Source organism: Flavobacterium supellecticarium (assembly GCF_004801375.1).
GTDB lineage: Bacteria > Bacteroidota > Bacteroidia > Flavobacteriales > Flavobacteriaceae > Flavobacterium > Flavobacterium supellecticarium.
The window spans coordinates 461,373-519,043 of record NZ_SSNZ01000001.1 but is presented as its reverse complement, the minus strand read 5'-3'; the positions used below and the strand labels follow the sequence as shown (position 1 = coordinate 519,043).

At 38.5% G+C, this 57,671-nt stretch carries 51 protein-coding genes and 1 other RNA gene (1 of these 52 only partly in view); 26 read left to right on the top strand and 26 right to left on the bottom strand.

Translation table 11 applies throughout. From position 1 onward, the window contains the following. Positions 1 to 1,050 carry the 5' portion of a TlpA family protein disulfide reductase gene (locus E6C50_RS02530; protein ID WP_136401623.1) on the bottom strand. The gene continues 363 nt to the left of window position 1, outside the view, so only the first 1,050 of its 1,413 coding nucleotides appear in the window; the start codon lies at positions 1,048 to 1,050; the stop codon falls past the left edge of the window. 155 nt (positions 1,051 to 1,205) lie between these two features. On the opposite strand from E6C50_RS02530, the gene E6C50_RS02525 reads away from it, so the two are divergent. The 3 genes from E6C50_RS02525 (at position 1,206) to E6C50_RS02515 (ending at position 7,631) form a co-directional block, all read left to right on the top strand. Next, positions 1,206 to 2,825 carry an ABC-F family ATP-binding cassette domain-containing protein gene (locus E6C50_RS02525; protein ID WP_136401622.1) on the top strand — a complete coding sequence of 540 codons (1,620 nt, stop codon included), beginning with the start codon at positions 1,206 to 1,208 and terminating at the stop codon, positions 2,823 to 2,825. Positions 2,826 to 3,016: 191 nt separating this feature from the next. Beyond that, positions 3,017 to 4,771 carry a WG repeat-containing protein gene (locus E6C50_RS02520; RefSeq protein WP_136401621.1) on the top strand — a complete coding sequence of 585 codons (1,755 nt, stop codon included), beginning with the start codon at positions 3,017 to 3,019 and terminating at the stop codon, positions 4,769 to 4,771. Between the two features lie 121 nt (positions 4,772 to 4,892). Beyond that, complete coding sequence (locus E6C50_RS02515) at positions 4,893 to 7,631, top strand: fibronectin type III domain-containing protein (protein WP_136401620.1); 2,739 nt, start codon at positions 4,893 to 4,895, stop codon at positions 7,629 to 7,631. A gap of 139 nt (positions 7,632 to 7,770) precedes the next feature. Here the strand turns inward: E6C50_RS02515 and E6C50_RS02510 are convergent, their stop codons facing one another. Next, on the bottom strand, positions 7,771 to 8,055 hold the full coding sequence (locus E6C50_RS02510; protein ID WP_136401619.1) for a hypothetical protein: 285 nt from the start codon (positions 8,053 to 8,055) through the stop codon (positions 7,771 to 7,773). Between the two features lie 39 nt (positions 8,056 to 8,094). Further along, positions 8,095 to 8,811: a hypothetical protein gene (locus E6C50_RS02505; protein WP_136401618.1), complete on the bottom strand. Its 717-nt coding sequence runs from the start codon at positions 8,809 to 8,811 to the stop codon at positions 8,095 to 8,097. A gap of 267 nt (positions 8,812 to 9,078) precedes the next feature. On the opposite strand from E6C50_RS02505, the gene E6C50_RS02500 reads away from it, so the two are divergent. Both E6C50_RS02500 and E6C50_RS02495 read left to right on the top strand, forming a co-directional pair. Continuing rightward, on the top strand, positions 9,079 to 9,318 hold the full coding sequence (locus E6C50_RS02500; RefSeq protein WP_136401617.1) for a hypothetical protein: 240 nt from the start codon (positions 9,079 to 9,081) through the stop codon (positions 9,316 to 9,318). Next, the gene (locus tag E6C50_RS02495; protein WP_136401616.1) at positions 9,288 to 9,491 is read left to right on the top strand and encodes a hypothetical protein; all 204 of its coding nucleotides are present in this window, start codon (positions 9,288 to 9,290) and stop codon (positions 9,489 to 9,491) included. The genes E6C50_RS02500 and E6C50_RS02495 overlap by 31 nt, the downstream gene beginning before the upstream one ends. A gap of 63 nt (positions 9,492 to 9,554) precedes the next feature. On the opposite strand, the gene E6C50_RS02490 is transcribed toward E6C50_RS02495, so the two are convergent. The 5 genes from E6C50_RS02490 to E6C50_RS02470 form a co-directional block, all read right to left on the bottom strand. Beyond that, the gene (locus E6C50_RS02490) at positions 9,555 to 9,836 is read right to left on the bottom strand and encodes a GNAT family N-acetyltransferase (protein WP_230978940.1); all 282 of its coding nucleotides are present in this window, start codon (positions 9,834 to 9,836) and stop codon (positions 9,555 to 9,557) included. An 8-nt stretch (positions 9,837 to 9,844) separates the two neighbouring features. After that, a complete protein-coding gene (locus E6C50_RS02485) occupies positions 9,845 to 10,237 on the bottom strand; it encodes an OsmC family protein (protein WP_136401615.1) in 393 nt (130 codons plus the stop codon). Between the two features lie 4 nt (positions 10,238 to 10,241). Continuing rightward, positions 10,242 to 11,123 carry a pirin family protein gene (locus E6C50_RS02480; RefSeq protein ID WP_136401614.1) on the bottom strand — a complete coding sequence of 294 codons (882 nt, stop codon included), beginning with the start codon at positions 11,121 to 11,123 and terminating at the stop codon, positions 10,242 to 10,244. A gap of 24 nt (positions 11,124 to 11,147) precedes the next feature. Continuing rightward, positions 11,148 to 12,029 (bottom strand): pirin family protein, encoded by an 882-nt coding sequence (locus E6C50_RS02475; protein WP_136401613.1) that lies wholly within the window; start codon positions 12,027 to 12,029, stop codon positions 11,148 to 11,150. Positions 12,030 to 12,109: 80 nt separating this feature from the next. Continuing rightward, the gene (locus tag E6C50_RS02470) at positions 12,110 to 12,712 is read right to left on the bottom strand and encodes a Crp/Fnr family transcriptional regulator (RefSeq protein ID WP_136401612.1); all 603 of its coding nucleotides are present in this window, start codon (positions 12,710 to 12,712) and stop codon (positions 12,110 to 12,112) included. A gap of 165 nt (positions 12,713 to 12,877) precedes the next feature. Here E6C50_RS02470 and pyrR point away from each other — a divergent pair, with 165 nt between their 5' ends. The 8 genes from pyrR (at position 12,878) to E6C50_RS02430 (ending at position 17,896) form a co-directional block, all read left to right on the top strand. After that, the gene (gene pyrR / locus E6C50_RS02465; protein ID WP_136401611.1) at positions 12,878 to 13,432 is read left to right on the top strand and encodes a bifunctional pyr operon transcriptional regulator/uracil phosphoribosyltransferase PyrR; all 555 of its coding nucleotides are present in this window, start codon (positions 12,878 to 12,880) and stop codon (positions 13,430 to 13,432) included. An 18-nt stretch (positions 13,433 to 13,450) separates the two neighbouring features. Further along, complete coding sequence (locus E6C50_RS02460; protein ID WP_136401610.1) at positions 13,451 to 14,377, top strand: aspartate carbamoyltransferase catalytic subunit; 927 nt, start codon at positions 13,451 to 13,453, stop codon at positions 14,375 to 14,377. Positions 14,378 to 14,383: 6 nt separating this feature from the next. Beyond that, positions 14,384 to 14,818, top strand: a complete 435-nt coding sequence (locus tag E6C50_RS02455; protein ID WP_136401609.1) for a hypothetical protein — start codon at positions 14,384 to 14,386, stop codon at positions 14,816 to 14,818. Continuing rightward, positions 14,808 to 15,236, top strand: coding sequence for a hypothetical protein (locus tag E6C50_RS02450; protein WP_136401608.1), 429 nt, complete (start codon positions 14,808 to 14,810; stop codon positions 15,234 to 15,236). Before E6C50_RS02455 ends, E6C50_RS02450 begins: the two co-directional genes overlap by 11 nt. 64 nt (positions 15,237 to 15,300) lie before the next feature. Next, on the top strand, positions 15,301 to 15,633 hold the full coding sequence (locus E6C50_RS02445; RefSeq protein ID WP_136401607.1) for a ribonuclease Z: 333 nt from the start codon (positions 15,301 to 15,303) through the stop codon (positions 15,631 to 15,633). A gap of 15 nt (positions 15,634 to 15,648) precedes the next feature. Next, entirely contained in the window at positions 15,649 to 16,554 is a 906-nt protein-coding gene (locus E6C50_RS02440) for a ribonuclease Z (protein WP_136401606.1), read from the top strand. 66 nt (positions 16,555 to 16,620) lie between these two features. Then, positions 16,621 to 17,265 (top strand): pyridoxamine 5'-phosphate oxidase, encoded by a 645-nt coding sequence (pdxH, locus tag E6C50_RS02435; RefSeq protein ID WP_136401605.1) that lies wholly within the window; start codon positions 16,621 to 16,623, stop codon positions 17,263 to 17,265. A gap of 142 nt (positions 17,266 to 17,407) precedes the next feature. Beyond that, complete coding sequence (locus E6C50_RS02430) at positions 17,408 to 17,896, top strand: CAP domain-containing protein (RefSeq protein WP_230978939.1); 489 nt, start codon at positions 17,408 to 17,410, stop codon at positions 17,894 to 17,896. 84 nt (positions 17,897 to 17,980) lie between these two features. On the opposite strand, the gene E6C50_RS02425 is transcribed toward E6C50_RS02430, so the two are convergent. The 8 genes from E6C50_RS02425 to E6C50_RS02390 form a co-directional block, all read right to left on the bottom strand. Next, on the bottom strand, positions 17,981 to 19,900 hold the full coding sequence (locus E6C50_RS02425) for an OmpA family protein (RefSeq protein ID WP_136401604.1): 1,920 nt from the start codon (positions 19,898 to 19,900) through the stop codon (positions 17,981 to 17,983). 11 nt (positions 19,901 to 19,911) lie between these two features. After that, positions 19,912 to 20,823, bottom strand: coding sequence for a PorP/SprF family type IX secretion system membrane protein (locus tag E6C50_RS02420; RefSeq protein ID WP_136401603.1), 912 nt, complete (start codon positions 20,821 to 20,823; stop codon positions 19,912 to 19,914). A 42-nt stretch (positions 20,824 to 20,865) separates the two neighbouring features. Next, positions 20,866 to 28,158, bottom strand: a complete 7,293-nt coding sequence (locus E6C50_RS02415) for a gliding motility-associated C-terminal domain-containing protein (RefSeq protein WP_136401602.1) — start codon at positions 28,156 to 28,158, stop codon at positions 20,866 to 20,868. 23 nt (positions 28,159 to 28,181) lie between these two features. Next, on the bottom strand, positions 28,182 to 28,673 hold the full coding sequence (locus tag E6C50_RS02410; RefSeq protein WP_136401601.1) for a hypothetical protein: 492 nt from the start codon (positions 28,671 to 28,673) through the stop codon (positions 28,182 to 28,184). A 688-nt stretch (positions 28,674 to 29,361) separates the two neighbouring features. After that, a complete protein-coding gene (locus E6C50_RS02405; protein WP_136401600.1) occupies positions 29,362 to 31,281 on the bottom strand; it encodes an OmpA family protein in 1,920 nt (639 codons plus the stop codon). 11 nt (positions 31,282 to 31,292) lie between these two features. After that, entirely contained in the window at positions 31,293 to 32,207 is a 915-nt protein-coding gene (locus E6C50_RS02400) for a PorP/SprF family type IX secretion system membrane protein (RefSeq protein ID WP_136401599.1), read from the bottom strand. A gap of 40 nt (positions 32,208 to 32,247) precedes the next feature. Next, a complete protein-coding gene (locus tag E6C50_RS02395; protein ID WP_136401598.1) occupies positions 32,248 to 37,635 on the bottom strand; it encodes a gliding motility-associated C-terminal domain-containing protein in 5,388 nt (1,795 codons plus the stop codon). An 18-nt stretch (positions 37,636 to 37,653) separates the two neighbouring features. Continuing rightward, positions 37,654 to 38,148, bottom strand: coding sequence for a hypothetical protein (locus tag E6C50_RS02390; RefSeq protein WP_136401597.1), 495 nt, complete (start codon positions 38,146 to 38,148; stop codon positions 37,654 to 37,656). 447 nt (positions 38,149 to 38,595) lie between these two features. Here E6C50_RS02390 and E6C50_RS02385 point away from each other — a divergent pair, with 447 nt between their 5' ends. The 7 genes from E6C50_RS02385 to E6C50_RS02355 all read left to right on the top strand — a co-directional run bounded on the left by E6C50_RS02385 (position 38,596) and on the right by E6C50_RS02355 (position 44,824). Continuing rightward, positions 38,596 to 39,084, top strand: coding sequence for a SixA phosphatase family protein (locus tag E6C50_RS02385; RefSeq protein ID WP_136401596.1), 489 nt, complete (start codon positions 38,596 to 38,598; stop codon positions 39,082 to 39,084). After that, positions 39,081 to 41,195 carry a polyphosphate kinase 1 gene (ppk1, locus tag E6C50_RS02380; RefSeq protein ID WP_136401595.1) on the top strand — a complete coding sequence of 705 codons (2,115 nt, stop codon included), beginning with the start codon at positions 39,081 to 39,083 and terminating at the stop codon, positions 41,193 to 41,195. Before E6C50_RS02385 ends, ppk1 begins: the two co-directional genes overlap by 4 nt. A 17-nt stretch (positions 41,196 to 41,212) precedes the next feature. After that, positions 41,213 to 42,103 carry a Ppx/GppA phosphatase family protein gene (locus tag E6C50_RS02375; protein WP_136401594.1) on the top strand — a complete coding sequence of 297 codons (891 nt, stop codon included), beginning with the start codon at positions 41,213 to 41,215 and terminating at the stop codon, positions 42,101 to 42,103. 3 nt (positions 42,104 to 42,106) lie between these two features. Further along, positions 42,107 to 42,547: a GNAT family N-acetyltransferase gene (locus tag E6C50_RS02370; protein ID WP_230978938.1), complete on the top strand. Its 441-nt coding sequence runs from the start codon at positions 42,107 to 42,109 to the stop codon at positions 42,545 to 42,547. Positions 42,548 to 42,560: 13 nt separating this feature from the next. After that, on the top strand, positions 42,561 to 43,118 hold the full coding sequence (locus E6C50_RS02365) for a Crp/Fnr family transcriptional regulator (RefSeq protein ID WP_136401593.1): 558 nt from the start codon (positions 42,561 to 42,563) through the stop codon (positions 43,116 to 43,118). A 91-nt stretch (positions 43,119 to 43,209) separates the two neighbouring features. Further along, positions 43,210 to 44,229: an NAD-dependent epimerase/dehydratase family protein gene (locus tag E6C50_RS02360; RefSeq protein WP_136401592.1), complete on the top strand. Its 1,020-nt coding sequence runs from the start codon at positions 43,210 to 43,212 to the stop codon at positions 44,227 to 44,229. 16 nt (positions 44,230 to 44,245) lie between these two features. Beyond that, a complete protein-coding gene (locus tag E6C50_RS02355; RefSeq protein WP_136401591.1) occupies positions 44,246 to 44,824 on the top strand; it encodes an NAD(P)H-dependent oxidoreductase in 579 nt (192 codons plus the stop codon). 3 nt (positions 44,825 to 44,827) lie between these two features. Here E6C50_RS02355 and E6C50_RS02350 read toward each other — a convergent pair whose 3' ends face one another. The 3 genes from E6C50_RS02350 to E6C50_RS02340 all read right to left on the bottom strand — a co-directional run bounded on the left by E6C50_RS02350 (position 44,828) and on the right by E6C50_RS02340 (position 46,985). After that, positions 44,828 to 45,457 (bottom strand): DNA polymerase III subunit gamma/tau, encoded by a 630-nt coding sequence (locus E6C50_RS02350; protein ID WP_230978937.1) that lies wholly within the window; start codon positions 45,455 to 45,457, stop codon positions 44,828 to 44,830. A 53-nt stretch (positions 45,458 to 45,510) separates the two neighbouring features. Further along, on the bottom strand, positions 45,511 to 46,596 hold the full coding sequence (dnaX, locus tag E6C50_RS02345) for a DNA polymerase III subunit gamma/tau (protein WP_136401590.1): 1,086 nt from the start codon (positions 46,594 to 46,596) through the stop codon (positions 45,511 to 45,513). Between the two features lie 89 nt (positions 46,597 to 46,685). Beyond that, entirely contained in the window at positions 46,686 to 46,985 is a 300-nt protein-coding gene (locus tag E6C50_RS02340; RefSeq protein WP_136401589.1) for a hypothetical protein, read from the bottom strand. A gap of 119 nt (positions 46,986 to 47,104) precedes the next feature. On the opposite strand from E6C50_RS02340, the gene rnpB reads away from it, so the two are divergent. After that, positions 47,105 to 47,427: RNase P RNA component class A (gene rnpB, locus E6C50_RS02335), an RNA gene on the top strand. A 3-nt stretch (positions 47,428 to 47,430) separates the two neighbouring features. Here rnpB and rsmD read toward each other — a convergent pair. Beyond that, positions 47,431 to 48,018 carry a 16S rRNA (guanine(966)-N(2))-methyltransferase RsmD gene (rsmD, locus tag E6C50_RS02330; protein WP_136401588.1) on the bottom strand — a complete coding sequence of 196 codons (588 nt, stop codon included), beginning with the start codon at positions 48,016 to 48,018 and terminating at the stop codon, positions 47,431 to 47,433. Beyond that, entirely contained in the window at positions 48,015 to 48,824 is an 810-nt protein-coding gene (locus E6C50_RS02325; RefSeq protein ID WP_136401587.1) for a DUF3822 family protein, read from the bottom strand. The genes rsmD and E6C50_RS02325 overlap by 4 nt, the downstream gene beginning before the upstream one ends. A gap of 145 nt (positions 48,825 to 48,969) precedes the next feature. Between E6C50_RS02325 and E6C50_RS02320 the strand changes: the two genes are divergently transcribed. Next, positions 48,970 to 50,394, top strand: coding sequence for an ATP-dependent DNA helicase (locus E6C50_RS02320; protein ID WP_136401586.1), 1,425 nt, complete (start codon positions 48,970 to 48,972; stop codon positions 50,392 to 50,394). Between the two features lie 34 nt (positions 50,395 to 50,428). Continuing rightward, positions 50,429 to 51,160 carry a 3-deoxy-manno-octulosonate cytidylyltransferase gene (kdsB, locus tag E6C50_RS02315; RefSeq protein ID WP_136401585.1) on the top strand — a complete coding sequence of 244 codons (732 nt, stop codon included), beginning with the start codon at positions 50,429 to 50,431 and terminating at the stop codon, positions 51,158 to 51,160. 50 nt (positions 51,161 to 51,210) lie between these two features. On the opposite strand, the gene E6C50_RS02310 is transcribed toward kdsB, so the two are convergent. From E6C50_RS02310 to E6C50_RS02295, 4 genes are all read right to left on the bottom strand, one after another. Beyond that, the gene (locus E6C50_RS02310; RefSeq protein ID WP_136401584.1) at positions 51,211 to 51,981 is read right to left on the bottom strand and encodes a copper resistance protein NlpE; all 771 of its coding nucleotides are present in this window, start codon (positions 51,979 to 51,981) and stop codon (positions 51,211 to 51,213) included. 133 nt (positions 51,982 to 52,114) lie between these two features. Next, entirely contained in the window at positions 52,115 to 52,681 is a 567-nt protein-coding gene (locus E6C50_RS02305; protein WP_136401583.1) for a DUF417 family protein, read from the bottom strand. A gap of 68 nt (positions 52,682 to 52,749) precedes the next feature. Next, the gene (locus tag E6C50_RS02300) at positions 52,750 to 53,637 is read right to left on the bottom strand and encodes a helix-turn-helix domain-containing protein (RefSeq protein ID WP_136401582.1); all 888 of its coding nucleotides are present in this window, start codon (positions 53,635 to 53,637) and stop codon (positions 52,750 to 52,752) included. A gap of 2 nt (positions 53,638 to 53,639) precedes the next feature. Beyond that, the gene (locus E6C50_RS02295) at positions 53,640 to 54,302 is read right to left on the bottom strand and encodes a spermidine synthase (RefSeq protein ID WP_136402058.1); all 663 of its coding nucleotides are present in this window, start codon (positions 54,300 to 54,302) and stop codon (positions 53,640 to 53,642) included. Positions 54,303 to 54,361: 59 nt separating this feature from the next. Between E6C50_RS02295 and E6C50_RS02290 the strand changes: the two genes are divergently transcribed. Continuing rightward, positions 54,362 to 54,934, top strand: coding sequence for a 1-acyl-sn-glycerol-3-phosphate acyltransferase (locus tag E6C50_RS02290; RefSeq protein ID WP_136401581.1), 573 nt, complete (start codon positions 54,362 to 54,364; stop codon positions 54,932 to 54,934). Between the two features lie 298 nt (positions 54,935 to 55,232). On the opposite strand, the gene E6C50_RS02285 is transcribed toward E6C50_RS02290, so the two are convergent. After that, entirely contained in the window at positions 55,233 to 55,640 is a 408-nt protein-coding gene (locus tag E6C50_RS02285) for a helix-turn-helix transcriptional regulator (protein ID WP_136401580.1), read from the bottom strand. Between the two features lie 291 nt (positions 55,641 to 55,931). Between E6C50_RS02285 and E6C50_RS02280 the strand changes: the two genes are divergently transcribed. Continuing rightward, positions 55,932 to 57,086 carry a M14 family metallopeptidase gene (locus E6C50_RS02280; RefSeq protein WP_136401579.1) on the top strand — a complete coding sequence of 385 codons (1,155 nt, stop codon included), beginning with the start codon at positions 55,932 to 55,934 and terminating at the stop codon, positions 57,084 to 57,086. Positions 57,087 to 57,167: 81 nt separating this feature from the next. After that, positions 57,168 to 57,647: an Lrp/AsnC family transcriptional regulator gene (locus E6C50_RS02275; protein ID WP_136401578.1), complete on the top strand. Its 480-nt coding sequence runs from the start codon at positions 57,168 to 57,170 to the stop codon at positions 57,645 to 57,647. Positions 57,648 to 57,671: the final 24 nt, after the last annotated feature.

The window sequence follows — 57,671 nt, the reverse complement described above, 5'->3', positions numbered from 1 at the left end:
TTTTTCGTTGATTAAATCCGCATCGGGCAATTTTTTTCCTTCCGTCAGCATTTGGATGGCATCACCAATTTTCTTGATTTCATTATGGCCACTGTTGTCGGTCGATAATTGTGAATAGCGGTCAAAAAATTTCTTTTTGTTGTGCATATTCTGATCTTCCAACAGATACATAAAAGCAATGTTATTTAGTACGCTATTTTTAATCTTCTCGTTTTTAAACAAGGTATCGGCAATATTCAGTTTTTTGATGTTGTTTTCTATTGCCGTTTCTTCCAGATTAAAGGTGTTATCGGCTTCCGAATAGGCTACATTGTTTAACATGGCAGTCAGATAGCGTACAAAAGGCGAATAATTGGTGAGCTGGGCATTATTAAAGTCAATTTCCTTACGGAAGTTGTAATAATCCTTTGGTAATTTGGTGCTTATTGCTTCACCGGTACGGCGTTCGTGTGCAAACGGATAAATTTCTTTTTTGGCCAAATGGCTAAAGTCTAAACTCGCTTTGGCATACAGATCGAATTTATCATCCCAGTTGATTTCTGTTTTTTTGCGAAGGTAAAAGGCTTTTTTACGGGCATAAATGGAATCAATACTTTTTGAGAATTGATCGTAATTTCTGTCAAAAAGATCGAACATATTGTTTTTATCCGATTCGTTTTTCAGATACATTTCCATCAGGAAGTTGTTTTTCTGATCGCCACGTCCGCAAAAAACAATCGAATTGTCAAAATCGCCCGTATTAATACGAACCATCAGACTGTCGTTTTTGTCAAAATAGATATATTGGTATTCCGGGTCGTGACGAAACGTATACATACCCGGTGTTAAAGAGTCGAATTTCTTGAAAAAACGGTTTTTTTCGTCTAAGATAAGCGTGTCAAGTACCTTATTATCTTTACACAAAAGGACATAACGACTAAGAGGATTGATTATTTCCCCTCCAAAATAGGCTGTATAATTATCGCTTTCAAACTTCTTGTTACAAGAAGTAAGGGAGCAAATCAGCACTGTAGATAGCGGGAGGAGTACGTTTTTTATATGGGCAAACATTCAAACAATTTTATCTCTAAACAAAAGTATTTCTATATTATAGAACAGGCTGTTAAGGTACAGTTAAAATAAAGCTTTACAGATTCTAAATTAGATAGTTCAAAACTGCACTATTTTTTCTACTTTTGCAACAATTTTATAAAAATCAATTTCAAATGTTAACAGTTTCAAATTTATCCGTTCAGTTTGGTAAACGAATTTTGTTCGACGAAGTAAATGTAACCTTTACGCAAGGTAACTGTTACGGGATCATCGGGGCTAACGGAGCAGGAAAATCAACTTTTTTAAAGATATTGGCAGGAGAGATCGATCCTACATCCGGACGCGTAATACTGGAGCCGGGGAAAAGGATGTCGGTTTTAAACCAGAACCACAATATGTTTGATGAGCATACTGTCCTTGAAACGGTTATGATGGGTAATAAGACGTTATTTGCCGTTAAAAAGGAAATGGACGAATTGTACCTGGATTACAAAGATGAAAACGCCGAAAGAATTGGTGAGCTTCAGGTGCAGTTTGAGGAAATGAACGGATGGAATGCCGATTCGGATGCGGCTGCCATGTTATCGAACTTAGGTATTTCGGAAGAATATCATTATACACTAATGGGCGAAATGGACGCCAAATTAAAAGTACGTGTCCTTTTGGCACAGGCTTTATTCGGAAGTCCGGACGTTCTGATCATGGATGAGCCTACGAATGACCTGGATTTTGAAACCATCGGATGGTTGGAAAATTTCCTGGCTAATTATGACAATACGGTTTTGGTTGTATCTCACGACCGTCACTTCCTGGATGCGGTTTGTACACATGTATCGGATATTGACTTTGGAAAAATCAATCATTATTCCGGTAACTATACGTTCTGGTACGAATCGAGTCAGTTAGCGGCCAAACAAAGAGCACAGCAAAATAAGAAGGCCGAAGAGAAAAAAGCCGAATTAGAAGAGTTTATCCGTCGTTTTAGCGCGAACGTTGCGAAGTCAAAACAGGCAACTTCCCGTAAAAAAATGATCGACAAATTAAATTTGGATGAAATCAAACCATCAAGCCGTCGTTATCCGGCGATCATTTTCGATCAGGAGCGTGAAGCTGGTGATCAAATCCTAAACGTACAAAATTTAAGCGCGTCAATTGAAGGAGAATCCTTGTTTAAGAATGTTGACTTAAATATGGCAAAAGGAGATAAAATCGTGGTTTTCTCAAAAGATTCTCGTGCTACTACGGCTTTTTATGAGATTTTAAACGGAAATATGACCGCTGATTCCGGAGTAGTAGAATGGGGAATTACCACTTCGCAATCGTATTTACCGGCCGATAACCACAGTTTCTTTGAAAACGATCTTACGTTGGTGGACTGGTTGCGTCAGTGGGCCAAAACTGAACCGGAAAGAGACGAAGTTTATGTTCGTGGTTTCTTAGGAAAAATGATTTTCTCCGGTGAGGAAGCCTTAAAAACAGGTCGCGTTTTATCCGGAGGTGAAAAAGTACGTTGTATGCTTTCCCGAATGATGATGTTGCGTGCAAACGTATTGATGTTAGACGAACCAACGAATCACCTCGATTTGGAATCAATTACGGCATTTAACAACTCGTTGAAAAACTTTAAAGGTTCCGTATTGTTTACTACGCATGACCACGAATTTGCGCAAACTGTAGCAAACCGTGTGTTGGAAATCACTCCAAATGGAGTAATCGATCGTTATATGACGTTCGATGACTATCTGGATGATCCAAAAATCAAAGAATTAAGACAAAAAATGTATACCGTATAACGGATGACAAACCTGACAGGTTTCCAAAACCTGTCAGGTTTAAAATTTAAAAAATAGATACAGGCTGCTTTTTCGAGCAGCTTTTTTTATACCGTTTTTGTAACCATTTTTTTAAAATTTGTGTTTAACCGGAAAGGCATGATTTTTAAAATGGCAATAAATACTATATTTGAACATCAATCAAAATTACTATGAGGTTATTTTTACACGTTGGGCTCGGCTTACTTTTTTCGTTTCAGGCTTTTAGTCAGGAGGTTACTATTCCTTTTCGCGTTGGTAATGTTTATGGAATATCAGATTATAATGGTAAGCTGGTCAATAAAAATAAATTTGATCAGATAAGCTACAACCGCAAGATGCCCAAAGGCTATTTTTCCTTTAAAAATAAAGAAGAAAACGGACTGGCGTATAACGGTAAAACGCTGGTTTCCGGACCGGAATACGATGAATTTGGGATAGAACCCAATAAATTTATCATTGCTGTTTTAAAAAGAAATCGTGTTAGTCGTTCAACGAGTACCTTTAAAAATGAAAAAGAATACAACGATTTTAAAAGACGAAACCGGGAAGGCTATGCTTTATTTAACTTGAAAGGGGAGACTATTTATCCGGATAATTTTAAGAAAATTATTCCTGTTGATACCACTGGTGTTAGTGCTACCGGTGCTAAAAGAGCCCGATTTGCCTTAATGGCCACGACTAATTTTGACGATCAGTTTAGCTTGTTTGTATATGATTGCGATAAGCAAAAAATTTCAGAATGGCTTTTAAAGGATTATGATAAAATCAAATTAGACAGAGGATTAACCGTTCCTGGTAAATCTATTGCTTTAACGGCTTCAAAAGCGAAATCGGATAGCCCAATGTCGATGCAGGTAAACCATATCGATGGGAAATTTGTATTACAACCGTTAACTACAGAATACCGACCAGGAGTTAAGGAACGGTTCGAAAAAGAATATGGAACCACAGAACTTACAGGCGATCCGGAGTATGGTAGCGGTACCGGTAAACCTAATTATACTACCGAAGCAGTGCCACCACCACCGGCTTATGGAACAGGAGTAAACGCAACTGTTCCTAATGATGCTATTGAAAAAAAGAGACCGAAAGTAGTGAAACAATATATTGTCCATACGTTCGAAATAAAAGACGAAAAACTTTTTCTGAAGGAGCTAATCGCAGGTCAGAAAGAAGCTAAAACGGAAACGGAATTTCCAATGCCTCCAGTGCCAGCCGGACAAACCTATTCTTTTGAAAGTTTTCCTTATACGAGTACAACGCAGGATACTGAAGAAAAAAGAGTCACACAGAAAAATATTATCCGTTTTAAAAGTGGTGATCTATATGGAATGCTACTTTCTCAGGAGCGTATGATTTCGTGTAAATATGATAGTATTAGCCCGATAAAGTTCACACATTCCGGACAGGACCAGTTGTTATTTGTTGTAGGTCAAAAAGATGTGACGACACAAACAATACAATATGGTCTTATCGACTCGGATGAAAAAGTGATCCTTCCACTAATGTATGAGGAGTTGGATCCTTTTGGATTGGTTAAATCGTTTTCAAAGACCAGAACCGACATTAGAGTATATAATAAAAACTGGCGTTTTAAACAGAATGGTAAATACGGTATTATAACGGCTTATGACGGCATTGTATTACCCGCAGAATACGATGAAATAGAGTGGAATACGGCTCATTTTCCGGGACATCAGGATGATTTTGTAAGCCTTAAAAAAGGCGGATTATACGGTTTCGTTTTAGGTGCTGATTTTAAAGAGGCCAATATCGTACAGCCTGTTTTTCCGTATAAAATTGGTTTTTACGACCGGAATTATCAAAAAGAAAAAGGACTGCTTCTTTTCGGATTGATCGATAATGACGGAAAGTTCTTTTGTTATGCCCGAAAAGACGGTTTTTTGTATTATAAAGCGAAGTAGCGATAATAATTTAACATTTTTAACGATAAAGTAAAAAAATAGGGTGAAAGGGTAACCTTGGTTTAAAAGAAATCGCCAATCGGAAAGATACTTTTGCAGCGTCTAACGAAACACACTATTTATGAAAAAAATGTACTTGTTACTGCTCCTGGTGGTCAGCCTGACTGCCGGGGCGCAAACGCTGTATCCGTATTTACAGAACGTCACGCCCAACTCGGTTTATGTGACCTGGAAAACCGAAAGTAATACGGAATCGATTGTAGAATATGGAACGGCTGCAAACGATTTGAATGTTACCGTTACCGGAAATACCAACATTTTTACCGATTCCGGCTATCCCGGAAATTATTTCTACCACAATGTTAAGTTGATCAACTTAGCGCCCAACACCAAGTATTATTACAAAATTAAAACCGGTACTTCCGTTTCGGACGTGTATTCGTTTAAAACGCTTCCTAATCCGGGACAAGCTGCTACACCTGACGGCCATATCCGTTTCCTGATTATGGGTGATAATCAGCTAAAAGCCGTACCGCGTTATGATTCACTGGTTTCGGCTGCAAAGCGTAAGGTACGTGAAAAATGGGGTGCTAACCTATCACCGGAAGATAATATCGCGATGACATTTATGGTGGGCGATCAGGTGGATGTGGGAACATTGGATCATTATGAGCATGTTCACTTTAAAAAGAATCGCGGTTTGTCGGGTAATATTCCGATTCAGACTACCGTTGGAAATCACGAAACTTATGGTACTCTGGGAATGCAATCGTATTATGATCATTTCTATATCAGTGAGTTATCCTATAAAGGAATTTCATCCGGAACGGAAAATTATTATGCGCAACAAGCTGGAAACGTATTGTTTATCAGTATGAGTTCGGAACATACCGGAGCCGCTCAGATGAATTGGTTACAACAGGTTGTTGCTGCTGCAAATACCGATCCTACGGTGGACTGGATTTTTTCGTTAAGTCACCGTCCGTACCAGGCAGAACAATACGTAGGGGATATTTCAACCTGGGTACGCAATACTGCGGTGCCGTTTTTAACCACTTCGTCCAAATATATTATGCATATCGGGGCGCACCATCATTTATACCATCGTGGTCAGTTAAAAAATTCGCCGGCTTATAATATTATATCCGGTGGAACGGCCTGGGATCAGTATTGGGGAATGTCTTCCGAAGAGGATTTTGAAGATGTACAGAAGACCATTTGTAACTGGATTTATCAAATTGTGGATATCGATGTGGTTAATGGTAAAATGGATGTGGAGAGTTATTCGATCGGAAGTGTTGACGGTTGGAAAAACAACCAGCTGATGGACGAATTTCACCGTTATAAAAACAAACCGGCTCCCGAAAAACCGAGTATCGAGAATACGTTTACCGGAAGCGTAACCTTACCGTTAACGTTAAATGGAAGCGCTTATACGACAACTTCGGGCGAGTTATTGAATACCACACAGTTCCAGATTTCAAAAACCGCCGATTTTAATATCATCACAAAAGAAGTGTACCGCGATTTTGAAAATTTATACGGAATGTACCAAACCAAAAGGGATTCTACCGTTGATCGCAATTTAGGTGTTGATATTACTAAAATGACATTAGGTGCCAATTCGATTCCAAATGGACAATATTATTTGAAGCTACGTTACCGTGATCGCAATTTGGAATGGTCACCGTGGAGTGATGTCAAAACATTTACGATTACCGGAAGTAATGTTGTAAATACCGCTATTGTTACGGATGCGACAACCTATGCACAAAACAGCACAATCAAAGTAAACTATACCGATGCACCGGCCAGTACGGCAACCTGGATCGGATTGTATAAAGACAGTCAGACGCCGGGGTCATCTTCGCCATCGCAAACCTGGCAGTATACCAATGGGAATCCAAATGGAGCTATCACTTTTACGAATGGTTTACCGAATAAAGGACGTTATTATGCGGCTATTTTTTCGAATGGCGGTTATACCGAAATCGCACCACGTCAGTATTTTTATGTCGGACCGATTCCAACAGTTACGACCGATCAGGAAGAATATGCTGTCGGAATGCCGGTTACCGTTACGTTTGCTAACGGACCGCAATTGGCAAATGACTGGATCGGAATTTATAAAATGGGACATATTCCGGGACAAGTTACGGCAACGGCCTATCAATATGTGACAACGGCTTCCGGAGCAAAGATCTTTACCAATTTACCAACCGGGTATTATTATGCCGAATATTTTTTACAGGATGGTTATAATGCTATTGGAAATAAAGCTTTCTTTAAAGTTGGAAATCTGGTTACCGAATTGTGGATTAACAAACCGGTTTACGATTTAGGAGAGCAAATTGTAGCTTCCTGGACCGATGCACCGGGGATTGTAAAAGACTGGTTGGGAATTTACCACGAAGGAGAAAATCCAAATATCGATCCGTTATTAAGTTATACCTATTTTAACGGTCAGGCGGAAGGAACCCTGGCGTTAACCGGAACGGCTTTACCAACAGAAACCGGAAATTACTTTCTGGTAATGTTCACCAACGATTCGTATAACGAAGTGTCCAACCGCGTTTCGTTTGAAGTAGTTGATGGTACTTTAGGCGGTGATAAATTTAAGATCGACAACGGATTAAAAGTGTATCCGAATCCAACGAATAATACGAATCAGACGATTGTTCAGTCGGATTATCCGATCGATCTGATCGAGGTTTTTAATACCGAAGGAAAACTAATGTATGCGACGAAAAACGTCAATAACAATAAATATTCATTGATCACTCAGGATTTACCAACCGGTGTTTATATCCTGAAAATTCATTCCCGAAAATTGTTTACTGCCAAGCTTATCGTTAAATAGTGGATTGTTTATATAAGGGCCAGGTAAACAACGAAAACTCCTGCAATTGCAGGAGTTTTTATTTTAAAGTTTTTATAAAAAAACGGTGTCGGTTGTATACGAAGCTTTTAAATCTTAATTTTTGTGATCGTGTATATCGCTATTCCTGTAATTTCAAGATTATAGTCTGAGTTTTAAAATCTAATAAATCTTTATTAAAAATACCATTGTACGTAAAAGATCTGTTTTTTGATTTACGATCTGATTTATGCAATGGCAGGTTTTCATTCTCAAATTCGATGGTGTCATAAAATACATCATTAATAAAAATATCCCATTTTGATTTACCTGAAATAGCATCAAAATTTTCAGCCTCACCCGTAAAAAATGTTTTATCAAAAGACATATTAAAAATGCCATTTAATTTTAAAACTGCTGTTTTCATTTTTATATAATATTTGACACTTCGCTATTTTTGAAGTATTTATAAAAGCTTATGCTCTGAAAGCTTGTTTTTAAACAATTCAAAATCTTTTTCAGGGAAAATTTTTGAAAGTACGTTGTAAGCTGTTTTGAGTTGGTTTAATTCTTTTGAATATCTTGAAACTTCATTCGGATCAGCAAATAGCATTTGCCAGTTTTCACAAGCCATTAATGCTACACAATTATTTAAATATTCTTCGAAAGTCAAATTAAGGTGAATCAAGTGCTCATCGTGAAATAAATAGATTTCTTTTTCAAAAATTTCTTTTGAAGCACCTTTTTGGTAATTAATGCATCCGAATTGATACTTTACATTGGTATTGTCAAAGACTCTTAAGTTTTTAATAATTTCATAATCTTTATTATCCTCTTCTACCAAATCAGTAAGCCAAGGTTTTTCATCTATAAAAACATAAGGATGATTAAAGGAATAGGACCCATAAAAACTTTGATTTTCGAAAGAACATTCATACTGCATCATGTTTTTCCAGGTTGCTTCGATCAATTCTTTAAAGGAATCATCTAATCCGAAGGTGTATTCCGGAACATAACTTTCGTCTTCGTCCTCATCATCTCCGTTTAAATTTATGAGTTGATTATTGAGCTGCGCTTGCATCAAATCTTCATTATCATCATATCGTGCATATACATCAAAATGGTCATTATTGTCTAATTCATTTTTTAAGTCTTTGAACTTGTTTGCTAAATCGTAAATCATTTTTTTATAATTATTGATTAAATTTATTTGGATATTTCACTTTGTGATATGGCTAATTGTTATCTGTTCTACAGGCAGTTTTGTCTTAAAAACCGGGCTAGGTTTCAGAGTCTGTGACAGACTTGTGCATAGCGCCCGAATATCTGAAGGTTTTAGTAAATATACAAATTAAGAATGTGCAAATATGTAAGTAATTTACGACTTTTCTATATTTAAAAACAAAAACATTTTAAAGAAAATTTTTATCAATTAGCAAGCGAACAAAAAATGGAAGACTATCAAATAAAAATTAAGCAATTTGAAAAAGATGCTTTGACCGAATTCAAATCTGGAAATACAGAAAATGCAATTGTTTTATTTAAAAATGCCTGGGATGTTTTACCGGAACCCAAAACGGATAAGCCCGAAAGTTACTTAATTGCCAATTCATTGGTTTTTGCACTTAATAAAGTGGAAAAGTATGAAGAAGCATTAGAGTGGCAAAAAAACTTATCAAAAGTGCTTTAGACAGACATGATGATGGCGACCGGGAATATATGGCTGGCAGGGTATTATATCATTTAGAAAGAAAAGATGATGCCTGGAAGTATTTTGATGTTGCTAATGATAAGTCGGAAGGACGTTGTTTTATTGGAGCTGACAAAAAAGAATATTCCGATTTCTTTAAAAACAAAGCCTAATCCGGTTTGATATAGAATAGTTTACACCTGTCCGGTTTTTAAAACCAGACAGGTGTTTGATTTTTAGAATAATACGTCATGGATATCCGTGTTTTTATCAAAAACGCTTTTCGCAAACGGACACAGCGGCATGATTTTAATATGATTCTTGCGGGCAAAAGCTACGGCTTCCATCACCATGTTTTTCCCTACATTTTGTCCTTTAAAATCCGGATTTACTTCGGTATGATCGATGATAATTTTGTCCGAACCTGCCCAGCTATAAGTCATTAATCCGGCTTCTTTTCCATCGGAAATGGCTTTAAAAAATCCTTTTTTGTCGTTGTTGATTTGTTCTATGGTCATAATTGTATTTACTGTACGGTTGTTGTAATTTCTATAGGATTGGTTAATGTTTTGTGTATCGGGCAACTGTTGGCGATCACTTTTAAACGTTCTTTCTGAGTTTGGTCCAGATTTCCGGTAAACTCAATTTTGCGTTCCAGCCGGGTGACGTTGGCAGCCGCATCACGATCGAAAGTAACATCGATAGCAATACTTTCGACATCCCAACCTTTACGATCGGCATACATTCGAAGCGTAATAATGGTACAACTGGCAAGAGCAGCTGCAAATAATTCCTGTGGTGCGAATCCAAGATCCTGTCCACCCATATCTTCCGGTTCGTCCGAAATAAGACGGTGCTTCCGGGCGGTTATTGCCGTGGTATAACGATCTTTTCCAATTTGTGCCGTGATCCTTTCCATAGGCTTAAAATTTAGGTGGTGGCGGTAACGGAACAAACTCAGTTTCTCCCGGAACTTTCGGAAATTCCTGTTTTTCCCAACGTTCCTTGGCTGCTTCGATCAAGGCTTTGTCGGAAGCGACAAAATTCCAGAAAATAAAACGTTCTTCCGGAAAGGCTTCTCCGCCGAAAATATAAACGGTGGTGTTTTCACCCATTTCAAATTCGCAAAGCGTACTGTCTTTTGCGATCAGAATTTGTTTCGGATCAAAGGTGTTTCCGTCACTTTTAATACTACCTTCGAGTATGTATAGGGCGCTTTCTCCATATAAATCGTTTCCGATACTTACTTTTTGTGCTGAAGTACTTTTAATTTCTATAAAATACAACGGACTGTAAACTGGTACGCCTGATTTGCGACCAAAAGCTTCTCCGGCTATTAGTTTAAAAGAAAGTCCGTTTTCTTCCCAATGCGGCAAATCTTCTTTGTCGACATGTACAAATGACGGTTCCATTTGTTCCAGTTCTTTAGGCAAAGCGACCCAAATCTGTAATCCGTGTAATACTTTATCCGATGTTCGCAAATACTGCGGTGTTCTTTCAGAATGTACAATTCCCTTTCCGGCAGTCATCCAGTTTACGGCACCCGGTTGAATTTCAATTTCCGACCCCAGACTGTCTTTGTGCATAATACTGCCTTCAAACAAATAAGTTAAAGTCGATAAGCCAATATGCGGATGCGGCGCGACATCAAGGTTTTGATAGTCTTTTAAATAGGCCGGGCCCATATGGTCGATAAAAGCAAAAGGACCAACCGTTCGTTTTTCGCGAAAGGGTAAGAGGCGCCCTACCATAAAGTTACCGATATTGGCAGCGCGCTCTTCTATGATTAATTGAATATTAGACATTTTTTATGTTGTTTTTTAGTTTTTTTAGTCTTCCAGATAACCGAAACGTCCCATATTAACGTCTTCAAAAGCCTGGATAATTTCCTCGCGGGTGTTCATCACAAACGGCCCATGTGCGGCAATCGGTTCGTTAATCGGGGCTCCGCTTAAAATTAATACAATCGTGTCGTTTTCCAATGCTTCTATCAAAAAATCTTCTCCTTCATTTTCAAACAAAACAAAATGATCCGTTGGGATTTCTTCCGCTTCGTTCACTTTTATGCTGCCCTGAATAACCAATAAAGCGGTATTATAGGCTGCGGGAAATGAAAACCAGGCTTTTCCGCCTTTGTTTAATTTTGCATTTTGCAGGTGTACCGGTGTAAATGTAGAAGCGGCACCTTTTACGCCTTGATATTCTCCGGCAATGACTTCAATTAATCCTGCATTGTCCGGTAAAATGTATTTTTCAATCTGATCATTGATAATACCCTGGTATTTCGGTTGCGACATTTTGTCTTTGGCCGGAAGGTTTACCCATAATTGTACCATCTGGAATTCGCCACCGGTTTTACTAAATTCTTTTTCGTGGTATTCTTTGTGTAATACCCCGGAAGCAGCTGTCATCCATTGTACATCGCCTTCGCCAATTACACCGCTGTTTCCTGAACTGTCGTGGTGAGCTACTTTTCCTTTATAGGCAATGGTAACCGTTTCAAATCCACGGTGTGGGTGAACGCCAACGCCTCTTGGGATTTCGGAAGGGGCAAAGTGGTATTTGGAATTATAGTCCATCATAATAAACGGACTCATACGTTCCATATCCAAATGATAGCCACTTGGAATAAAATTGTGCACGCGAAAACCGTCGCCTACAAAATGCGGGGTTTTAGGTGCGACTACGATTTCAATATTTTTTGTTGCCATGATTGTTCCTTTTTAAAAGTTATAGTACAAAATTACTATCCGAACATTGTTTAGGCATTGATCTAGGATAAGAAATGCAATCAATAGGGTTTGAAATTGCGTTTGGCGAGTTCTTTCCGTACACGACTTAAACTTTCGGGCGTAATGCCCAGATACGAAGCGATCATCCATTGCGGAACGCGTAGGGTTACATCCGGATACAGTTTTATAAAGTCGAGATACCGTTGTTCGGCTGTGGCGGCAAGTAACAGGTTAATTCGTTTTTGTAAATGCCGGATATGATTTTGCAGTGCCTTTTCGTTAAAAATACGGAATGCGGCACTTATTTCGGACGCCTTGTGGATAAATTGCTGGTCGAGATAAACAAAAGTGGTCGGTTCGACTGCATCGATAAAAAAATCGGACGGTTCGTTAAAAAAAATACTACTCCGGTCGCTGATAATCCAGTTTTCAGTGGCAAATTGTATAATGTGTTCTTTTCCGGAATCATCAATAGTATAGGAGCGAAGCAAACCCTGTTCTACAAAAAAGGAATGATGACAAATTTCGCCCTGTTGTAACAGTATTCCTCCTTTTTCAATTGTGGCTGTTTTTAGATTTTGGGTAAGCGCTTCGAATTGTTCTTCCGTTATTCCGGCTTTGGATTGCAGGTAATTTTTCAGATTGGGTAATGCGGCTGTCATATTCAAATATAGTTATATTTTTCCGGGAAACAGACCGATTTTAGACTTTTTTAAGGTTCCGTTACAAAGCAGTATCCTTTCTCTTAAAATTTGTTTTTTAGGAAAAGCATTTCGCAGTTTACACAAATTTATTGTACTTTTACCCTCCAAACACAACACTTCATTATGAGTCAAAAAATATTGCTCACTTCGAAAGAAGTCAATATCATTCTGCACCGTTTGGCCTGTCAGTTAATCGAGAAACATCTTGATTTTACAAACACTATTCTTATCGGGATTCAACCCAGAGGGAAGTATTTAGCAGAACGAATCAAAGCACTTTTAGAAGATGAATATCAGGTAAAAGACGTAGCACTCGGCTTTTTGGATATCACATTTTTCAGAGATGATTTCCGTCGGAATGAAAAACCGCTGGAAGCCAATAAAACCCAGATTGATTTCCTGGTGGAAGACAAAAAAGTGGTTTTTATCGACGACGTTTTATATACGGGACGTAGTATCCGATCGGCTTTAACCGCAATTCAATCGTTTGGCCGACCGTCGGAAATTGAGTTACTGGTATTGATCGACCGTCGTTTTAGCCGTCATTTACCAATCCAACCGGATTACCGCGGACGACAGGTGGATGCGATTAACAACGAAAGGGTGATCGTAAACTGGAAACAGAATGAAGGAGCCGATGAAGTCCTATTAGTGTCTAAAACAACAACCAACAACTAATTAAGCAACAACACAACAATGAAAGAGTTAAGTGTCAATCATTTACTTGGAATAAAATACATCAATAAAAACGATATCGATCTGATTTTTGAAACGGCAGATCATTTTAAAGAAGTAATTAACCGACCCATTAAAAAAGTTCCGTCTTTACGGGATGTGACTATTGCGAATATTTTCTTCGAAAACAGTACCCGGACAAAATTGTCGTTCGAATTGGCGCAGAAACGTTTATCGGCCGATGTAATCAGTTTTTCCGCAGCACAATCGTCAGTAAAAAAAGGGGAGACGTTAATCGATACGGTAAACAACATCCTTTCGATGAAAGTTGATATGGTAGTTATGCGGCACAGTAATCCGGGCGCGGCACATTTTCTGTCGCAAAATGTAAACGCCAGTATTGTAAATGCCGGTGACGGTGCACACGAACATCCGACACAAGCGTTACTGGACAGTTTTTCCATCCGCGAAAAACTAGGTGAAGTAGCCGGAAAGAAAATCGTAATTGTAGGGGATATTTTGCACTCCCGAGTAGCCTTATCGAATATTTTTGCACTACAAATGCAAGGTGCCGAAGTTAAAGTTTGCGGACCCAATACGCTAATTCCGAAGTATATTGAAAGTCTTGGTGTAAAAGTTGAACCAAACCTACGTAAAGCATTGGAATGGTGTGATGTAGCAAATATGCTACGCGTTCAGAACGAACGAATGGATGTGAATTATTTCCCATCTACGCGGGAGTATGCCCAGCAATATGGTGTCGATAAAGCCTTACTGGATTCCTTAAATAAAGAAATTATAATCATGCACCCGGGACCGATTAATCGCGGTGTTGAAATCACTTCAGATGTAGCCGATTCACAACAATCGGTTATCCTGAATCAAGTCGAAAATGGTGTCGCTATCCGAATGGCGGTTATCTATTTGCTGGCTTCAAAAATTAAATAGCCCAAAATGAAAAAATGGTTTGCGTTAGTATTGCTTTCTTTTATACTGTCAGGATGTACACTGGCCGAATTTTGTTGCATCCGGAACTATACCAACCAACCCATGCAGATTTCATTTCCTGAAAAATCATTTCATCACGGTTTTCAGATTGAAATCAAAAACTGGTTACTAACGGAAAACGAGATTAAAAGTGATTCTTTTCTAAGGTATTTTAAAACCTGGAAAAAATCTGTTAAAAACAATAGAGTCGTGTTTACGGTTCCGGCGCAGAGTACGGTTTATCTGGAACGTTTTAAAATTAACTTTAAAGGAATGAAAATCAATACGCTTTTGCCGGGTAAGGACTATCAAAAGATTAAAGCCCGAAAAGAAGTGTATAAACCCAGCTTTATGAGTGTGGTGTATTGTCTGGATTTAAAAATGAAGAAGGATGAAGAATAATGATAAAACAAAGGTCATTGTTGGCATCGTTATAGGAGTTATCGTTTTTATAGCGATCTTTTTTGCGGTACACAATTTAATGAAACCGTCGTTGGAAAGTTATTTGACTACGGTATCGCATGAAATCAATAAACAATGTCCTATTCCGGTCGATCGTGAAACCCGACTTGATAATTCGATGGTATTGCCTAATAAAGTATTCCAGTACAATTATACACTGATCAATCTTAATAAAGAACAGGTTGATATTGATCAGGCACAAAAAGTAATCGAACCCAATTTGATCAGCAATATCAAAACCAATCCCGATATGAGCTATTTTCGGGACAATAAAGTTCAGATTATTTACTCCTATCGTGATAAAACAGGTGCTTTTTTATTTAAAATCAGGATCACTCCTGAAATGTACACCAATTAGTCCGTTTATTTCCGTACAGTATTCTAAAAATACTGTAAATTAGCATTTATATTAAGTATAACGAATGAAAGTAGAAGAGAAAGGTCATACCATTATCATCAAAGATACCGAAGGAAACATCCAGACTTTTCTGGAAAAAGTTACGGATCAGCACAATAGTTACAAAAATCACAACCTGGTTTTGGATGTAACTCAGGATGAAAGTGTAACCATAGCCTCCTTAAAATTATGTTCCCCTTTGTCAAAAATCCATAAAAAAGGGAAAAAGTCTTTTGTAATAGTCGCCAATGCTATCGATTTTAATAGTGTTCCGGCTTCTCTTTTGGTCGTTCCGACACTGTTGGAAGCGCATGATATGATTGAAATGGAAGAGATCGAACGCGATTTAGGCTTTTAATCCGACCGCAATTTCATGAAATTAACCATATTAGGCTGTTATGCAGCCACACCCCGGACTATTACCAATCCGACCGCACAGGTTTTAGAAATCCAGAACCGGATGTTCCTGATCGATTGTGGCGAAGGTACGCAGGTGCAGTTACGTAAAAATAAAATTCGGTTTTCAAAAATCGAACATATTTTTATTTCCCATTTGCACGGCGATCATTTTTATGGTTTGGTTGGATTAATCTCCACTTTTATGCTCCTAAACCGGGTGGCCGATCTACATGTTTACGGACCAAAAGGAATCAAAGAAGTCATCCTGCTACAATTGCGTTTGTCCGGTTCGTTTACCGGTTATAACCTCTATTTCCATGAACTGGAAAGTACCGAAAGTGAAGTGGTTTATGAAGACGATAAAGTTTTGGTGCGAACCATTCCGCTAAAACACCGTGTGTATACGAATGGTTATCATTTTCAGGAAAAAGAAAAAGAACGCAAACTGGACATTAATGCTATTTTGAATTACGGGATTGATCAATGTTACTATCAGAAAATTAAAAATGGGGGGGATATCACGTTAGACGATGGTACTGTTATCCCCAATAAAAAAATAACAACCGATCCGGAACCGCCAAAAAGTTATGCCTTTTGTTCCGATACGGTGTACGATGAAACCCTTGTTCCTCAGATTGAACAAACTACAGTACTTTACCACGAAAGCACCTTTCTGGAGTCAGAAGCACATCTGGCCGAAAAAACCCTGCACACTACGGCAAAACAGGCAGCAAATATCGCCCGACTTGCGAACGTAAAACAGCTTTTATTGGGACATTATTCAACCCGATATGAAAAAATAAGTCTGTTCCGCGAGGAAGCCGAAACGATTTTTCCAAATGTGTTGTTGAGTGATGATGGAAAAGTGTTCGAATTTTAACGGGGATTTTTTAATCCGCATTTTAAAACTTTCTAATTTAGCATTGCTAATTATAATACCGATACCATGAGTGATTTGAGCAACTACAGAAAGTCCTACGAAAAATCGGCTTTGGTCGAAACCGCTATTCCGGAAGATCCAATCAATCTTTTCCAGCGCTGGTTTTATGAAGTGGAAGATTTTGGCGGTATTGAAGAAGTGAATGCCATGACGGTGTCGACGATTGGTTTGGATGGTTTTCCGAAATCGCGTATTGTACTGCTTAAAAAATTCAACGAAGAAGGTTTTATTTTTTTTACCAATTATAATTCTGAAAAAGGAAAGGCGATAACAGCCAATCCGCATATTTGTTTGTCTTTTTTCTGGCCTACAGCCGAAAGACAGGTGATCATTAAAGGGATTGCCGAAAAAACCTCCAAAACGGTATCCGATAATTATTTTGACAGTCGTCCGGATGGTAGCAAATTAGGAGCGATCGCGTCCGATCAGAGTGATGTGATTCCATCCCGCGATTATCTCGAACAAAAACTGTCTGATCTCGAAAAAGCCTACGAAGGGAAGACCATTCCACGCCCGGAACATTGGGGTGGTTTTTTGGTTCGCCCGGTAGCTGTAGAGTTCTGGCAAGGACGTCCCAACCGACTTCACGATCGTATCCGCTATTCATTGGAAGCGGATTACCACTGGAAAATAGAACGCCTTTCGTCCTAAAAATAAGACAATTAAGTCAAAAACGTTAATTTTTAAGTCATTTCATCGATTTTTTTTGCGCGTAATCGATATTAAAATACATTTGTAGCGTCTTTTATATGTAAAAGATTGCCCCTGTGTTTAATAGACTTGATTAATGCTTATGAGATTATTGCGTGGCGCATCGATTTTGATGTGCTTTTTGATGATGGCTTCCTGTTCGACAGAAAGTGCCAATGAAACCCCTACGGATTATAAGGTAGTAAATAATTTTACGTACAATCAGGAAGAATTACAGATTGAACAAAAAATTAACGAGTATCGGATTAGTAAAGGTCTAACACCTTTAGAAAAGATCAATCATATTTCGTATCTGTCTGAAGGGCACGACGAATATATGATTACCACTAAAATTGTGGATCATTCCTATTTCAATGAACGGGAGCAAAACCTGAAAACCACACTGGGCGCTAAAAAAGTAGGCGAGAATATTGCCTATGGTTACGAAACCATTTCGTCCACTTTTAATGCCTGGCTAAACAGCGATTTGCACCGGATGAATATTGAAGGGGATTATACAAATTTTGGCGTTGCCGTTCGAAAAGACAACAACGGGACTATGTACATTACAAACATTTTTATTAAAAAATAAACTGACCAGTACCAAAAATGCAAAAGCATCCTTTTTTTAAGAGGATGCTTTTGTCGTTTAAAGCAATATAATAAAATGAACACTTTACATTTTTATGACGATAAACTCGCTGCGTCTGTTTTGCTGATGCTCGGCTTCAGAGCAGGGAACACCGTCGGAGCAACGGTTTACCAGTTGGGTTTCACCATAACCTTTGGCGGTTAGACGATTGCGATCAATTCCGTGTTTTACCATATATTCCAAAGTCGATTTGGCTCTTCTGTCGGACAAACGTTCGTTGTAAGCATGTGTTTGTCGACTATCGGTATGCGAACGAATATCGAGGGTTATCGTCGGATGTTCTTTTAGAACGGTAATTACTTTTTGAAGTTCCACTTCGGCATCCGGACGGATGTTCCATTTATCCAGATCAAAATAGATGATTTCGATATCCAGTACTTTAGCCAGATCGATACCCGGTTCGATAGGAATAGCTTTTTTCTCCAGCTCGATGTTTACTATGGTTTCACCCGTTTTGGCTGGTATCATCACACTAACTTCCCGTGTCTGATAACCGTCATTTTCGGCTCTGACATAATAGGTTTTATCACAATCGATTGTTTCAAAACGATATAATCCGCCGGAATCCGTTTGGACAGAACTCATAGGTTTCATAGTGGCATCAAAAAGGGATACTTTGGCAGTGGCCAACGGTAATCCGCTTTCTTTATCGGTAATCATTCCTTTTAAAAGCTGTTCGCAACGGAATTCCTTAACCTTATAAATATCATCCGATCCTTGTCCACCATCCCGATTGGAACTAAAATAACCCATCTGTTTTTCAGTGTCCATGATCAACGCAAAATCATCTTTAGGACTGTTTAACGGACTTCCCAGATTTTCAGGAGTTGAATAACCGTCTTTTAGAATTTTGGATTTAAAAATATCCAATCCGCCAATTCCCAAATGCCCGTCGGAAGCAAAATACAATTCGTTTTTTTGCGATACAAACGGAAAGGTTTCCCTACCGGACGTATTGATGGTTTTTCCCAGATTTTCCGGTTTGCCATAGGTTCCATCGCTATTGATGGCTACTTTATAAATATCGGAGTTTCCAAGGCTACCGGGCATATCGGACGAAAAATACAGTGTTTTTTCATCCGGACTCAATGCCGGATGTGCCGTACTGTAATTGTTGCTGTTAAATGGCATTTCGGTCACATTATCCCATTTTCCGTCAGAGAGTACCGCCTTATAAATTTTTAATTTTACAATCCGGTCGGAACTTTTTCCTTTTTTACCATCGTTATAATTGTTTCGGGTAAAATACATCGTAGTACCGTCTTTTGTAAATACCGGCGTCGCTTCGTGGAAACGGGTGTCGATACTTTCCGAAAACTTTTGAGCAGGAGCGAGGTAACCATCATCGGATATCTGAGCCGCATAAAGTTTAGTAAAATACTGATTCGTCCATCGGTGTTTGCGATGAAACACACCACCGGTATCGCGGGCTGAAGCAAAAACAACTTCGTTATTGTAAAACGCTGGGCCATAGTCCGAATATTTAGTATTGGTTCCGGAATTTTCCACTTTAAAACGTCCGGAATCTTCACGCAACTTTTTAGCATAATCCGGATTATTAAGTAGTTCACCAGCCGCCGGGTCATTGGTTTTTTTATAAAAAGTGGCCAACATTTGATCGGCTTTGTCATATTGCCCCACTGATTTTAAAGCCTGAGAATAGCGGAAATAATAGATCGGCTCGATGGTCTGGTTAAGAGCAAAAAGCTCCCCATACCATTTTTCGGCCTTATCCAATTCGCCATTAAAATAATAGGCATTTCCAAGATTTTCGAACAGGTTTGCGGACTTATATCCTTTTTCCGCCACTTTTTCGTAAACTTTGATCGCGTCTATATAGGCATAGTGGTCGTATTTTTTATCGGCGTTGTTTATCCTGGCTTTTTGGGCGAAGGAAACAGTTGTACCGATAAAAGCGAACAGAAGTATAACTATTTTTTTCATGATCATAAAATTTAGAAGAAACGAGGCGTTAACACCCGGTTATAGTTATTGAAAAACTCGAAACGGAGGAAAATCTCATGGGATCCCGAATTGTAGTTCGCCAATCGGGTAGTTTCTGCATCATAAGCATAGCCGATAAACCAGGAATCCGATATCTGAAATCCGGCCAGTGCACTTACGGCAGCATCCCAACGATAGGCCACACCAAGGGTAAGTTTGTCACTAATCAGAAAGTTTCCGGATACATCAACTTGTAACGGTGCGCCTTCTACCGCTTTTACCAACAAGGCCGGTTTGAATTTTAATTCACTGCTAAAATCAAACACATGTCCTGCGATAAAATAATAGTGTAGTCGCTCTTTGGTTACCGAAACAGAATTGTCTTTATAATGTTTGGTTTCCAGAAAATTAGGGACCGACAAACCAAAATAGGTGTTATCGGAATGCACATAAATTCCGGCGCCCACATTAGGGCTAAAATCCATATTGAGATTCTGAAACTGCGGATCGCCCTGATGCTGGATATTCAGTTTGTTAATATCCAGGCTAAACAGATTAGCCGTTCCTTTTATTCCAAAGGAAACCGTATAGTCTTCTGATGCCTGTATACTATAGGAAACGTCTACCGAGATATTGTTCTCGGTAGCCGGACCTATTTGATCATTTATAAATGATAAACCTAAACCCACTTTCGAATCATTTATAGGAGTGTTGATAGACGCAGTAGCTGTAGTTGGTGCTCCGTCTAATCCGACCCATTGCCGTCTGTACATTCCAAAAATACTCATCGCGCCACGCGAACCCGCATAGGCCGGATTAATAGTAATTGTATTGTACATATACTGAGTATATTGTGAGTCCTGTTGCGAATATCCGGTGGTACCCATCAATATCAGTGCGAATAATATAAGATATGTTTTCATGTATCCTTACTTTAAATTGAACTAAGAATAAAGCTATTACTACTATCGGTTAAGATATAAATAGCCCGTTTTAGTAAATTCGGTACCACTTTCGTTTTTATATTTCAAAATATAAAAATAAGTGCCATCGGGTAATTCGGCTCCTTTGTTAAAGGTAGCTCGTCCTTCCGATACGCCCCGGAATACCCGGGTTGTATTATCGTAACCATCGGTACTGAATACTAATATACCCCATCTGTTGTAAATTTCAACATTGTTTTGTGGATAACAGCTAATTCCGTCAATAAAAAAGACATCATTATAACCATCATCATTTGGCGATACGGCATTATAGACATTTATAGAACAGGCCGGTAGTACAATACATCTGTCGTGTACTTCTATATTGATCTCAAAAATACGCGGACAGTCTCCATTTGAAATGGTATAGCGGACAATATAGTTACCTAATGCTACCTGATTAGGACTAAATATACTGCCTTCTAAGGCTGCTCCGGCATTTGTTGTTGACCAAGTGCCATCCTGTGGCGTTCCCTCCGGTAAGATACTAAAAAGATTAACAGGTTCATCCTTAATACAAATCGCTTTTGATACTACTGTAAGCGGATTATTAATCGTAACATTCACAGTTTGTGTGTAGGTTTGCGTATTAAAGCAGACATCGCTAACCGTCCAGGTGCGAATAATGCTATAGGATTGTGCCGTTTGATTCGCTGTCGTTTCGCTATATTCTACCGTTACCGTACCGCCACAATTATCGGCAAAAGTTGGTTCCGGAACCGGTGGAATATTAGCACAATCGGCAGTAACCTCAGTATCGAGAGTCGATGTTAGCGATGGTGCGATATCGTCCGAAACGGTTATGATCTGGATACTGTTTGACGTGTTGCCACAAGCATCCGTAAAAGCCCATGTTCTTGTGATTATATACGAATTTGGACAATTACCCGGAGTAGTCACATCCACGCCTTGTACGGTTATGGCTCCAGAACAGTTATCAGTTGCTGTTAGGCTTATCATTGCCGGAACGTCGCTACCACAAACAAGTGTGATATCTGCCGGAGCAGCTGGTGCTACTGGTGGAACATTATCATTTACAGTAATGTTTTGCGATACGCTGGATGTATTGCCACAAGCATCGGTAAAGGTCCAGGTTCTTACTATAGTATAGGAATTCGGACAGTTACCCGGAGTAGTCACATCCACACCTTGTACGGTTATTGCACCGGAACAGTTATCGTTTGCTGTTAAGCTGATCATTGCCGGAACATCACCGCCACATGAAAGTGTGATATCAGCCGGAGCAGCTGGTGCTACTGGTGGAACATTATCATTTACAGTAATGTTTTGCGATACGCTGGATGTATTACCACAGGCATCGGTAAAGGTCCAGGTTCTTACGATAGTATAGGAATTCGGACAATTACCTTGAGTCGTTACATCTACACCTTGTACCGTGATTTCACCGGAACAGTTATCAGTTGCTGTTAAACTGATCATCGCCGGAACGTCGCTACCACAAGCAAGTGTGATATCTGCCGGAGCGGTTGGTGCTACTGGCGCAATAGTATCATTTACATTTATGTTTTGCGATACGCTGGATGTATTGCCACAGGCATCGGTAAAGGTCCAGGTTCTTACGATAGTATAGGAATTCGGACAATTACCTTGTGTGGTTACATCCACGCCTTGTACCGTGATTTCACCGGAACAGTTATCAGTTGCTGTTAGGCTTATCATTGCCGGAACATCACCGCCACAGGAAAGTGTTACATCTGCCGGAGCAGCTGGTGCTACTGGCGCAATATTATCGTTCACATTTATATTTTGCGATACACTGGATGTATTGCCACAAGTATCCGTAAAGGTCCAGGTTCTTACGATAGTATAGGAATTCGGACAGTTACCCGGAGTCGTTACATCCACGCCTTGTACCGTAATGGCTCCAGAACAGTTATCGTTTGCTGTTAGGCTTATCATTGCCGGAACATCACCGCCACATGAAAGTGTGATATCAGCCGGAGCAGCTGGTGTTACTGGTGGAACATTATCATTTACAGTAATGTTTTGCGATACGCTGGATGTATTACCACAGGCATCGGTAAAGGTCCAGGTTCTTACGATAGTATAGGAATTCGGACAATTACCCGGAGTCGTTACATCTACACCTTGTACGGTTATGGCTCCGGAACAGTTATCATTAGCTGTTAAGCTGATCATCGCCGGAACGTCGCCACCACAAGTAAGTGTGATATCGGCAGGAGCAGTTGGCGCAACCGGCGCAATAGTATCATTAACAGTAATGTTTTGTGATACGCTTGATGTATTGCCACAAGCATCCGTAAAGGTCCAGGCTCTTACGATAGTATAGGAGTTTGGACAATTACCCGGAGTAGTTGCATCTACACCTTGTACCGTGATTTCACCGGAACAATTATCAGTTGCTGTTAAGCTGATCATCGCCGGAACGTCACCGCCACAAGCAAGTGTTACATCTGCCGGAGCAGCTGGTGCTACTGGCGCAATAGTATCATTTACATTTATGTTTTGCGATACGCTGGATGTATTGCCACAGGCATCGGTAAAGGTCCAGGTTCTTACGATAGTATAGGAATTCGGACAATTACCTTGTGTGGTTACATCCACGCCTTGTACCGTGATTTCACCGGAACAATTATCAGTTGCTGTTAAGCTGATCATCGCCGGAACGTCACCGCCACAAGCAAGTGTTACATCTGCCGGAGCAGCTGGTGCTACTGGCGCAATAGTATCATTTACATTTATGTTTTGCGATACGCTGGATGTATTGCCACAGGCATCGGTAAAGGTCCAGGTTCTTACGATAGTATAGGAATTCGGACAATTACCTTGTGTGGTTACATCCACGCCTTGTACCGTGATTTCACCGGAACAATTATCAGTTGCTGTTAAGCTGATCATCGCCGGAACGTCACCGCCACAAGCTACGCTTATTGCAGCCGGAGCAGCTGGTGCTACTGGTGGAACATTATCATTTACAGTAATGTTTTGCGATACACTGGATGTATTGCCACAAGCATCCGTAAAGGTCCAGGTTCTTACGATAGCATAGGAATTCGGACAATTACCTTGTGTGGTTACATCCACGCCTTGTACCGTGATTTCACCGGAACAGTTATCAGTTGCTGTTAAATTGATCATCGCCGGAACATCACTGCCACATGAAAGTGTGATATCAGCCGGAGCAGCTGGTGCTACTGGTGCAATAGTATCATTTACAGTAATGTTTTGTGATACGCTTGATGAGTTACCACAGGCATCGGTAAAGGTCCAGGTTCTTACAATAGTATAGGAATTCGGACAGTTACCTGGAGTCGTTACATCTACACCTTGTACGGTTATGGCTCCGGAACAGTTATCATTGGCTGTTAAGCTGATCATCGCCGGAACGTCACCGCCACAAGCTACGCTTATTGCAGCCGGAGCAGCTGGTGCTACTGGTGGAACATTATCATTTACAGTAATGTTTTGCGATACACTGGATGTATTGCCACAAGCATCGGTAAAGGTCCAGGTTCTTACTATAGTATAGGAATTCGGACAATTACCTTGTGTGGTTACATCCACACCTTGTACCGTGATTTCACCGGAACAGTTATCATTGGCTGTTAAGCTGATCATCTCTGGAACGTCGCCACTACAAGCAAGTGTGATATCTGCCGGAGCGGTTGGTGCTACTGGCGCAATAGTATCATTAACAGTAATGTTTTGTGATACGCTTGATGTATTGCCACAAGCATCGGTAAAGGTCCAGGTTCTTACTATAGTATAGGAATTCGGACAATTACCTTGTGTGGTTACATCCACGCCTTGTACCGTGATTTCACCGGAACAATTATCAGTTGCTGTTAAGCTGATCATTGCCGGAACATCACCGCCACAGGCAAGTTTTACATCTGCCGGAGCAGCTGGTGCTACTGGCGCAATATTATCGTTCACATTTATGTTTTGTGATACACTGGATGTATTACCACAAGCATCGGTAAAGGTCCAGGTTCTTACGATAGTATAGGAATTCGGACAGTTACCCGGAGTAGTCACATCCACACCTTGTACGGTTATTGCACCGGAACAGTTATCGTTTGCTGTTAAGCTGATCATCGCTGGAACATCGCCACCACAAGCAAGTGTGATATCTGCCGGAGCGGTTGGTGCTACTGGCGCAATAGTATCATTAACAGTAATGTTTTGTGATACGCTTGATGTATTGCCACAAGCATCGGTAAAGGTCCAGGTTCTTACGATAGTATAGGAATTCGGACAGTTACCCGGAGTGGTTACATCCACACCTTGTACCGTAATGGCACCGGAACAGTTATCATTGGCTGTTAGGCTGATCATTGCCGGAACGTCGCCACTACAAGCAAGTGTTACGTCTGCCGGAGCAGCTGGTGCTACTGGTGGAACATTATCATTTACAGTAATGTTTTGTGATACGCTGGATGTATTACCACAGGCATCCGTAAAGGTCCAGGTTCTTACGATAGTATAGGAATTCGGACAGTTACCCGGAGTGGTTACATCCACACCTTGTACCGTAATGGCACCGGAACAGTTATCATTGGCTGTTAGGCTGATCATCGCCGGAACAGCACTACCGCAGACTACGGTTATAGCAGCTGGTGGCGTTGGCACTACCGGTGGGGTAGTATCTTTTATAGTAATCTGTTGTGTAAAATGCTGATTCGCTGCACAAGCGGTACTAATCGTAAAAGTTCGGGTTACAACCAACGGACAAGTACCGGATTGGGTATCGACGTAGGTAATGGTATAGTTTAACGATTGGTTTGTTGTGCTTCCGCCCGCGGCTAAAAATTGAGCCAGACTAATGCTAACTGGTGTTGCACTATATACCTGACCCGTTATGGAACCGGTACTACAACCTTCGAGTGTAAAGTTAGCCGGAGCTGTAATAACAGGACTCGTAGCAATGCTGATTTTGAAGGTGTAATAGCAATCGGTGCTTCCCGGTGGAATACCATAATAGGTTTGTGTTCCTACAGTAGCCGGAAACGGATTAGAGGCGGTATATTCGACAGTGCCGGAACCAACCGGATAGCTGTTGTAAAAACGGGTTCCCGGAGGAAAGGCTCCGCTCACTTGTGATACCGCAATACTACCGGAAGCATTACAAAAATTAAATACAATTTCATCCGGTGTATTCTGACAATGACTGTTTACATAGTCCTGCGAATTAATGCTTATGGTCAACGGATCTTTTATAGGTTCGCCCTGACATATTCCAGAAGCCGTATAACCCTGAATAAACGGTTTGGTTGTAACGGCAACTCCTGAAATAGCACCGACACCGTTTATATAACCGTATATGGTTATCGCCGGACTACAGTGCATATTTTTGAGTATGCTACAATCTTCGGTTGCTTTTAATTTAAACGTAAGTTCGCCTAAAACATCCGATGGATTGGCCGGTAACGGAAGTGTTCCGATATTCCAGATAATGGAGCCGTTTGCACCTTGAGATGGGTTAAACGATACGGTATTCGGACTCGGAGCCGGACTAAAAAGGATGTTACCCGAAGCACTACCATTTACATAACTCGCGGTAAAAGGCACCGGTATTTCTACGGTTGCATTGTTAATGGCTTCCGATCCTTCGTTTAAAACTTTTATTTTAAACTCGATTTCCTGTCCCGGTAAAACAGTTAACGGTCCGCTTACAGGGTTACCATTTATCGTGGTAACGGACGAAATTCCCTGAGGTTGCGGAACATAGGCATCGACCGACATGGCTATCGTAAAAATAGAGTAGGTGTCTTGCGTGGTTCCATACCGGAATTTGGTAGACGTCTGGTTATTGGTGATAACACTGTTTCCGGAATTCGGTATCGTAAACATACTGATATCCAAACCGGTATTGTTCAACAGGTTTGGATTTAGGGTGTTGCCACCGGTGAGTATCGATGAATTAAAAAAGTTTGTGGTTGTATTTCCGGAATGATTCAGATCCAGCCAGCTGTTATCGCTTTGTTTTTGGATACTGAAATAATCTCCGCTAATACCGCGATCACCTTCACCCGCCATTAAGCCAAGTTTTAGATTAACCGGACCGGTCTGAACGGTGTTAAATCCCGATACCGGTAATTCAAAACTGGTTGTATTACTACCACTCACATAGGCGTGTCCGTCGAAAACGGTTACATCACGCCATTTCATTTTGGAGTTTTCATAAATCACAATTAATCCCCAACCGCCATAATATCCTACAGATCCTCCGTTGCCTTCTACCATCGCAACATCGGCTACGGTATAATCGCCCAAGCCGTATTGTTTTACGTAATCGGTTACTTCCGCATAGGCGGAATAGATAAAATCATCGGTGGAATTCGGATAGTAAATATCGTTGGTATTAGCCGTAACCGGTGTATAACCTGAAGCGCCCGGACCTTTTAATAAAACTTCTCTTTTGTTAAAGTTTTTGGTTACGCTAACGGTGCTTGAAATGCTTCCGCTAACGTTGGTATAGGCAAATGAAGTCGACTGGTATTGGGCTGTGGACTGGTTTTGTCGGGAGTCACGTTCCAAACCATTTACGATAAGGGTTATGCCTCCGGATTCGGTGTATACCGTAACCGGATCAAAGGTTACGACTCTGGTGTTTCCATTATTTGTCACAACCTGATTGGTTGGATTGATCCAGCTTCCGCTGTTAATGCGATAGCGGATGTATGGTGTGGCATTCTGGAATTCGAATTGAACCGTATTTCCGTTACCATTAAAATCATAGCGAACATAATAGCTGTTATTATTTCCCTGACGCGAAACACTCATCGTATATTGCGAATTCGTAATCGCATCATTATGGCCAACGGTTTGATTACTGTTTACAGGTTGTGGAGCGCCCGGAAAATTTTTAGTCACCGAAAAAGTATCGGGACTGGAACTGCCATTGGAAGCTCTGGCCGACCAATATAGTCCGGCATAGATAATTTTGGAACAGTTAGGAATCGCACCGTTTTCGGTCGAAAAGTTTAGTGTTGCGGAAGATGAATTTAATGTATTTGGATCACTGTCTACATCTACATATTGCATATCGTTGTTACTGTTGTTCGTGTTGTCCCCATAATTTACCAATGACAGGTTGGTATTCCCGATCATGGTAAAATCGCCCTGGATGTTATAAATCTTTTTAGTTGGCGAATACTGAGAGGTTCGTTGGGTAAACGGAACCCGAACTTGCGAAAACACACTAATGGCTGTAAACATCAAAAAAGAGGTTAGCAGGAATTTGGTGTATGTCGCCGATATGATACTACTTAATTGGGTAAAGTTTCTCATAATCTGATGACTTTTAATAAAATTTAACTGGGTATGGATATCGAGTATATGATCAAATAATCATGACGATTATTTAGAAACAGGCTTTTGATATAATCCGGATTGCATTTAAAATCACAGATAATATAGATATACTTCAGATTCTTGAATTTTTCAAGTGCTGTCGGATCGATCCTTGCTGCGTCATTGGCACTGAGCTTAAGAGTAAGCATTTCCAATGAACCGATGTTATCCATCGCGAGCAATTGCCTGAATGAAGTCGCATCAACTTCGGCATAATACAAATTACCTTGCGTTAAATTTTTCTCTTTACCATTAAGGATGTAAAGTTTGGGATGCAATTCTTTTAATAATGATTTTACATGATCATAATCAAAAGCGGAACCTTCTTTTTTACTTCCATACCCGTTGTTTGTCATTAAATCCTGGTAGGATATAAAAGTTTGTGAATGTACCGTTTCTGCCAGGAGGAATAGCAGAAACAGTACGGCTGCTTTTTGTTTTAAAGCGTTCATAATCAATATATTTAATTAAGTTAGTTGCGAAACAAATGGCATAAGGAATCCCAGGGCGATAAAACTGTAGCGTTCTAACACCTATAGAAATACGGTATACAAAGTCATGGAACAAATTGTCAGGATAAGCGACAAAAAGTACGTAGCGACTTAATTAAAAGGGTAGTACTGTTTTAGGAAATGAAAAAGTAAAATGCGATATAAATTAGTGGTATCGCAATAGACATACGGATTTTATCGCGGAACATTGTGTGTATTTTAAGCGGAAGTGGTATTTACTTAAAATAAAAACAATGCCTTGCCGTGTTTCTAGTGATACTAAATTATTCAAATAAAATCGGGATTACTTCTTTTCGTAAGGTTTTTCGATAAAAGGACTTTTTTTATCTGTGAAGTAACGATTATTTTAGACTTGATTTGTTATATATTTCTTGTTTTTATAAAAATCCGACACAAGAATGTATGCGGTTTTGTTAAATTAAATAGACTTTATGGTTAATCAGACGGACAATTTCTCTGAGTTTTTTTTCTATTGAATAGGAATGGTTAGCTTTGTATCTGCATCTCTATTTATATAAAAAATAAAAGTTTTACTAAAATCCAATCCAAATACCCAAAATGCAAAAGCATCCTTTTTTAAAAAGGATGCTTTTGTCGTTTTAAAATAGATATAATTAAATAAAAAAGATTACATTTTTACGATGATAAACTCGCTACGTCTGTTTTGCTGGTGTTCGGCTTCAGAGCAAGGAACACGATCGGAACAACGGTTTATCGGTTGCGTTTCACCATAACCTTTGACGGTTAGACGATTGCGATCAATACCATGTTTTACTATATATTCCAAGGTCGAATTGGCCCTTCTGTCGGACAAACGTTCGTTGTATTGATGCGTTTGGCGGCTATCCGTATGCGAACGAATATCGAGGGTTATGGTTGAATGTTCTTTTAGAACGGTAATTACTTTTTGAAGTTCCACTTCGGCATCCGGACGGATATTCCATTTATCCAGATCAAAATAGATCGTTTCGAGGGGAAGCACTTTTGTCAGATCACTGCCTGATTTGATGGGAACACTTTTTTTCTCCAATTCGATATTTAGTGTGGTTTTACCTGTTTTGGCCGGTATGATCACACTGGTTTCCAGGGTTTGATATCCTTCATTTTCGGCTTTGATATAATAGATTTTATCACAATCGATCGTTTCAAAACGGTATAATCCGTTGGAATCGGTTTGGAGCGAATCAATTGATTTTCTATTAGCATCAAAAAGGGATACTTTGGCATTGGCCAACGGTAATCCGCTTTCTTTATCGGTGATTATTCCTTTTAAAAGCTGTTCGCAAGGCAATTCTTTAACCTTATAAATATCGTCGGATCCTTGTCCGCCATCCCGATTGGAACTAAAATACCCCATTTGTTTCTGACTGTCCATGATCAACGCAAAATCATCCTTTGGACTGTTCACCGGACTTCCCAGATTTTCAGGAGTCGAATAACCGTCATTTAAAATTTTGGATTTAAAAATATCCAGTCCGCCAATCCCTAAATGCCCGTCGGAAGCAAAATACAGTTCGTTTTTTTGTGAAACAAACGGAAAGGTTTCCCTTCCGGATGTATTGATGGTTTTCCCCAGATTTTCCGGTTTTCCATAGGTTCCATCGCTATTGATGGTTACTTTATAAATATCGGAATTTCCAAGACTACCGGGCATATCGGACGAAAAATACAGTGTTTTTTCATCCAGACTCAATGCCGGATGTGCCGTACTGTAGTTGTTGCTGTTAAACGGCATTTCGGTTACATTGTCCCATTTTCCATCGGAAAGTGTCGCTTTGTAGATTTTAAGCTTGATGATCCGGTCGGAACTTTTCCCTTTTTTTCTATTGTTATAATTATTCCGGGTAAAATACATTGTTTTACCATCTTTAGAAAATGCCGGGGTCGATTCATGAAAACGGCTATCAATATTTTTTGAAAACTTTTTTGTAGGTGACAGATAACCCTCCCCAGTGTTCTGTGCTACATAAAATTTAGTAAAATACTGATTGGTCCATTGGTGTTTCCGTTGAAATATGCCCCCGGCATCACGAGCAGAGCTAAACACTAACTCGTTATTATAAAAAGCCGGACCATAATCGGAATATTTGGAATTAATTCCAGTGTTTTCTACCTGAAAACGTCCGGAATCTTCCCGTAATTTCTGAATATAATCCGGGTTATTAAGTAGTTCATTAGCTAATGGATCGTTGGTTTTCTTATAGAAAACCAAAAGCATTTGGTTGGCTTTATCATAGTGCCCGATCGCTTTTAAAGTTTGAGCATACCGAAAATAAGAGATCGGTTCGACAGTCTGGTTAAGCGTAAAAAGTTTTTCGTACCATTTTTCTGCCTTATCAAGATCCCCGTTAAAATAATAGGAATTGCCCAGTTTTTCGAACAGGTTTGCCGATTTATACCCTTTTTTCGCCACTTTTTCATACATTTTAATAGCATCTATATAGGCATAATGATCGTATTTTTTATCAGCGTTGTTGATGCTGTTTTTTTGAGGAAAAGCAGCAGAATAACTGATCAAGGCTATTAGTAATATCACTTTTTTTTTCATCATCATACGATTTAGAAGAAACGCGGTGTGAGCACCCGGTTATAGTTATTGAAAAACTCATATCGAAGAAAAATTTCATGGGATCCCGAATTGTAATTGGCTAATCGCGAGGTTTCGGCATCATAAGCATAGCCGATAAACCAGGAATCGGATACCTGAAATCCGGCCAACGCACTTACAGCAGCATCCCAACGATAGCCAACACCAAGGGTAAGTTTGTCACTGATCAGGAAGTTCCCAGACAGGTCGACTTGTATCGGTGCGCCTTCTACTGCTTTTACCAACAGTGTCGGTTTGAATTTTAATTCACTGCTAAAATCAAATGTGTGTCCGGTGATAAAATAATAGTGTAGTCGTTCTTTGGTCACCGAAACGGAATTATCTTTATAATGTTTGGTTTCCAGAAAATTAGGAACCGAAAAGCCAAAATAGGTGTTATCGGAATGCACATAAATTCCGGCGCCGACATTAGGACTGAAATCCATATTAAGGTTTTGAAACTGCGGATCACCCTGCTGTAGTATATTTAGTTTATTAATATCCAAACTAAACAGATTGGCTGTGGCTTTGAGTCCAAACGAAATCTTATACCTTTGTGAAGGTTGTATGGTATATGAAAAATCCATCGAAAAGTTGTTTTCAGATGAAGGTCCTATTCTATCGTTTGTAAACGATAATCCCAAACCGATTTTTTCATTTTTATGCGGCGTATTCACTGAGAGCATTACGGTAACCGGTGCTCCGTCTAATCCAACCCATTGTTGTCTGTACATCCCAAAAATACTCGTTGTGCCTCGCGAACCCGCATAGGCCGGATTAATCATGATTGTGTTGTACATATATTGTGTATATTGAGCGTCTTGTTGGGAATACCCGGTGGTTCCCATCAATATGTATATATATAGTATGTTAAAATATGTTTTCATGTTCACCTGATTATTAAATTGAACTATATTGTAAAACAGATTAACGAGCCAGATATAGATAACCTGTTTTGCTATGTCCGTCACCATTTTTATCTTTATATTTCAAGATATAATAATAGGTTCCTTCTGGTAACTCGGTTTTTTTACTAAAAGTGGAGCGACCTTCTGATATACCCCGGAATACACGGGTTGTATTATTGTAGCTATTCGTATGAAAGACTAATACACCCCATCTGTTGTAAATTTCAACACTGTTTTGCGGATAAAAAAGGATTCCATCGATATAAAAGACATCATTATTACCATCATCATTTGGTGATACAGCACTATAAACAGTGATCGATTGGGCTGGCTGTATAGTACACCGGTCGTGTATTTCGATATGAATCTCAAAAGTGCTCAGACAGTTCGTATCGATAACAGTATAGCGGATTATATAGTTACCTAACGCTAACAAATTCGGATTTAAAAAATGGTCTGTTACTATAACAGCACTATTATCAGCCGACCAGGTGCCATTTTGAGGTGTATTTTCCGGTAACAGACTGAATAAATCCAATGGTTCGTCATCGACACATAAGGCACCTGATACTTTAGTCGATAAATTAGTATTCACAACATTGACCGTTTGTGTATAAATTTGTGTATTCAAACAGGTATCATTTGCTGTCCAGGTACGAAAGATACTATAGGTTTGAGCTGTTTGATCGGTTGTATTTTCACTATACGCTACTGTTACAGCACCTTCGCAGTTGTCTGTAAAAGTCAGTTCGGGAACCGGTGGAATGTTGGAACAATCTGTATCGATCGCTGTTTCAAGGTCAGAAGTTAATGAAGGGGCAACATCATCTGAAACCGTTATTATCTGAATATGATGAGACTTATTATCACAGGCATCGGTAAAAATCCAGGTTCTTGTAATTATAAATGAATAAGGACAATCTCCAGGTGTTATTGTATCTGTACCTAAAGCGGTCATTTCTCCGGAACAATTATCAATCGCTGTAAGAGTAGGCATTATTGGAATAGCATTACTACACGATACGGTTGTATCCACAGGTGCGTTTTGAATTACCGGCGGCGTTTCATCCTTGAAATTTATATACTGTGTGATCTTGGATGTATTCCCACAAGTATCCGTAAAGACCCAGGTTCTAACGATAGTATAGGAATTCGGGCAACTTTTCTGCATAATAGTATCCTGACCTGCTACCGTTATTTCACCCGAACAGTTGTCTATTGCTGTCAGACTGATCATATCCGGTATTGCATCACCACAGCTCAGTGAAACATCGGCAGGAGCAGCTGGAACGACAGGAGCTATACTATCAATAATCTTGATACTTTGTGTCGTATATGATGTATTGCCACAGTCATCTGTAAAAGTCCAGGTTCTGACAATAGTGTAGGAATTCGGACAATTCCCCGGAATTGTAATATCCTCACCGACAACTGTTATTTCTCCTAAACAATTATCTATTGCTGTCAAACTAATCATTTCCGGGATTTGGCTATCACAGTCCAGGGTAATGTCTGCTGGACCTACTGGTGCCAACGGTGGAATCGTATCCATAATAGTAATGTTTTGGGATACGCTGGAGGTGTTTTCACAAGCATCCGTAAAAGTCCAGGTTCTGACGATTCTATAAGATCCGGGACTGTTCCCAGGAATACTTGTTTCCTGTGGCATAACCGAGATGGCGCCGGAACAGTTGTCCATTGCAGTCAGGCTGATCATCTCTTGAACGGCATCAACACAATTAACGGTTATATCGTCCGGAGCCGTTGGAGCTACCGGTGGAATAGTATCAGTACTACTAAGGCTGGCCGTAGTTGTTGTTACGTTTCCACAGGAATCGGTAGCCGTAAAGGTTATTATTGTGTTGTCTAAACAGATGTTTGTTAGATTATTAAAGTCATTGGTCCAGGTAATCGCCCCACAATTGTCGGTCGCAGTAGCGCCACCATTGCTGTTTAACCAATCCTGTAAAGAAGCATTAGTTGTATCGCAAACCACAGTGATATTTTGTGCCGGAGTTGTAATTACCGGTGCAATGTTATCCATTATGGTAATGGTTTGTATTTGCGTGTTTACATTGTCACAATCGTCGGTTAAGGTCCAGGTTCGGGTTATGATTTTTGTTCCGGAACAGTTTCCATCGGCTACCGTATCGGTAAATACCGCCTCCAAACCGGATGCACAATTATCAATTTCATCGGTTACATCGCCGGTAATGGCAAGGGAAGCGTCGTAATTACAACTTGCATCGGAGTAAATAGTACTATCAGCCGGTACGGTAAATGTAGGGGCAATAGTATCGTTTACGGTTATATTTTGGGATACACTCGAAGTATTCCCGCAATCATCGATAAAAGTCCAGGTTCTAACGATGATATAATTATTGGGACAAATGGCTATAGTGGTCATTTCCTGAGCCGGAACGGTTATCGCTCCAGAACAATTGTCAATTGCTGTTAGACTGATCATCGGTGGAACAGCACCCACACAATCAACGGTTATATCTGCCGGAGGTATTGGTGCTACCGGCGGAATAGTATCAGTACTACTAAGGCTGGCCGCTGTTGTTGTTGCATTTCCACAGGAGTCGGTAGCTGTAAAGGTTACCATTACGCTATCAAAACAGTTGTGTCCCAAAGCATTAAAATCATTGGTCCAGGTTATCCCTCCGCAATTGTCGGTCGCTATAGCTCCACCATTGTTGTTTAGCCAATCCTGTAAAGAAGTATCAGTTGCGTCGCAAGCTACAGTGATATGCTGTGCCGGAGTTGTAATCACAGGTAGAATAGTATCTGATATTGTAATTTGCTGAACATAATTTTGGTTTGTAGAACAGATGCCATTGCTAGAAAAAGTCCGGGTTATAATTAAGGGACAAGTTCCTGATTTTGTATCTACATAAGTAATTGTGTTATCCAATGGCAGGGTAATGATTGTACCTCCTGCAGCCCAAAATTGATCATTACTAATTGTTACCGGAGTTTCGCTATAAACTAATCCGGTAATAGCAACAGTGTCGCATCCTTCTATAGTTTGGTTAGCGGGTGCTGTAATTACTGGGGTTGAAGTTATCGTAACTTCAAAATTAGTATAGCAACTAATATTACCGGGTGGAATAGCATAATAGGTTTGGGTTCCAGGAGTTACAGGAAATGGATTGTCACTGGTGTATTCGATTGTGGCCGAATCAACAGGGTAGTTGCTATAAAAACGTGTTTCCGGAATAAAAACGGGACTTAATTGCGAGTATAAATTTAAACCTACGGTGTCACAAAAATCAAAATGCAATAGGTCTGGGGTGTTTTGACATTTCGCAGTCACGTAATCATCTTTTATAATTGAAATACTTAATGGTTCATATATAGGTTCACCAAGACATAAACCCGAAGTTGTATATCCCTGGGTAAAGGATAAGTCTGTTATCGGGATACCTGTAATGGCTCCAACACCGGAGCTGGTACCATTAATAACAACTGCCGGAATACAATTTAAATTTTTTAAAATATTGCAATCATCCGTTATCTTTAGCTTAAAGGTTAATTCACCTAAAATATCCGATGTATTTGCTGATATAGGTAAGGTTCCTATATCCCATATAATAGAGCCAGATGCGCCTTCATTCGGATTAAATGTTAGGGTATTAGGCGTAGGTAAGGGGTTAAAAAAAATAGTATTTGATCCGCTGCCTTCTACATATTCTGTCATAAAAGGTATCGGTATATGTAACACTGTATTATTGATCGCTTCGGTTCCGTTATTATAGATTTTTATTTTATATTCAATTTCCTGTTCTGGTAAAACGCTCAACGTACCGGAACCGACCGGAGTTCCATCTATATTTGCCACCGTCGTATTAACTTCCAGATTAGGTATATAAGAATCAATTGCCATCGCTATTAAGAAGATAATATAGAAATCACGATTGGTACCATACCGGAATTTTGTTGAAGTTTGGTTATTGGTTATAACACTGTTGTTCGGATTAGGTACCATAAAAGCACTAATATCCACACCGGTACTGTTGAGCAAATTAGGATTTCGGGGGCCATCGATATTGATCGAAGAATTAAAAAAATTATTGGGATTATTGCCGGAATGCCTCAGCCTTAACCAACTATTGTCACTTTGTTTCTGAATGCTGAAAAAATCACCGGAATATGTACGATCACCTTCTCCTGCCATGACACCTATTTTTATATTTACAGGACCATTTTGTGTAGTATTAAATCCACTTACGGGCAATTCAAAATTATTATTCACTCTTACATATCCATAGCCATCAAAAACAGTTACAGATCTGGAATTCATTTTAGAGTTTTCATAGATTACAATTAATCCCCAACCGCCATAATAACCAGTATTAAATTCGTAGCCCTCTGTTGTGGCAATGTCGGCTACTGTATATTCCCCTAAACCATGTTCTTTGACATAGTTGGTGACTTCGGCATAACCCGAATACATATGGGAATCTGTGTCTGTTGGGTAATAAATATCGTTGGGATTGGCAGTGATTGTACTATAATTGGTAGCTCCTGGGCCTTTTATGGAAACTGTTCTCTTGTTAAAGTTTTTTGTTATTGTTTGAGTTGTGTTGCTAAAGCCCCTTACAGTTGTATTAGCAACAGCGGTTGCCCTATAGTCTGCTAACGATAAATCGTCTCTGATATCTCTTTCCAAAGCATTAATAGTGAGGGTGACACCCGAAGGTTGTGAAAAAATAGTTACAGGCGTAAAGCGGACGCTTCGAATGTTTCCATCTATCAATTCCTGTTGATTGTCGGGTAGTATCCAGTTACCTGAATTGATCCTGTAACGGATGTAAGGAATTTCATTTTGAAATTCAAAATCTACGGAATTGTTCCCTCTAAATTCGTACACAATACTACCATTATTACGAATTGTCATGTTCGTTTGGGTATAAATGATATTTTCTCCATGATGAATGATTGGATCTTCATTTACTGGCGTTGGAGGTAAAGTAACATTTTTGGTTACCGTAAAGGTATTTGGGCTAACTCCATCAGTAGCTCTGGCTCTGCCAGACCAGTATAAACCGGCATAAATAATATTTGAACAACTGGGAATAGCGCCGTTTTCCGTAGAAAAAGTTAATGTTGCCGATGACGAATTCAACGTAGTTATATCATTGTCAACATCTACATAGATCATTTCGGAATTATTATTATTAGTATTATCTGTGTAGTTCGCCAATGTTAAGTTTGTATTTCCAATCATGCAAAAATCTCCTTTTACATTGTAGATCTTTTTATTGGGTGAATATTGTGAGGTTCTTTGTTTAAATGGTACTCTTATCTGAGAAAACGCTTCCAGGGCGGTAATAACAAACAAAAATACCAGGGCGCTTTGGATAGAAACTCCAATTTTTAAGGGTATAGTAATATTTTTCATATTAAAACTTTTGCAGGATTATTGTTCGGGTGTGATAAGTGAATAAATAATCAGATAATTGCGCCGACTGTCTGAAAAAAGACTTTTAATGTCTTGGTAACTACAATCATTATCGCAGATCAGGTGGATATACTGTAAGTGTTGGAGTTTCTGAAGATCTGCAATATGAGCTTTAGTGGTATTGTTTTTTGTAATTCGGAGTGTGAGTATTGTAAGTTGATTTGTGTCTCGTTCTGAAAGTAATTGTTTTATTGAGGAAGTGTCGACTTCTGCATAATTTAGCGTGCTGTTTTGTGTTCGGTCATTTACGATTCCGTTTATGATATATAGTTTGGGTTCAACCGATTTTAGATAAGTTTCCATTTTGGTGAAATCGATACCGGTTGTATTTTGACGACTATCATATTGAGTATCTATAAAATCAGTATAGGATATAAAAGTTTGACTATGGACAGTTGTTACCATTAGTAAAAATAGGTATATGACTTTTAATCTTTTTTTTAAAGTGTTCATCGTTTGTTTGTTTTTGTATTAAAGACGACATATGAATCTCCATGCATTAAATAGGGAGTTTAATGCTGAATTGCTTATTATTCTAAAATCCGGAGAAATCCTCTTAGTCGCGGTTATAGACATAAGAGGGTTTTAAATACACTATTAAAAATCAGAATGTAGCGAATTAGATTAGCAACGGATTGATTATATCCTGATCTTGTGTATTTAAAACAAACTGTGAAATTAAAATGGTAAACAGTAATAAAATTTTTATTCTGTATTATTTTGGTTATATATTTGTTTTATATAACATAAAGTTATTAAAATGTAGTGAATGTGGTTTACAGGAATCTTACTTTTCGATAAAACGGCTTGTTTTATCTTCGAATTAACATTTTTTTGATAGTTGCAGACTGGCATTTTTCTTTTTTTTTGACGTACTTTATAGAATAAATCTTTTTCATCATGAAAAATTTAATTCTAATCCGTCACGCTAAATCGAGCTGGGAAACCCCGAGTAAAGATATTGACAGACCTATTTCTCAAAGAGGTATTCATGATGCCAATATCATTTTTAGTCAGCTAAATGGTTTCTTACCTAAAACGTTTTTAGTCTGGAGTAGTCCCGCTAAACGCGCCAGAGAAACGGCCATGATATTTTCTCAAAATCTGTCAATCCCATACGAGAGTGTTATTATAAATGAGAACTTATATACTTTTGATAGTAAAAATCTTGAAGAAGCCATAAAGAAATGCGAAAACAGGTTCGATAGCCTAATTCTTTTTGGACATAACGAGGCTATCACAGATTTTGTTAATAAATTTGGTGACCTTTATATTGATAATGTGCCCACCGCAGGATTTGTTTCAATAAGCTTTGAACAAAACGAATGGAACACTATTCATAAAGGAAAAACAATAAAAACCTTATTTCCAAGGCAGTTAAAAGTATGACATCTCACGAAAACAGATATATTGACAGAGAAAAAAGTTGGTTGGCATTTAATGCAAGAGTTTTACAGGAAGCAGCAGACGAAAGCGTTCCACTATTAGACAGACTTCGGTTTTTAGGTATTTTTTCCAATAATTTAGATGAGTTTTTTCGCGTACGCTATGCCGCTGTACGCAGGCTGAGTATGGAAGGAATTTCCGGTGAAAAAATCTTAGGTGGCATTTCCGCCCAGCAATTACTCAAAGATATTACTGAAATTGTAATCGAACAACAATCCGAAAGTTTACGTATTCTCAGTGTCATTGAAAAAATGCTCGAACGTGAAAATATTTTTATCATTAATGAATCTGAAACCAATAAAGAGCAACAAAATTTTATTAAAGAGTTTTTTATCCAGAAGGTAAGTCCCGAATTGGTGACAATTATCCTTAACGATCTGGATGAATTTCCCTTGTTAAAAGATACATCCGGTTATTTGGCGATAAAATTGGTGATGAATCCCAAAAACAAGAACCCGGAGGAATCCGAAATTATCCAGAAAAAAGAAGTGCGCTACGCGGTGGTCGAAATTCCTAAAACGATCAATCGTTTTGTGGTACTTCCATCCAGTAACGACAAACAATATATTATATTGTTGGATGATGTAATTCGCTATAACCTACACAGTATCTTTAATATATTCGATTACGAAAGTATCTCGGCGCATATGATTAAAATTACCCGTGATGCCGAACTCGATATTGATTCCGATCTGAATAAAAGTTTGATCGAAAAAATTTCAACCAGTGTAAAAGACCGTAGAATAGGAGAACCCGTACGTTTTGTTTATGATCAATCGATCGATAAGGATACACTGGCTTTTTTCCTTACCCGTATGAAAATCGATGCGACCGATAGTCTTATTCCCGGCGGACGGTACCATAACCGTCGTGATTATATGGATTTTCCGAATTTAGGACGTTACGATTTGCTTTTTAGACAAAATCCGCCTTTACCGGTCGTTGGTTTAAGTCTGGAAGGAAGTATTCTGGAACGAATCAAACAACAGGATTTTCTGGTTAATGCACCCTATCAGTCGTTTTCCTATCTGATTAAATTTTTAAGGGAAGCCGCTTTGGATCCAAAAGTGACTTCTATCAAAATCACCTTATACCGTCTGGCTAAAAATTCGCAGATTATCAGTTCCCTGATCAATGCTGCTAAAAATGGGAAAAGGGTTATTGTACAAATCGAATTACAGGCACGTTTTGACGAAGCCAGTAATATTTCGTATGCCGAACAAATGCAAACGGAAGGTGTTGAACTGATTTTTGGTGTTAAAGGACTAAAAGTACATAGCAAAATTTGTGTGATTGAGCGCGTGGAGGAAGGAAAAATTTTTAGATACGGTTTTATTTCTACCGGAAATTTTAACGAAGCCACTGCTAAAATTTATACCGATGTAACGCTGCTCACAAGTCACCAGCCGATTTTAAGGGATATTAATCGGATTTTCGATTTCTTTGATGTGAATTACCGCGTGCATCGCTACAAGCATCTGATTGTTTCGCCACATTATACCCGTTCGAAGTTTATCAAACTGATCGAAAGGGAAATGCACAATGCCAAAGAAGGAAAGGAAGCCTATATTAAATTAAAAATGAATAGTTTGTCCGATTTTAAAATGATCGATAAATTATACGAAGCCAGTCGCGCTGGTGTCAAAATTCAACTGATTGTCCGCGGTATTTGTTCCTTGATACCAGGCGTATTGGGAATGAGCGAGAATATTGAAGCGATTAGTATTGTTGACAATTATCTGGAACATGCGCGGATTTATATTTTTGGTAACGAAGGTGATCCGGAAGTCTATATTTCGTCAGCCGATTTTATGACCCGAAATCTCGATGCCCGAGTGGAGGTAACTTGCCCGATTTATGATTCGAATATTAAAAACGAATTAATTGAAACCTTTAATATCGGTTGGAAAGGAAATGTAAAGGCCCGATTGCATTCGGAAAACCTGGAAAATAAATACCGGAAACGTCCCAAAGAAAAAATGTTCCGGGCGCAATTGGAAACCTATAATTACTATCGCAACCAAATGGAAGTGATCGTTGAAAAAAAACTCTAATCTGATTTTAGAATAATATGATTTCGATTAAAAAATATGCCGCTATCGATATCGGTTCCAATGCTATGCGATTATTGATCACCAATATCGTGGAGCAGGTCGGTAAAGAAACGCAATTTAATAAAAGTGAATTGGTTCGTGTTCCCATTCGTTTGGGACAGGATGCCTTTACCGTTGGTGAAATTACCGATGATAATATCGAGCGAATGGTTGATGCGATGAAAGCGTTTAAGCTGTTAATGAAAGTATATAAAGTAGAACGTTATATGGCTTGTGCTACTTCCGCTATGCGTGAGGCTTATAACGGACAGGAAGTGGCTGATATTATCAAGAAAAAAGCCGATATAAAAATCAATATTATCGACGGAAAAAAAGAAGCTAAAATTATAGCATCTTCCGATTTACGTCACTTTATTAAAACGGATCAGACTTATCTTTATGTGGATGTTGGCGGGGGAAGTACTGAGTTTTCGTTGTTCTCAGAAGGTCAAATGGTTGCTTCCAAATCGTTTAAAAACGGTACGGTTCGTTTGCTGAATAATATGGTAAATGAGGTGGTTTGGCAGGAAATTGAAAAATGGATTAAAGTACAAACGGAACCGTATGATCATATTACATTGATCGGTTCCGGTGGAAATATCAATAAATTATTTAAACTTTCCGGGAAATTACAGGAAAAACCATTGTCGTATGCCTATGTAAACGCACAATATCAATACCTGAATTCATTATCGTACGAACAACGTATCTCCGAAATCGGTTTAAATCCGGATCGTGCCGATGTCATTATCCCGGCAACACGAATTTATCTGAATGCTATGAAATGGAGTGGTGCCAAAAATATTTATGTGCCAAAAATAGGTTTATCTGATGGGATTGTTAAGGCTATGTATTACGACAAAATTTAAAAAATGGAGATGACAATTGTTACACCTTCTATAGCGGATTATATAGAGATTACCGATCTATGGGAAGCGTCCGTTCGTGCAACACATACCTTTTTGACGGAAGCCGATATTCAATACTACAAACCGCTGATTTTAAATGAATATCTAAAAGCAGTAAGCCTTTTCTGTACGCGTGATCATAACGAAATTAGGGGTTTTATAGGGTTAGATGACGATAAAATTGAAATGCTTTTTATCCGTCCCGATTATCGTGGAAAAGGAGTAGGTAAAGCTTTGCTTGATTTTGCTGTAAAGAAACAAAATGCACGAAAAGTTGATGTAAATGAACAAAATGTACAGGCGGTGGGTTTTTATGAATATCTCGGTTTTAAAACGGTAAAGAGAGAACCTTTGGATCCTAATGGAAAACCGTTCCCGATTTTATCTATGGAGCTTCAAAAATAATAGTACTATTCTTATGAAAACATTGTTTAAAAAACTGGGGATTCTGACGGCAGCCGAATTGGATATGCTGGATGATATACTTACCGAACGAAGTTTAAAAAAAGGGGAATACCTGATAGAGGAAAATACCGTTTGTGATGAAATTGTTTTTATTAAATCCGGAGCGCTGCGTTCTTTTTATATCAATGGTGATGGTGATGAAATTACCAATTGCATCACGTTTGAAAATGAATTAATGTCTGCTTTTTCGAGTTTTGTGACTAAAAAATCAACAGATGAAAACATTCAGGCACTTTTTGATACCGAATTGGAGGTTTTGCATCAGGACGACCTCGAACGCTTGTATTTTGAGAATAGCAACTGGCAAAAAGTGGGGCGTATTCTGGCCGAAACCCAATATGTGCAACTGGAAAAAAGAATTGCATCCTTTCAGAAATTTTCCGGTAAAGAACGTTACGAAGAATTGTTTCGATTACAGCCTTTATATATCAAATTGATTCCTTTACAATATCTGGCTTCATTTTTAGGAATTACACCAAGGCATTTGAGCCGTATCCGAAAAGTAGTGTAAGTTTTTAAATTCCTGGAGAATTCACTATTGGACATATGTCTGGTAATTTCGCTTTAATCCTCCAATATTTTTGCAGAAAACAATTCCAGTTATGCAAAAAAACATCCTTATCATTGGAGGAACAGGTCTGATCGGTTCTACCATTTTCCAAATTTTAAAATCCAGAAATCCCGATTGTAACCTGTTTATAGGCAGTCGTAAAGAAAGTAATTTCCCGAATCGGTTGACAATTGATGTGATGGATTATTCCACATTGTCTGAAATTTCCAAACAAGCAATCGACCTGATTGTATTATGCGTAAATGACAAACTAAATAATGTATTGTATTATGCGATCGACAATCAGATCGATTATATCGACATTACCAAACCCACTCCCGATTTGACTGAGGCATTTTCGATTGCCTCTAAAGAAAAGAAATTATCGAGTAAAATTGTATTTAGCTCCGGATGGATGGCGGGTGTTATGTCCGGTTTACTACAGGATTTAGAAAATACAAAAGCGGTGGAATTATTCGTGTATTATTCGATTAAGGATAAAGCGGGTGAAAGTTCAGCACATTTTATGGCCGAAAATGTCAGCAAACCGTTTCTCCGTTATAAAGAAAATCTACCGGTAACGCTCCTACATTTTTTAGATTCCGAAAAATACGATTTTGCCTTTGAAATCGGAAAACGACAGGTTTACAATTTTGATGTCCCGGATTTATTTATTCTGAATACCATTGAAAAAATCCCGACGGTTTCGGTTAAAATGACCTATAGTTCGAAATTGGTAACCTTTTTGTTAGGGATTTTTCAATCCGTCCGATTATTTGATCTTTTGTCGCTAAAAAACAGAAGATTGCTTTTTAGTGCGAATGGAAAAGGGGATAAGACTACTTTTGAAGTATTGGCGACGACTACAAACGGAAGGTCAAAAACCGTTTTGCAAAGCGACAAAGGACAATCGGAATTAACCGCGTTTGCTACGGTTTTGCATATCGAGAAATTAGAAAACTGCTCATTTTCGAATGGAATCTATTTTAGTCATCAATTGTATCAACCAAATGAAATGATAACCGCACTGACGACTAATAAAACGATTAAAATCAATACATTTAAACTGTAAAACAACGTTTGTAGTTATGAAAAACATACTGATCATTAATGGCCACCCAAACAAAGACAGTTTTAATTTCGCTTTAGCGGATGCGTATCTAAGAGGAGTGCAAACAACTGATGCAAAAGTGTCGGTTGTAACGATAGCCGATTTGGATTTTGATCCGAATTTGCGTTTTGGCTATCAAAAACGGATGGAATTGGAACCGGATTTACAAAAAGCATGGGAATTAATTCAGCAAGCCGATCATTTGGTTTGGGTACATCCGGTTTGGTGGGGCGGGCTTCCTGCGATTACCAAGGGATTTTTGGATCGCCTTTTTTTACCCGGAATGGCATTTCGCTACCGTAAAGATTCCGTTTGGTGGGATAAATTACTAAACGGAAAAACAGCCCGAATTATAACAACATTGGATCAGCCGGGTTTTTATTATTGGCTGGTTTATGGAAAACCGAGTGTCAATCAGTTAAAAAAAGCCGTATTGGAATTTTGTGGCGTAAAACCGGTAAAGGTGTCGTATTTTGGAATTATAAAAACGTCAAATGCGGAACAACGCAAAAAATGGTTGGAAAAAGCCTTTCGTTTAGGACAAAAACTGGCCTAAAGATTATATATCAAGGTCAAATGTTTTACGCAATAATTCCAAAGCCGGATTGATGGCTTTTAATTTGTCAAATTTTTCCAAAGCCGTAAAAGCATATTTGGTTTCAACAACTTCATTGACATGGACATTGATAACAATGTCGTGGTTATGTAATTTTCCGCGTAAATAGCCTAGAAGTTCAATTTTATTATTGTCAAAATCAACTTTGGAGCCTTCGTTTGGCAACTCGAGTTTTATAGTTGTACCATCGGCATCCAAAACCGGATCGTTGATTTGCATATAAGTGGCCATAATTTTTTGCCCTTTATCACTTAAACGTTGTGCAAATTTATTCCATTGCAACAACATATCGGTTTCGGAAAAGGCTTCCCGCGGAAGTTCATCGTGTTGTAATACATTGGCTTTTTGCTGCGCTTCCAGTTCCTTTTTGGCCCGGATACTGGCCAACGAAAAAGCAGAAACTTTCTTTTCGGCATTCAGGTCGGGAGCAAGCATAGGTTTAATCTCCGGCGTAACCATTTTTACCGCTACAGGTTCCGGATTAACAGGAACAACTGTAGCAGCAACTTCCTGCGACGGAACGTTTGCCGGATGCGGATTGGGTTGCGCCTGAGTTTGTGGAATGGCAGTCACCTCCGGGCTTGATGCGACCGGTTTGGGATTATTCCTGAAAAAATCGGGAGGGATTATGTATGACTTAGCTTTTTTTTTTCTCCATCAAAAGTAATGGAGGCCAGTTGCATCAGGCATAATTCAACTAAAAGACGTTGGTTCTGACTGCTTTTGTATTTTAAATCACAATCGTTTGCCACATCAATTCCCTGTAACAGGAATTCCTGAGACGTTTTTTGAGCCTGTTCTTTGTATAAATTCTGTGCCACTTCGCCAGCTTCCAATAATACTAAAGTTGCCGGATTTTTACATACCAACAAATCTCTGAAATGTGAGGCCAGTCCGGCTATAAAATGATGACCATCGAATCCTTTTGCCAGTATATCGTTATAAGCTAACAATAATTCCGGAATCCTGTTTTCCAGAATCAGATCTGTTACTTTAATATAATATTCGTAATCTAATACATTTAGGTTTTCGGTTACCGCCTGACGTGTCAGATTAGTTCCACAATAGGAAACTACACGGTCAAAAATGGACAAAGCATCACGCATTGCACCATCTGCTTTTTGAGCAATGATATGGAGTGCATCGTCTTCAAAAACAATATTCTGACTTTTAGCTACTTCGGCAAGGTGTTCTTTGGCATCCTTAACGGTAATACGCTTAAAATCAAAAATCTGACAACGCGACAAAATAGTTGGGATAATCTTGTGTTTTTCGGTAGTTGCCAGGATAAAAATAGCATGCTTTGGCGGTTCCTCTAATGTTTTAAGGAAGGCGTTAAAAGCTGCCTGGGAAAGCATATGCACCTCGTCGATGATATATACTTTAAATTTTCCGGTTTGCGGTGGGATACGTACCTGATCAATAAGGTTACGGATATCGTCTACAGAGTTATTCGAAGCCGCATCCAGTTCAAATACATTAAATGCAAAATCTTCGTATGGATCATCGTAACCTTCCTGATTGATTTTACGAGCCAGAATACGCGCACAAGTAGTTTTTCCAACACCACGCGGACCTGTAAAGAGCAACGCCTGCGCCAGATGGTTATTATCGATAGCGTTTAATAAAGTATTGGTAATAGCCTGCTGACCCACTACGTCTTTAAACGTTTGCGGTCGGTATTTACGGGCTGATACGATGAATTGTTCCATGACTTTATATTACAGCAAATATAGCGGTAAAAATAGCAAATTGCAAAACCGGCTGCAGATAGTTTTTAACAATATAAAGGGATAACACGCTATTCGGTTCTGCCTTTTATACTTAGGTCAATTAATACTTTTTCAATGTCATTTTCGGAAGAAGCCAATTGTCCGGCTACAAATACACCTTTTTCTCCGGTAATGGATTTAATACCATATACGGTAGCTTCATCGTCGGGATTGGTTTGGCCTTCGTAACGGTAAATATGAACGATCTCGTAATTGGATGGATTTTGAATAATATCCTGTTCGTGAATATTAAAATCGACAGAAAAACCTTTTTCGGCCAGTTCTTCCAAAGCTTTGGTAACGGTGGCATAGTGATACATACGGATCATAATTTAAAATTTGAGGATACACTTTAAAGATAAGCATTTTATTCTCAACAGACTATAAAGCAATGTTAAAGTACTGTTGTTTAAAATGCCTGAAACACGAATATTCTGCTATCTTTGCAGCCGCAGACCGCCTTATCGTCGTTCCGATTCTTCGGAAGGGAGGAAAGTCCGGACACCACAGAGTAGCATAGCGGGTAACACCCGTCAGTTCCGAATTTATCGGGATTAGGACAAGTGCAACAGAAAGTATGTACAGGTAATGCTGTAGTGAAACCAGGTAAACTCTATGCGGTGAAATGCCATGTATATCAACATTTAAGGGCTGCTCGTCCGTTGTTGAGGGGTAGGCAGATAGATCCCGACAGTAATGTCGGGGCTAGATAAATGATAAGGGTTCCGATGTATCGGAATACAGAATCCGGCTTACAGGTCTGCTTTTTTTATTTTAACTGTCAAATTCGTCTTCCTCGTCGGTAACATCTTCTTCCGTATCGTTTTCCAATTCAAAAAAAGAAAATACCGAACCGCCGTAGTTTTTCAAAAAGGAAAAATTAGCCATATGACTAATAGGAGTATGTTTGGAATGCTCAATGATCATCATACCATCTTCTTCCAGTAGTTCGTTTTCAAATACCAGACTAACAATGCGTTCAAAGTCTTTTTGTTCCATTCCGTAAGGCGGATCGGCAAAAATAATATCAAAAGTAGCTTTGCTTTTTTCTAAAAATTTAAACACATCACTTTTGATCGCTGTAATGTCAAAGTCAAATTCCTTTGCAGTTTTTTTGATAAACGTAACACAACCATAATCGCCATCTACACTTGTAATCGGACCGGAACCGCGGGACGCAAATTCATAACTGATGTTTCCGGTACCGGCAAACAAATCCAGAACCCGTAATTCTGAAAAATTAAAATAATTGTTTAATATATTAAACAAGGATTCCTTCGACATATCGGTTGTCGGTCGGACAGGTAAATTTTTCGGAGGATTGATACGTCTTCCTTTATATTTTCCGGAAATTATTCTCATGAATGGAGGAGGATAAAATTTTCTAAAATACTGTTTTCTTCAAGCGAATAGCGTTTTTGCAAGGCCTGCGTATCCAACAACGCTATATTGCGCACATAACGGTAGGCAATTTCATAGCAGGGATGATTCAGGGTTATTTTACCTAACAAATTTACGACTACCGTTTCCGGATTGAGCTGTAATTGTTCGAGGGTAAACAACAGATAATACACAAAATCTTCGGGTGTTTTATATTCAAAAGAATTAAATAATAATAACTTTAAATTATGACTTATAATTATTTCAAAATGAGTGTTTTGAATATGGATAAAAACCTGTTTTTCTTCTTTGTTTCGCGATAAATCCAACAAAGCCGAAACCAAGGGGGTATTGCTATTTTTATAGTCAAAACTTCCGAACTGATCAATCAGGAAATTATTCGCATTTACAAACGGAACATATACATTATTCATTTCGTGAACCTCGATTTCATCAAAAGCAAAAAAATCGGATTCAAATACTTTGGTATTGTATTGCAAATAGCTTCCCAGAAAATTTTCATCGAAAAGTGCCTTGGGTACAAAAGTGTTAAAATTATTGTCGTGCAAAACCACAATGTCGTCATAGTGCCGCGTTAATGCAGGATAGTCCACAAATGTTCTCCATAATTGATCTTCCAGCGATTGGGTATAATTAAATGCAACAGACTCTAATTCCAGAATACGATCATTCAGTGTGTCGGTAACACAAAATGAAAATCCGTTTGGAGCGACCTTAAGGGACAATTTTTTATAGTTTTTCAAAGCTATCGTGGCAGTTGATGACATTATCTGAAATCGTAATTGATAGCAAATTTACATTTTTTTTGCCACGGAAACCGATTTGGGATAAAAAAGGTATGTATCTTTGGACTTCTTTTCCGTTGTAGTAGTCACGCGGGTTTTACAACTTCAATATGTTATTTTGGTTTTCATGAATTCCGGTAAATTTTATAATGCTTTAAAACAAAACTTTCCGTATTTGCCCACGCAAAAACAGGATATCTTTTTTCAGAAAATAGCCGATTTTATTATAAACGAAAATGATGATGAAATTTTCCTGCTTAAAGGTTATGCCGGAACGGGAAAAACAACAGTGATTTCTACTATTGTCAATCAACTGAAAGACGTTAGTAAAAAATATGTTTTGCTGGCACCTACGGGACGAGCGGCAAAAGTGATTTCCAATTACTCCCAAAAACCGGCATTTACGATTCATAAACGTATTTATTTTCCAAAAAAGGGAAGTGGTGGCGGTGTTCATTTTACAATGCAACCGAATAAGTTCAAAAATACGGTGTTTATCGTCGATGAAGCATCTATGATTTCTGATGCGAATAGTGATTCGGGTATGTATGAAAATGGCTCGTTATTGGATGATTTGATTCTTTATATTTACTCGGGTTATAAATGCAAAATGATACTGGTAGGCGATACAGCACAGTTGCCACCGGTAAATATGGAAGTGAGTCCGGCTTTAAATATCGACGGGCTTGCGATGAATTACAGCATGGAAATACAGCATATCGAGCTGGACGAAGTAATGCGACAGGAGGAGAAGTCCGGAATTTTGTTTAATGCTACCGAATTACGGGAAATTCTAAAATCGCAGTTTATCGAGTCGTTTCAATTCCGATTACGTGGTTTTAAAGATATTATCCGATTAACGGATGGTTATGATATACAAGATGCGATTCACCAGGCTTACAGCAATTATAGTATCGAAGATACCGCATTTATCGTACGCTCCAATAAAAGAGCCAATCAGTACAACCAGCAGATTCGTTCGCGTATTTTGGACAAAGAAAGTGAATTATCGGCGGGCGATTTTATGATGGTGGTCAAAAACAATTATTTCTGGCTTAAGGATTCCGATGAAGCCGGTTTTATCGCAAATGGCGACATTATTGAGATTCTCGAAATTTTTAAAATTCAGGAACTATACGGATTCAAATTTGCCAAAGTAAAAATCCGAATGGTCGATTATCCAAATCAGATTCCGTTCGAAACCGTAATGATCCTGGATACGATCATAAGTGAGTCACCGTCATTAACGTATGAACAGTCCAATTTATTATATCAGGAAGTACTATTGGACTATCAAGACGAACGTACACAATATCGCAAATTACAGAAAGTAAAGGCCAATCCGTATTTTAATGCCCTTCAGGTAAAATTTTCTTATGCCATTACCTGCCATAAATCGCAGGGTGGACAATGGAATACGGTTTTTATCGAACAACCGTATTTGCCAGAAGGTATTAACCGGGATTATATTCGCTGGTTGTATACCGCCATGACACGAGCCAAAGACAAATTGTATCTTATTGGTTTTAAGGATGAGTATTTTGAAGATTGATTTGTATTTTTAGAATTTAAACAGAAAACATACTATGAAAATAATAGCTGTAATTCCGGCGCGATATGCCTCAACACGTTTTCCTGCCAAATTAATGCAGGATTTGGGCGGTAAAACGGTGATTTTAAGAACCTACGAAAGTGCCTTGCAAACAAACTTATTTGATGATGTTTTTGTGGTTACCGATTCGGATCTTATTTTTCAGGAAATTGTTTCAAATGGCGGTAAGGCAATTATGAGCATCAAGGAACACGAAAGTGGAAGCGATCGGATTGCAGAAGCGGTTGAAAACATGGATGTTGACATTGTAGTTAATGTACAAGGCGACGAACCATTTATCAACAAAGAACCGCTGGAAAAAGTCCTGCACATTTTTAGAAATGATACCGAAAAAACGGTTGATCTGGCGTCTGTGATGCGGGAAATTACCGATATAAAAGAAATTAAAAATCCGAACAATGTAAAAGTTATTGTCGATCAAAAAGGTTTTGCCTTGTATTTTTCCCGTTCGGTGATACCGTATCCGCGCGAAACAAATGTAGGCGTACGGTATATGCAGCATATCGGGATTTATGCATTCCGCAAGGAAGCCTTACTGGATTTCTACCGTTTGCCGATGCTCTCATTGGAAGCTTCTGAAAAATTAGAACAATTACGCTATCTGGAATATGGAAAACGTATCCGAATGGTCGAAACGACCCATGTTGGCATTGGAATTGATACACCGGAAGATTTGGAAAAAGCACGTAAAATGATCCTAAAATAAAAAAGGAGAATTAATTTCTCCTTTTTTGTTATCGTATTGTTCTTTTTTCTTTATTCCCGGTTGTAATCACCACCTAAAGTACCACCGCCACCGCAGAAATACATCAGGTCATAACGTTCGTTAAATTTAGAAGTCGACACTGTTGCTGTTTTGCTGTCAAACGAAATGGTCATTATGGCTTTTAAATTGGGATTAGTATCTTTTAAGTTGACTTCGATTCGGTTATTTACCAAAACACCTTTGCCTTTAAATTCACAGCCTTTTTTGGTCGCTGCTTTAAAAGTTACCGCCACATCAAATTCGTTATCGGTTGTATTTTTTAAGGATAAGGTTTGATAGTAGCCTTTTCCAACTTCACCCTGAATATAATTTCCGTTAAGTGTTTTCGGTTCCAATGGTTTTTCTTTTGACAAAATATAATGGGAAGCCAAATCGGTTTGCACTTCTTTTTTATCCTGGTCGAGTATCGCTATGGTGCTATCGGTTTTAATCAGGTAAAATTCTTTCTGATTGTCCGCGAAAGTAACCTCTACATAAGGTCCGTTTAATTTCCAGTTTCCCTTTTCGGTTTCACTGGTTTTATCCCGATCCTGATACAGAATCGTTTTCGAAACAGTGGCGTCATCATTAAAAGCCACAGTTGTCTCAATTCCGGGGCAATCAGCGCATGGTAAAACACCTTCATACATACCCGAAACGGTTCTGGTTACTTGTGTACTGTCGGCAGCGGACGTTTCTTTTGCCACATTTCCCGTTTTTTTACAGGCGGTGAGCGACAATAGAGCGACGAATACCAACGATGTTAAAGGTTTTTTCATCATAATTTTTTGTTTTTATTGTTATTTAAAACAATTCCCATCAAAAAGCTTACCAAAGTGGCTTGTATTTTATATTTTTTGTAGTCTTTTACAGCATGTCTCAAATTGACTCCAGAAACGAACATCAATAAACATTTTATTTCTTTTTTAAATCCAGATAACGACGAGCCGCCTGACTCATGGTTACCAATGCCGCACCTAGCATAATAACATCTTTTATTACCAATCGTCCGGCGCCACTCAGATACGGAAATCCGTGCTCGGAATCACCCAAATCAGGAACCCAGGCTTCGGGTGTGGTAATCAAAAAAGATAGCGTCACAAATGCCATTCCAAAAGCTAAAAAACTTCCTACAGCCGATACGCCGGGTGCAACAGGATATAATGCAATCAGTATTCCGATTCCAACAATCAAAGCACCTAAACCATACGAAAAAGCATAGGTATTATTTTCTTTATGCCAGGCTATATTGTCCGGCTTGTATTCGCCCTCCTTATTCATATGGGTTTTATAATCCGGAGTGTCATAATGATAGAAGAAATTCATAAACGGGCTATTCGCAACAAACGGAACGATTCCATTGGCTTCATAACGAAAGGCTTTTAATCCGCCAATCCAGATTAAAACCACAATTAAACCAATTCGCGTTAACTGGATTCCGGTTTGTTGCAAACGGGCCGCATACTCAAATAATTTATCCATAATAATGATTTTTAGATTATAAGACAAAGATCCGGCTTATTGTTTAAACAGAAAATAAACAAAAAGGACTAAGGAATGGACAAAAATCCTTTTCGGATTTTCCATTCTTCTTCCCGGAAGTGTTTGGGCGAAAGTCCGATATGTTTTTTAAAAAACCGACTAAAATAGTATTCGTCTTTAAATCCAAGATCGGAAGCAATGGTTTTAATTTGCGTATTGGTGTGCAATAATTCCCATTTGGCTTTTAGGATTAGTTTTTCTAGTATCAGTGCCGAAACGGTTTTCTGATAATATTTTTTGGTTGCCGTACTAAGGGCTTTAACTGTAGTATTTAATTTTTCGGCATAAAAAGCCGGCTGGTGTTGCGACTGAAAATGTTCGTCAATCAGATTGGTTAATTGTAACAGGTAATCGGGAAGCATCGGAACATCAGGAGAAATCAGAGTTTCCGTTTCATTTTTGAGTCGTGTTAATTTGATCAGGAATATTTTGAGGTAGGAAAAAACAAGTTCGTTTGAAGCCAATTCCATTTCATTGATTTCACTTTTGATATTCTGAAATAACGTCCGTAATTCATCACGGTCTTTGGAAGGAATCGCAATTTTAGATGTCGCATAACTATTATTAAACAACACACCATTACAACCTACCTGATGGTGATACGTTTCGATACAAAAGAAATTAGCGTGAAATAATAGGAGTGTAGCCTTGGTTGTCTCTTTTGAATGTAGCGCAAATGCCTGATAGGTATTAAAACAGTAAATCTCATTTTCGACATAAGGCGCTTTCATCAGATCGGTTTCTACGATTCCGTTACCGCTATGAATCCATAAAATCGCAAAATAATTGGTGTGCAACGGCCAACTTTCATCAGCAATTGAAATTTCCATTATTAGTATCGGTGTGCATTCTTTGGACGCTTTTTTGATTTCAAGTGCGATGGTGTTTGTTAGCATAATCAGGCCAATTTTTTAATGGTAAATAATTCGTTGTGATCCTCGACTTTCGGATACATCCGCACCGAATAATTCGGATCAAATCGCGAACGATAATCACTGTTTCGTTGTTTGTGATCGCTGTTTAAAACCATGGTATTAAACAAAATAAAACCATTTACAGTAAGTAAAAAGTTAATCCTGTTTATAAAGAATTCTTCAAACAAAAAGTTCGGCATTACCGTATCCTGAAATACATCAATAATGATCAAATCGTATTTTTCACGGGTTTTTAAAACAAACTCAAAAGCATCATCCTGTATAATGGTGAAATTCGGAATCGTATCGATTTGAAAATATTGTTTCGCCAGTGCTATCGCTTCCGGATCGAGTTCCACACCGGTAATTTGACCTTTAAAGCCAATTTCATCCGTTAGCGTTTTAACCACACTACCGCCAGCGACACCCAAAACAAGGATGCTTTTAAAATTACGTATTCTCTCGAAACCGATATAATGCAGTCCTTTTCGGAGGATTCGCTGTAAACTACCGTAAGAGTAATTGGTGTTTTTAGAGTCCATTACCAGTTGACCATTGGTCCAGGTAACTTCCAGGTTTTTATTGATTGCTGATTTTTTTTGGTGAATTTTAATCGGAATAAAGTAACTCAGTAGTTTCTTCGATATCATTTGGCAACATTTTCTATTCGTAAATATAATGCTATTTTTACAGCAAACTTTTTAAAATGAAACAAAATCTTTATCGTTTTATCTTCTTTAAGTGTATGGGCTGGTCGATTAACGGAACCATTGCTCCTGAAATCAAAAAATGTGTGATGATAGTGGTACCACACACGAGTTGGCACGACTTTTACCTTGGTGTTTTTACACGTGGAATTATGAATCAGGAGATGAATTTTGTGGCTAAAAAAGAATTATTTACATTTCCTTTCGGAGCTTATTTCCGATGGATGGGCGGTGCTCCATTAAACCGTCAGAAAAACGAAAATAAAGTCGATGCAATAGCCAAAGTTTTTGAAAATAAAGCTGTTTTCCGACTCGCTATAGCGCCCGAAGGTACCCGAAAAAGAGTAACCGAATGGAAGACAGGGTTTTATTATATCGCCTTAAAAGCAGAAGTCCCTATAATTCCGGTTGCCTTTGATTATGGTAAAAAAGAGGTAAAAATTGGCGAGCCATTTTATCCGACAGGAAACCGGGACAACGATTTTGAAATATTGGAACAAAATTATGTCGGTGTAACTGGAAAAATTCCGGAATATAGCTTTGTGTCGAAAAAAAAAATCGTAAAAAAATAAACTTTTCTAAAACCATAAATTTACCTCTTTCGTATATACCCTGAAATTAGATTTTTGATTTGGTATTAATTCAGGCTTTTACCAGGCAAAACTAATTGGCATCTTTTCTGCCCAGAGTAGGGAAACAGCAGTGGATAAAACTGTATTTCCGGTTTTTTGGGAGGAAACATCGGGGAAAAATTGCTATGAATTAATGCTAATGAATAATACAGTTTAGGGCAGAAAAGTTTGTTTTTATTTTAACGTTTGTGGTTGGTTATAGATCTCCGTTGTCAGTCAAGTATCGATAGCGGAGATTTTATTTTTGTATGTATTCCTTAAAAGTTCCGTTTTTAAAAAAGATTACAATGCGCTCAATCTCGTCGGCATCTTTTAGAGATAAATACGGTTTCGGTTCCGATACAGCCTCAACGGATTCTTCTGGCGTTGTAAATAAATCGGATGCGACAACAGTAGGTGGTGGAACAGGCGTTAACTCTTGTTTTGGAAATTCTCCTTTCCCATTTAAAATCCAGTACAGATCGACTTCTGGATAATACGCAATTATTTTAAGTATAAAATCCAAACTTGGTTTGTTTCTACCAGAGAGTAGGTGTGATAAACTGGAGCGTTGTACACCTATTGAATCAGCAAAAGCCGAAGCCGAAAGTCCATAATACTCGAGCAGTATTTCCAGTCGTTTGATAAAGTCATCAGTGTTTACCATTGTAAAACATCTTTTGAGTTAGCGAATTACAAATGTAAATATTTTTAAAATACAATCAGAGGTTACAATTGTAAATTGTCAATTATTATATATAGTAATACTTAATATAAAAAATATTAATACATTGATATTAATTGCATTAATTTAAAATAAACACAGTTAATAACCGGTGGTAATGTCGTAAACATCTGTAATCAATCCATTGTTTACAGGCGTAAATTCAATCAGATTTCTTTTTGTTTACAATTGTAATTTATTAGATGTTTACTTTTGTAAATAAAATCAATCACCGTGGAATTCAAAAAAATAGTTGGTCAATTTAAAGAAAAGACACTTTCAGGACGCTATATTACCAATAGTGCTATAGAGCCGATTTTAAAACATCTCGGATCCGATTTTAAAGTGAATACTCCGGCCGTGTCCGTTAAACAACAACCTATATATACAGTTGAAGTAGGTCGCGGGAATCATAAGATCTATATGTGGTCGCAAATGCATGGTAACGAATCAACGACGACTAAAGCGGTATTCGACTTTATAAATTTATTAAATAGTACAAATCCCTTAGCCATTCAGTTAAAAGAAACGTTTCGTTTTTTGATTGTTCCTATTGCTAATCCGGATGGTGCTGCAGCTTACACAAGAGTTAATGCGAATGAAGTGGATCTAAATCGCGATGCACTCAATTTAAGTCAGCCGGAAAGTAAATTACTACGGGATTTATACGATACCTTTCAACCGGATTTTTGTTTTAATTTACACGATCAGCGTACCATTTTTGGAGCAGGAAATACCGGAAAACCCGCTACGGTTTCTTTTTTGGCGCCCGCCTATAATGAAGAAAGAGAGATCAATTCAGTACGGGAACAGGCCATTGGCATCATTGTTGCTATGAATGTCGCGCTACAAAAGTATATTCCAGGGCAAATAGGACGGTTTGACGATGCTTTTAATATGAATTGTATAGGAGATCGCTTTCAGTCATTAGGAACACCAACTATTCTTTTTGAGGCCGGGCATTTTCCCGGCGATTATGAAAGAGAGGTGACACGGGAATATATTTTTATAGCTTATTTAGTTGCTTTGACAACTATTTCAAAAAGCGAACATGTTAACAATAAAACAGCTGAATATTTCGATATTCCTCAAAATATGATTGTCTTTTTTGATTTTATTTATAAAAATATCAAAATCGATGCTGTTAATAACCAAAAAATTACTAATTTCGCAGCCCAATATAAAGAAACCCTCGAAAATGATAAAATTGTCTTCGAGGCGTATATTGCAGAAACAGGGACATTATCGGATTATTATGGTCATACCGAATATGATTTCAAAAATGAAAGCATTCGGAATTCAAATGGAACCATACCGGTAATTAATGACAAAGCTGATTTTTTAATAGCAAATGAACAGAAAATTGTTAATGGTTTGCTAAAAAAATGATAATTCAGTAATTATACTGAAGAATTAGTGTTAATTTGTCGTAGATTTGCATTTTGAATATAAATTGATAAATATAACTTTATGAGTAAGTTTCGTTTGGATGAAGTAGATCATCAAATTTTAGACATGTTGATTGATAATACGCGAGTGCCTTTTACCGATATTGCTAAAAAATTGCTGATCTCTGCTGGTACCGTTCACGTACGAGTAAAAAAAATGGAAGATGCAGGAATTATTCAAGGGTCTTCGTTAACACTGGATTACGAGAAATTGGGGTATTCTTTTATCGCTTACGTTGGGGTTTTCCTTCACAATACTTCTCAAACCAAATTTGTATTAGAGCGTATTAATGAAATTCCTTTTGTTACCGTAGCACACGTTACTACTGGTAAATTCAATATTTTCTGTAAAATCAGAGCTAAAGATACCAAACATGCTAAAGAAGTTATCTTTATGATTGATGATATTGATGGTGTCTACAGAACCGAAACGATGATTTCATTGGAAGAAAGTATTAACGACAAAAAACGTCTGATGCATACTATCTTTAAGGATATGTAATATTTGACTATATTTTAAGAAACC

Coding starts and splice junctions, on each gene's coding strand:
- E6C50_RS02310 (WP_136401584.1), bottom strand. CDS start 51,981: ATGATGAAAAAACCTTTAACATCGTTGGTATTCGTCGCTCTATTGTCG.
- E6C50_RS02325 (WP_136401587.1), bottom strand. CDS start 48,824: ATGTCATCAACTGCCACGATAGCTTTGAAAAACTATAAAAAATTGTCC.
- E6C50_RS02430 (WP_230978939.1), top strand. CDS start 17,408: ATGAGATTATTGCGTGGCGCATCGATTTTGATGTGCTTTTTGATGATG.
- E6C50_RS02510 (WP_136401619.1), bottom strand. CDS start 8,055: ATGAAAACAGCAGTTTTAAAATTAAATGGCATTTTTAATATGTCTTTT.
- E6C50_RS02390 (WP_136401597.1), bottom strand. CDS start 38,148: ATGAACACTTTAAAAAAAAGATTAAAAGTCATATACCTATTTTTACTA.
- E6C50_RS02485 (WP_136401615.1), bottom strand. CDS start 10,237: ATGGAAAGGATCACGGCACAAATTGGAAAAGATCGTTATACCACGGCA.
- E6C50_RS02460 (WP_136401610.1), top strand. CDS start 13,451: ATGAAAGAGTTAAGTGTCAATCATTTACTTGGAATAAAATACATCAAT.
- E6C50_RS02410 (WP_136401601.1), bottom strand. CDS start 28,673: ATGAACGCTTTAAAACAAAAAGCAGCCGTACTGTTTCTGCTATTCCTC.
- E6C50_RS02480 (WP_136401614.1), bottom strand. CDS start 11,123: ATGTCTAATATTCAATTAATCATAGAAGAGCGCGCTGCCAATATCGGT.
- E6C50_RS02400 (WP_136401599.1), bottom strand. CDS start 32,207: ATGAAAACATATTTTAACATACTATATATATACATATTGATGGGAACC.
- E6C50_RS02300 (WP_136401582.1), bottom strand. CDS start 53,637: ATGCTAACAAACACCATCGCACTTGAAATCAAAAAAGCGTCCAAAGAA.
- E6C50_RS02285 (WP_136401580.1), bottom strand. CDS start 55,640: ATGGTAAACACTGATGACTTTATCAAACGACTGGAAATACTGCTCGAG.
- E6C50_RS02455 (WP_136401609.1), top strand. CDS start 14,384: ATGAAAAAATGGTTTGCGTTAGTATTGCTTTCTTTTATACTGTCAGGA.
- E6C50_RS02520 (WP_136401621.1), top strand. CDS start 3,017: ATGAGGTTATTTTTACACGTTGGGCTCGGCTTACTTTTTTCGTTTCAG.
- E6C50_RS02505 (WP_136401618.1), bottom strand. CDS start 8,811: ATGATTTACGATTTAGCAAACAAGTTCAAAGACTTAAAAAATGAATTA.
- E6C50_RS02275 (WP_136401578.1), top strand. CDS start 57,168: ATGAGTAAGTTTCGTTTGGATGAAGTAGATCATCAAATTTTAGACATG.
- E6C50_RS02425 (WP_136401604.1), bottom strand. CDS start 19,900: ATGAAAAAAATAGTTATACTTCTGTTCGCTTTTATCGGTACAACTGTT.
- E6C50_RS02475 (WP_136401613.1), bottom strand. CDS start 12,029: ATGGCAACAAAAAATATTGAAATCGTAGTCGCACCTAAAACCCCGCAT.
- ppk1 (WP_136401595.1), top strand. CDS start 39,081: ATGACATCTCACGAAAACAGATATATTGACAGAGAAAAAAGTTGGTTG.
- E6C50_RS02420 (WP_136401603.1), bottom strand. CDS start 20,823: ATGAAAACATATCTTATATTATTCGCACTGATATTGATGGGTACCACC.
- E6C50_RS02360 (WP_136401592.1), top strand. CDS start 43,210: ATGCAAAAAAACATCCTTATCATTGGAGGAACAGGTCTGATCGGTTCT.
- E6C50_RS02415 (WP_136401602.1), bottom strand. CDS start 28,158: ATGAGAAACTTTACCCAATTAAGTAGTATCATATCGGCGACATACACC.
- pyrR (WP_136401611.1), top strand. CDS start 12,878: ATGAGTCAAAAAATATTGCTCACTTCGAAAGAAGTCAATATCATTCTG.
- kdsB (WP_136401585.1), top strand. CDS start 50,429: ATGAAAATAATAGCTGTAATTCCGGCGCGATATGCCTCAACACGTTTT.
- E6C50_RS02365 (WP_136401593.1), top strand. CDS start 42,561: ATGAAAACATTGTTTAAAAAACTGGGGATTCTGACGGCAGCCGAATTG.
- E6C50_RS02290 (WP_136401581.1), top strand. CDS start 54,362: ATGAAACAAAATCTTTATCGTTTTATCTTCTTTAAGTGTATGGGCTGG.
- E6C50_RS02490 (WP_230978940.1), bottom strand. CDS start 9,836: ATGACCATAGAACAAATCAACAACGACAAAAAAGGATTTTTTAAAGCC.
- E6C50_RS02445 (WP_136401607.1), top strand. CDS start 15,301: ATGAAAGTAGAAGAGAAAGGTCATACCATTATCATCAAAGATACCGAA.
- E6C50_RS02355 (WP_136401591.1), top strand. CDS start 44,246: ATGAAAAACATACTGATCATTAATGGCCACCCAAACAAAGACAGTTTT.
- E6C50_RS02500 (WP_136401617.1), top strand. CDS start 9,079: ATGGAAGACTATCAAATAAAAATTAAGCAATTTGAAAAAGATGCTTTG.
- pdxH (WP_136401605.1), top strand. CDS start 16,621: ATGAGTGATTTGAGCAACTACAGAAAGTCCTACGAAAAATCGGCTTTG.
- rsmD (WP_136401588.1), bottom strand. CDS start 48,018: ATGAGAATAATTTCCGGAAAATATAAAGGAAGACGTATCAATCCTCCG.
- E6C50_RS02320 (WP_136401586.1), top strand. CDS start 48,970: ATGAATTCCGGTAAATTTTATAATGCTTTAAAACAAAACTTTCCGTAT.
- dnaX (WP_136401590.1), bottom strand. CDS start 46,596: ATGGAACAATTCATCGTATCAGCCCGTAAATACCGACCGCAAACGTTT.
- E6C50_RS02395 (WP_136401598.1), bottom strand. CDS start 37,635: ATGAAAAATATTACTATACCCTTAAAAATTGGAGTTTCTATCCAAAGC.
- E6C50_RS02375 (WP_136401594.1), top strand. CDS start 41,213: ATGATTTCGATTAAAAAATATGCCGCTATCGATATCGGTTCCAATGCT.
- E6C50_RS02405 (WP_136401600.1), bottom strand. CDS start 31,281: ATGAAAAAAAAAGTGATATTACTAATAGCCTTGATCAGTTATTCTGCT.
- E6C50_RS02385 (WP_136401596.1), top strand. CDS start 38,596: ATGAAAAATTTAATTCTAATCCGTCACGCTAAATCGAGCTGGGAAACC.
- E6C50_RS02470 (WP_136401612.1), bottom strand. CDS start 12,712: ATGACAGCCGCATTACCCAATCTGAAAAATTACCTGCAATCCAAAGCC.
- E6C50_RS02440 (WP_136401606.1), top strand. CDS start 15,649: ATGAAATTAACCATATTAGGCTGTTATGCAGCCACACCCCGGACTATT.
- E6C50_RS02340 (WP_136401589.1), bottom strand. CDS start 46,985: ATGATCCGTATGTATCACTATGCCACCGTTACCAAAGCTTTGGAAGAA.
- E6C50_RS02370 (WP_230978938.1), top strand. CDS start 42,107: ATGGAGATGACAATTGTTACACCTTCTATAGCGGATTATATAGAGATT.
- E6C50_RS02515 (WP_136401620.1), top strand. CDS start 4,893: ATGAAAAAAATGTACTTGTTACTGCTCCTGGTGGTCAGCCTGACTGCC.
- E6C50_RS02305 (WP_136401583.1), bottom strand. CDS start 52,681: ATGGATAAATTATTTGAGTATGCGGCCCGTTTGCAACAAACCGGAATC.
- E6C50_RS02525 (WP_136401622.1), top strand. CDS start 1,206: ATGTTAACAGTTTCAAATTTATCCGTTCAGTTTGGTAAACGAATTTTG.
- E6C50_RS02450 (WP_136401608.1), top strand. CDS start 14,808: ATGAAGAATAATGATAAAACAAAGGTCATTGTTGGCATCGTTATAGGA.